This is a genomic window from Novipirellula herctigrandis (assembly GCA_007859835.1).
Lineage (GTDB): Bacteria > Planctomycetota > Planctomycetia > Pirellulales > Pirellulaceae > Novipirellula_A > Novipirellula_A herctigrandis.
Genome location: SJPJ01000001.1, coordinates 1,726,545 through 1,784,215, shown reverse-complemented (window position 1 = coordinate 1,784,215; position 57,671 = coordinate 1,726,545). Strand labels below are relative to the sequence as shown.

The 57,671-nt window shown below is 53.2% G+C and carries 38 protein-coding genes and 2 pseudogenes (1 of these 40 only partly in view); 20 read left to right on the top strand and 20 right to left on the bottom strand.

The window, feature by feature from the left end:
• On the bottom strand, window positions 1-82 hold the 5' end (the start) of the coding sequence (locus CA13_RS06410) for a S1C family serine protease (RefSeq protein WP_146395120.1). It extends 1,268 nt beyond the left edge of the window; 82 of the gene's 1,350 nt are visible here — the first part of the coding sequence; its start codon is at window positions 80-82; the stop codon falls past the left edge of the window.
• A 161-nt stretch (window positions 83-243) separates the two neighbouring features.
• On the opposite strand from CA13_RS06410, the gene CA13_RS06405 reads away from it, so the two are divergent.
• A complete protein-coding gene (locus CA13_RS06405; RefSeq protein WP_146395119.1) occupies window positions 244-1,548 on the top strand; it encodes a thymidine phosphorylase in 1,305 nt (434 codons plus the stop codon).
• Window positions 1,549-1,616: 68 nt separating this feature from the next.
• Window positions 1,617-2,036: a cytidine deaminase gene (locus CA13_RS06400; RefSeq protein ID WP_146395118.1), complete on the top strand. Its 420-nt coding sequence runs from the start codon at window positions 1,617-1,619 to the stop codon at window positions 2,034-2,036.
• A 178-nt stretch (window positions 2,037-2,214) separates the two neighbouring features.
• On the opposite strand, the gene CA13_RS06395 is transcribed toward CA13_RS06400, so the two are convergent.
• The 9 genes from CA13_RS06395 to CA13_RS06355 form a co-directional block, all read right to left on the bottom strand.
• Window positions 2,215-4,527: a site-2 protease family protein gene (locus CA13_RS06395; RefSeq protein WP_146395117.1), complete on the bottom strand. Its 2,313-nt coding sequence runs from the start codon at window positions 4,525-4,527 to the stop codon at window positions 2,215-2,217.
• A gap of 283 nt (window positions 4,528-4,810) precedes the next feature.
• A complete protein-coding gene (locus CA13_RS06390) occupies window positions 4,811-6,211 on the bottom strand; it encodes an efflux RND transporter periplasmic adaptor subunit (RefSeq protein WP_146395116.1) in 1,401 nt (466 codons plus the stop codon).
• Entirely contained in the window at window positions 6,208-7,149 is a 942-nt protein-coding gene (locus CA13_RS06385; RefSeq protein ID WP_419194005.1) for an efflux RND transporter periplasmic adaptor subunit, read from the bottom strand. The genes CA13_RS06390 and CA13_RS06385 overlap by 4 nt, the downstream gene beginning before the upstream one ends.
• Before the next feature lie 14 nt (window positions 7,150-7,163).
• Window positions 7,164-9,173: a TolC family protein gene (locus CA13_RS06380; RefSeq protein ID WP_146395114.1), complete on the bottom strand. Its 2,010-nt coding sequence runs from the start codon at window positions 9,171-9,173 to the stop codon at window positions 7,164-7,166.
• 369 nt (window positions 9,174-9,542) lie between these two features.
• Complete coding sequence (locus tag CA13_RS06375) at window positions 9,543-10,937, bottom strand: hypothetical protein (RefSeq protein WP_146395113.1); 1,395 nt, start codon at window positions 10,935-10,937, stop codon at window positions 9,543-9,545.
• Complete coding sequence (locus CA13_RS06370; protein WP_146395112.1) at window positions 10,934-13,480, bottom strand: ABC transporter permease; 2,547 nt, start codon at window positions 13,478-13,480, stop codon at window positions 10,934-10,936. The genes CA13_RS06375 and CA13_RS06370 overlap by 4 nt, the downstream gene beginning before the upstream one ends.
• Window positions 13,477-14,421 carry an ABC transporter ATP-binding protein gene (locus tag CA13_RS06365; RefSeq protein ID WP_419194004.1) on the bottom strand — a complete coding sequence of 315 codons (945 nt, stop codon included), beginning with the start codon at window positions 14,419-14,421 and terminating at the stop codon, window positions 13,477-13,479. The genes CA13_RS06370 and CA13_RS06365 overlap by 4 nt, the downstream gene beginning before the upstream one ends.
• Complete coding sequence (locus CA13_RS06360; protein WP_419194003.1) at window positions 14,418-14,867, bottom strand: GntR family transcriptional regulator; 450 nt, start codon at window positions 14,865-14,867, stop codon at window positions 14,418-14,420. Before CA13_RS06360 ends, CA13_RS06365 begins: the two co-directional genes overlap by 4 nt.
• A 284-nt stretch (window positions 14,868-15,151) precedes the next feature.
• Window positions 15,152-16,471: a replication-associated recombination protein A gene (locus tag CA13_RS06355; protein ID WP_146395111.1), complete on the bottom strand. Its 1,320-nt coding sequence runs from the start codon at window positions 16,469-16,471 to the stop codon at window positions 15,152-15,154.
• Window positions 16,472-16,513: 42 nt separating this feature from the next.
• Here CA13_RS06355 and CA13_RS06350 point away from each other — a divergent pair, with 42 nt between their 5' ends.
• Complete coding sequence (locus CA13_RS06350) at window positions 16,514-16,969, top strand: DUF1499 domain-containing protein (RefSeq protein WP_419194002.1); 456 nt, start codon at window positions 16,514-16,516, stop codon at window positions 16,967-16,969.
• A gap of 27 nt (window positions 16,970-16,996) precedes the next feature.
• Here CA13_RS06350 and CA13_RS06345 read toward each other — a convergent pair whose 3' ends face one another.
• Window positions 16,997-18,691: a sigma-70 family RNA polymerase sigma factor gene (locus CA13_RS06345; RefSeq protein ID WP_146395110.1), complete on the bottom strand. Its 1,695-nt coding sequence runs from the start codon at window positions 18,689-18,691 to the stop codon at window positions 16,997-16,999.
• Between the two features lie 368 nt (window positions 18,692-19,059).
• On the opposite strand from CA13_RS06345, the gene CA13_RS06340 reads away from it, so the two are divergent.
• On the top strand, window positions 19,060-22,176 hold the full coding sequence (locus CA13_RS06340; protein ID WP_419194001.1) for a [protein-PII] uridylyltransferase family protein: 3,117 nt from the start codon (window positions 19,060-19,062) through the stop codon (window positions 22,174-22,176).
• Window positions 22,177-22,181: 5 nt separating this feature from the next.
• Here the strand turns inward: CA13_RS06340 and CA13_RS06335 are convergent, their stop codons facing one another.
• Together CA13_RS06335 and CA13_RS06330 are read right to left on the bottom strand one after the other, a co-directional pair.
• Entirely contained in the window at window positions 22,182-23,105 is a 924-nt protein-coding gene (locus tag CA13_RS06335; protein ID WP_146395108.1) for an NAD(P)-dependent oxidoreductase, read from the bottom strand.
• A 28-nt stretch (window positions 23,106-23,133) separates the two neighbouring features.
• Complete coding sequence (locus CA13_RS06330; protein WP_146395107.1) at window positions 23,134-23,973, bottom strand: DNA-binding protein; 840 nt, start codon at window positions 23,971-23,973, stop codon at window positions 23,134-23,136.
• A 211-nt stretch (window positions 23,974-24,184) separates the two neighbouring features.
• Between CA13_RS06330 and CA13_RS06325 the strand changes: the two genes are divergently transcribed.
• Window positions 24,185-27,613: a WD40 repeat domain-containing serine/threonine protein kinase gene (locus tag CA13_RS06325; protein WP_146395106.1), complete on the top strand. Its 3,429-nt coding sequence runs from the start codon at window positions 24,185-24,187 to the stop codon at window positions 27,611-27,613.
• Between the two features lie 274 nt (window positions 27,614-27,887).
• On the opposite strand, the gene glmM is transcribed toward CA13_RS06325, so the two are convergent.
• On the bottom strand, window positions 27,888-29,228 hold the full coding sequence (gene glmM / locus CA13_RS06320; protein ID WP_146395105.1) for a phosphoglucosamine mutase: 1,341 nt from the start codon (window positions 29,226-29,228) through the stop codon (window positions 27,888-27,890).
• Between the two features lie 149 nt (window positions 29,229-29,377).
• Between glmM and CA13_RS06315 the strand changes: the two genes are divergently transcribed.
• From CA13_RS06315 to CA13_RS06305, 3 genes are all read left to right on the top strand, one after another.
• The gene (locus tag CA13_RS06315) at window positions 29,378-31,198 is read left to right on the top strand and encodes a phospho-sugar mutase (RefSeq protein WP_146395104.1); all 1,821 of its coding nucleotides are present in this window, start codon (window positions 29,378-29,380) and stop codon (window positions 31,196-31,198) included.
• A gap of 116 nt (window positions 31,199-31,314) precedes the next feature.
• Complete coding sequence (locus CA13_RS06310) at window positions 31,315-31,899, top strand: RDD family protein (protein WP_419194000.1); 585 nt, start codon at window positions 31,315-31,317, stop codon at window positions 31,897-31,899.
• Window positions 31,899-32,948, top strand: coding sequence for a molybdopterin-binding domain-containing protein (locus CA13_RS06305; protein WP_146395102.1), 1,050 nt, complete (start codon window positions 31,899-31,901; stop codon window positions 32,946-32,948). Before CA13_RS06310 ends, CA13_RS06305 begins: the two co-directional genes overlap by 1 nt.
• A gap of 143 nt (window positions 32,949-33,091) precedes the next feature.
• Here the strand turns inward: CA13_RS06305 and groL are convergent, their stop codons facing one another.
• Window positions 33,092-34,711: a chaperonin GroEL gene (gene groL, locus CA13_RS06300; RefSeq protein ID WP_146395101.1), complete on the bottom strand. Its 1,620-nt coding sequence runs from the start codon at window positions 34,709-34,711 to the stop codon at window positions 33,092-33,094.
• Window positions 34,712-34,784: 73 nt separating this feature from the next.
• Complete coding sequence (locus CA13_RS06295; protein WP_146403458.1) at window positions 34,785-35,102, bottom strand: co-chaperone GroES; 318 nt, start codon at window positions 35,100-35,102, stop codon at window positions 34,785-34,787.
• Window positions 35,103-35,595: 493 nt separating this feature from the next.
• On the opposite strand from CA13_RS06295, the gene tgt reads away from it, so the two are divergent.
• The gene (gene tgt / locus CA13_RS06290) at window positions 35,596-36,708 is read left to right on the top strand and encodes a tRNA guanosine(34) transglycosylase Tgt (RefSeq protein WP_146395100.1); all 1,113 of its coding nucleotides are present in this window, start codon (window positions 35,596-35,598) and stop codon (window positions 36,706-36,708) included.
• A gap of 176 nt (window positions 36,709-36,884) precedes the next feature.
• Here the strand turns inward: tgt and CA13_RS06285 are convergent.
• Together CA13_RS06285 and CA13_RS06275 are read right to left on the bottom strand one after the other, a co-directional pair.
• Window positions 36,885-38,317: pseudogene (locus CA13_RS06285) on the bottom strand (IS701 family transposase).
• A gap of 272 nt (window positions 38,318-38,589) precedes the next feature.
• The gene (locus CA13_RS06275; protein WP_146395097.1) at window positions 38,590-38,886 is read right to left on the bottom strand and encodes a hypothetical protein; all 297 of its coding nucleotides are present in this window, start codon (window positions 38,884-38,886) and stop codon (window positions 38,590-38,592) included.
• Between the two features lie 133 nt (window positions 38,887-39,019).
• On the opposite strand from CA13_RS06275, the gene CA13_RS06270 reads away from it, so the two are divergent.
• Both CA13_RS06270 and CA13_RS06265 read left to right on the top strand, forming a co-directional pair.
• Window positions 39,020-40,714 carry a Na/Pi cotransporter family protein gene (locus tag CA13_RS06270; protein WP_146395096.1) on the top strand — a complete coding sequence of 565 codons (1,695 nt, stop codon included), beginning with the start codon at window positions 39,020-39,022 and terminating at the stop codon, window positions 40,712-40,714.
• 18 nt (window positions 40,715-40,732) lie between these two features.
• On the top strand, window positions 40,733-41,113 hold the full coding sequence (locus tag CA13_RS06265) for a translation initiation factor (RefSeq protein WP_146395095.1): 381 nt from the start codon (window positions 40,733-40,735) through the stop codon (window positions 41,111-41,113).
• A 172-nt stretch (window positions 41,114-41,285) separates the two neighbouring features.
• Here CA13_RS06265 and CA13_RS06260 read toward each other — a convergent pair whose 3' ends face one another.
• A complete protein-coding gene (locus tag CA13_RS06260; protein ID WP_146395094.1) occupies window positions 41,286-42,128 on the bottom strand; it encodes a DUF4159 domain-containing protein in 843 nt (280 codons plus the stop codon).
• On the bottom strand, window positions 42,125-44,707 hold the full coding sequence (locus tag CA13_RS06255; protein ID WP_419193999.1) for a tetratricopeptide repeat protein: 2,583 nt from the start codon (window positions 44,705-44,707) through the stop codon (window positions 42,125-42,127). Before CA13_RS06255 ends, CA13_RS06260 begins: the two co-directional genes overlap by 4 nt.
• A gap of 187 nt (window positions 44,708-44,894) precedes the next feature.
• On the opposite strand from CA13_RS06255, the gene CA13_RS06250 reads away from it, so the two are divergent.
• The 9 genes and pseudogenes from CA13_RS06250 to CA13_RS34735 all read left to right on the top strand — a co-directional run.
• On the top strand, window positions 44,895-47,954 hold the full coding sequence (locus tag CA13_RS06250; RefSeq protein WP_146395093.1) for a PSD1 and planctomycete cytochrome C domain-containing protein: 3,060 nt from the start codon (window positions 44,895-44,897) through the stop codon (window positions 47,952-47,954).
• A gap of 19 nt (window positions 47,955-47,973) precedes the next feature.
• A complete protein-coding gene (locus CA13_RS06245) occupies window positions 47,974-49,443 on the top strand; it encodes a DUF1501 domain-containing protein (RefSeq protein WP_146395092.1) in 1,470 nt (489 codons plus the stop codon).
• A 486-nt stretch (window positions 49,444-49,929) separates the two neighbouring features.
• Entirely contained in the window at window positions 49,930-50,715 is a 786-nt protein-coding gene (locus tag CA13_RS06240; RefSeq protein WP_146395091.1) for a DUF6655 family protein, read from the top strand.
• Window positions 50,716-50,805: 90 nt separating this feature from the next.
• Window positions 50,806-51,540: an SDR family oxidoreductase gene (locus tag CA13_RS06235; RefSeq protein ID WP_146395090.1), complete on the top strand. Its 735-nt coding sequence runs from the start codon at window positions 50,806-50,808 to the stop codon at window positions 51,538-51,540.
• Between the two features lie 59 nt (window positions 51,541-51,599).
• On the top strand, window positions 51,600-52,790 hold the full coding sequence (locus CA13_RS06230) for an SMC-Scp complex subunit ScpB (RefSeq protein WP_419193998.1): 1,191 nt from the start codon (window positions 51,600-51,602) through the stop codon (window positions 52,788-52,790).
• A 19-nt stretch (window positions 52,791-52,809) separates the two neighbouring features.
• Window positions 52,810-53,496: an HAD family hydrolase gene (locus CA13_RS06225; protein WP_146395089.1), complete on the top strand. Its 687-nt coding sequence runs from the start codon at window positions 52,810-52,812 to the stop codon at window positions 53,494-53,496.
• A 6-nt stretch (window positions 53,497-53,502) separates the two neighbouring features.
• A complete protein-coding gene (locus CA13_RS34740; RefSeq protein WP_419193997.1) occupies window positions 53,503-54,783 on the top strand; it encodes a hypothetical protein in 1,281 nt (426 codons plus the stop codon).
• Between the two features lie 33 nt (window positions 54,784-54,816).
• The gene (locus tag CA13_RS06215; RefSeq protein WP_146395088.1) at window positions 54,817-55,890 is read left to right on the top strand and encodes an SAM-dependent methyltransferase; all 1,074 of its coding nucleotides are present in this window, start codon (window positions 54,817-54,819) and stop codon (window positions 55,888-55,890) included.
• Window positions 55,891-56,654: 764 nt separating this feature from the next.
• Window positions 56,655-57,671: pseudogene (locus tag CA13_RS34735) on the top strand (DUF4129 domain-containing protein); the annotation flags it as partial.

The following is a 57,671-nucleotide window of genomic DNA, read 5'->3' as shown; positions in this document are numbered from 1 at the left end:
CGAACGAGAGTGACAAGGTAACTGCAATGGCGATCGCTACGAATGTTCGAAAAAGACGCGCAAGCGGCAACAAATTATTCATTAGGAATTCTTAAAGAGGCGATATGATTTTATTCGTGAATTTTCGAGTCTTGTACGCGGCAAGCGGAGCTCGCTTTCCGCTAATATAACGTGTAGACATGTTTTTTGTTCAGTCCAGCAAAAACGGGCTGGCGGACTTTGACCCTTTTTGGCGTTAATTTGATGTTACCTGCGGCTCTGCTGGCGAAAAAACGTGACGGAGAAGCGCTGAGCGACCGCGAAATCCGGTTTCTGATCGAAGGTTTTTGCGAGGGAAAGGTTGCCGATTATCAAATGTCGGCCCTTGCCATGGCGATTTGTATTCGCGACATGAATTCGCGAGAAATTCGTACGCTTACTTCGGCGATGGTCGACTCGGGCGAACGGTTGCCGCGAGTCACCGATCGACCGCGAGTCGACAAGCATAGCACCGGCGGGCTTGGCGACAAAGTTTCGCTCATCTTGGCTCCGTTGCTTGCCTCATTGGATGTGGATGTGCCGATGGTCAGCGGTCGTGGGCTTGGGTTAACGGGCGGAACGCTTGACAAACTCGAAGCGATCGAAGGATTTCAAACGCAATTGTCGCTTGACGAGTCGAGTCGTGTTCTTCGCAAAGTGGGCGCGTTTATCATTGGCGCGAGTGAGCGGATTGCTCCGGCAGATCGCCGATTGTATGCTCTTCGGGATGTGACCGGAACGGTGGAATCGATTCCGCTGATCACGGCCAGTATCCTCAGTAAAAAGTTGGCAGCTCGTCTCGATGCTCTCGTGATGGATGTGAAAGTCGGTTCCGGTGCGTTCATGAAAACGCTTGCTCGGGCGAACTTGCTTGCCAGTTCGATTATTGACGTTGGCTGTCATTCGAATCTTCCCACCACTGCAATCCTTTCGGATATGGACCAACCACTCGGTCAAGCGATCGGGAATGCAATCGAAGTGAACGAATCGATCGAGGTGCTTCAAGGCAACGGCCCGCCAGAGGTCCGTGAGTTGACAATCCAGTTGTGCGCCGATTTATTGGTTGCCGTTGACAAAGCGAAAAATCACGACGAGGCAAGACGCAACTTGAATCGCCAACTCGATAGCGGGGCGGGATATGAGCGATTTATCCAGATGGTCCACATGCAAGGAGGGTCGATCGGCGAACCGCTTTCGCTCGCGCCATCGGAAACCCTCTGCGCCAAAACCGAGGGCTGGGTTGACCTGATCGATTGCCAATCAATCGGCGAAGCAATCGTCGAAATGGGAGGCGGGCGGAAACGCTCAGACGACCGAATTGACCCGAGCGTGGGGGCGAAAATCCATGTTCGAATCGGTGACCATGTAACGGTCGACCAGCCTCTTTTGACGCTCCATTGCCCATCGCCGATACGGTCGGAATTTGTTCAACGATTGCGTGGCGTGGTTCGTCTGACTGAATCGTTGACATCGGCAAGGCCGATCGTATTACAGCGGCTTGGGCAAGACGAAACGAAAAACGCGTGTTAAAATTTGCAGATTGCTTCAGGGCTCATTGTTACCGAAGCCCCTTGTCTAAGATCTAATCGAGGAATGCGATGGTGGAATTGACGGCGAAAGAAATTGAACGACTCAATCAAGCTGCAACGCTTGTGCGAGATCAGGCATACGCGCCCCACAGTCATTTCTATGTTGGCGCTGCGTTGTTAATGGATGACGGCGAAATTGTTGTTGGATGTAATGTCGAGAACGCCAGTTATTCGATGTGTTTGTGCGCCGAACGTGTCGCCGTTTCTACTGCAATCTCTTCTGGTTATCGGAGTTGGCGAGCGATTGCCATTGCTAGTCTTGGCGGTGTAACGCCTTGCGGAGCGTGTCGCCAATTTTTGTCGGAATTTGGCTTTGACTTGGCGGTCGTCACGACCGATGTGATCGATGGCGCTTACCGCATTCACCGGCTCGACCAACTTCTGCCCGAAGCCTTTGACGCTTCCCATTTGCCAGGCCATACGTCTTAGCAAGAGGCTGCTTGGGAACACGCTATCGACGGATTGATAACAACGGAGTTGGTTTTGAGGCAGCCGGTTTCATGTGACGAGACACCGCGTGGGCCGAGTGATCGTTTGTTTGTTGACATCTCGACGCCGAGCATTAAGCTAACGTTGTTGAATTTCTGGACAGTGGTTCTTTCTATCTCTATCCGCCATTTTTGATTGACTCGATCCAGCGCGATAGAAGAGGTCGGTTGTCGTGAATCGTCATTGTGCCGAGTTGGCCTGATCGCACTTCCGCACTGGTGATCGGATCGAGTGGTGTGATGCTCTCCAAGTGGGGCTGGACCAAGCGAACATGATTGGTATCGTTTGGCAATGGTTCCACCGCCAATGGCCCGCCCGAGGTCGCGGCGAATGCTGGATGAACTAGAGTTTGGAATGCACGCGGACGAAGCGCAGCTGGTTGCGTGCTGATCCTCTTTCCTCCACGCAATCGAACGCGAGCCACTGCCTTCGATGCGATGGCTTCCTGATAGGCATCAACGTCGTCCTCAGGAATCACCGTTAATAGTTCTTTCTCCCGTGGGTCGCAAACTCGCAAAAGTTCAAAGCCTTGCGAGACGAATCGGCCTGGCAATGTCGCTATTTGCCTGCCCTCGACATACCCTTTGCGTGATGCGACCACGGTTAGTTGAGAAATTTGTTCATCGAGTTCATCGAGTTGACGATGGAGTGACTCGGCGTTCTCAGCGTGCGAGGCTGCTTTGGATAATTCCCCTTGGCGACGCATTTGAACCGCCATCATGGTTGCCAACTCGAAGTCGTCCAACTTTTTGTCGCGGCGAACCACTGTTTCTGGTGCTGTTAATTGCATCAGTACCGTTCCCCTTTCGACATACTGGCCGCGTTCCACGAAAACGCTTTGAACGAACGCATCGCTTGGTGAGCGAGCGATTTGTTCGTCTTGGAATCGTACCACGACGGGCACGCGTCGATCGAGTGGCGAGCTGTAAGTTCCCAAGTGTTGAAGCAAGACAATCAAAAAGCTGGCATGCAAAAGCAGGCGACGTCGATAATGATTAAGCCCCAAGTATTCCGATGGTGCATACGTCCATACTCGGTACAGCCATCGGACCGTTGGCAACGCGAACCACATCACTGCCGCGGCGACCGCTAATAACATTCCTAGTCCTTGTGCCCAATACGCTACACCAATGATCAGTCCACCCATCCAAAAGAACTGGAATACGATACTGCACGCCGCGTGAATCATGGCGAACCGCGACCGCCATCCGCTCAGCAAGGACCTGGATTGCGGGATTCCAAAGAAGACTCGTTCGAGGTAACTACCAAGATCGCGACGCCCGTGCATTCGTAGGTTGGGGATGTCTGTTAAGTCCGATAAAACGTAGTAGCCGTCGAGTCGCAGTAACGGGTTGGCGTTCACAAGCAAGGTCGCTGGCCCAGAGATCAAAAAGATTTGTGCCGATAAATGCTTCATGTATCCATCGGGCATAAACCACCAAGCCCAGGCAGCGATTGATGCGATAGCCAATTCCCAATAGACGCCCCCCAGTGCGATTTGGACGCGTTTGAATCGGCTCTTCAAACGCCATGCATCTGTTACATCGACGTACGCAAGCGGAGCGAGAAAGAAGAACGTGATTCCAATTCCGCCAACCTTTACTCCATGATGCTTGGCACAGGTTGCGTGTCCTGATTCGTGAATGGCTTTCGAAAAAATCCAAATGACCGTCATGATTGGCCATAATTGTGGATCAAACAATTGACGGATCTCGGCCATGAACGCGTGCCAATGACCATAAACCAGCATCAAGCCACTGGCTACCAATACGCCCCAGAGCACCATTCCCATTGGCGAAAATGATCGCCCAAAGTGTTTTTCGAGTCGGGTTGCGAAGCGATCACCACGAAACAGAGGAATGCGCTGGCAAATCAGCAGTGGCAAAAAGGAAATGAGCCTCGTCAGCCCGCTTGCGTGTGGAGCCGGGGAAGTTGACGGTGAATGGGGGGACGAAGGCGTGGGCGGCGTTGATGTCTCTGGCGGAGGTGTCGGTGGAGATGCTTCTAGAATTTGCGGCGTTGGCTTTGGCTCAGCGGGGATGTCTTGTTTCGACGATGTGCCTTGTCGCGACGATGATGATGTTTGGATTGGCGGTGTTACACTTGGTGCTGTCGATTGCGAAGCGAGAGGAGCGGGGAGCTCTCCTTTGACCAATGCTAATTGCGATCGTACCAATTGGGCGATGAACTTTGCGACATCTTCGCCTGACCAGTCGATGCCATCGGTAGCCAGAGCTTGTTGGATATCGGTAATGGAGTGAATGCCATCGAGCAACGTTGCAATGCGATACTCTTGTGGCCCAAACTGAAAGAATTTTCCGGTAGCCTGGTGATGCGCAACGTAAGTGGTCCGTCCGCCGATATCGCGAGTAACGAATCGGACGTCCGAGTCAAGAATGATCAGCGGAGATGAAGGTGGTGAAGGAACCATTGCTACAAACTAGGACTCAATATTTTCGTGAGCTAACAAATTTTCGTGAGCTAACAATGCTCTAAGGATCCAGTGGGCAATCTATTTCGCGTGTCAAAGTAGGAATCGAGCCTACGTTTTGCCAACGCTTCGATTTATCGGGTAAAGGTTTTGCGGCCAATTCTAAAACCAAACGCTGCAATTCGCTAAATGTTCGAGTCGGCATCGGAGCGGAATATTGACCACGGGTTCGCGCGGGGGAAGGTCGGTTCCCTGATAATGGGCAAGCAATTTATTAACCACTTTAATAGCCAACCCACCACAGAACTCTTTCGACCTTTCCTCTCACCCACGACCAAATCCACGGTCTTACTGGGCCGTAGGTGGTTGCATCCCCTTGCATGCCGGGCCGTAATTTTCCATCTTCATTCTGTATTTCCACTCGCCCTATGAAAACGTTCTCGTCTTCTCTTATTTCAGCCGCCGGGTAAACATCATCCAACTCCACTTGCATCGATTTGCCACTGATCGCGACGAAGCGAACTCGGGCGGGCGCATGGGGCGTAACGTATCCAATTTCATGTGCCGGTATTTCGACCTCAATCGCCAATCGATCCATTGGCGAAATTTCAAATATCGTTTGCCCCAATTCCAGGGGCGCGCCGACGTATTGGTTTAGATCTCCACTAATGACGATTCCATCGATCGGGCTGACTACTTCGAGTCGACCCAGTCGGTCAGAAAGCAAATCGAAGGAGCGAGTCAATTGGCGTTGACGCAGTTTCGCTTGTTGAGCATCTGCAATTCGGCCGGTTGCAAGCGCCGTGTCGTGTTCTTTGGACGCTTGTTGAATTTCAGCGTCAATCGATTCGCGTTCCAGTCGCAAAGGGCGGCCATCGAGCGATGCCAACACGTCGCCCGCTTTGACTGACTCGCCAGGTCGCACATGCGATGACAATAGCACTGCCTCAAAGGGCGCCGCAACCAGACGCTGTTGGAGCGATTCGACACGCGCATTGCATGCGATTCGATAGTGAACCGGCCAAAGTGCTAGTAGTCCAAGGATGAGTGTAAAGCCGATGCCGATCATCATTGTGCGACGCGTTAGGTTCCGAATCGCCTTGGGCGCGGTTCGATTCGGGCGACTCCAAAAAACGGCGGCAAGTGTTGTATCGATCGTCCTGAGCCATTCAGCGAATACGGTTGATTGCGTTACAGGCGTGATCCATACGACGCAACGATGCGCCGAATTACAGCTAGGTAAACAAAGGACGATCGAATTTTCGCTTTGCAGTACCGCACATGTGTCAAGATCGAGTTGTTCCCATTGTTTCGTTGCTTGTTCGCGTGGGCCGCTTTCCGGGCCAAGCCATCCAAGTCGATGGTCAAACAAGCGTTTTAATTGATTGTCACCGATGCCGCAGCGGACTTTTGACTCAGGGAAGCGGCTCGCCAATTCCTGGGTTAGAACTCGTACCGAATCGTTGCGGGTTTCCGTCAAGGCGATTGCGCGAATGATTTCAAATAGCTTCGCCAACTGTTCGGGTGGACTTGGATCCGTTTTCGTCTTGTCGACTGCTCGTCGTTCTGGTTCACCGTTGGGCATGGTTGGCGCAGCGGGCAGCGGTAGATCGGTGTTGCCTGTCAACGAGACATGCAACATCGATTCAGTGCTAAACGATTCGAATCCTCCGTTCGCGTTCACCTTGTAGTCGTCTCCGGCGAGTTTGAGTCGAATGGGATCGCTGTTTGCGAAACCGAAGGTGTGGCCCTTTGCGGAGATACGCTGAGCGTGCAGCGATCTCCGGTGCGGAACGTTTGCTTGGCGTTGTCGATTTCAACGCGAACTTGAACGGTGCCACTTTCACCATCGATGTCGGGTGCAATGGAGTGGATCGTTGTTGGGATGGTCAATCCAGTGCTGCGCAGGTAAACACGCGCGGGGCATCCCATCTGTAAAAAGCCAATCTCTTCGGCTGGTACATTGAAAACGCCAATCAGTTTGTCAATTACCAACAAACGCACCACCACCGGTTCGCTCGGTGAGACGAACTCACCCTCCTCGCGGAATACATGAGAGATGACGCCTTTGGTGGGAGCGACGATTTGGCGTCGTTCGAGTTGCAGCTTGTAGCGTTCGAGTTCCACTTTCCGTTGTTCGATTTGTTCCTGTGCGGATAGGTAACGAGCTTCGGAAATTTCCAAGTCGGCCTCTGCGCGGCGCAATTCGTCCGGCCGGGCCATGTTCTTTTTTGCCAGTTCATGGAGCATTTCAACCCGATGTGCGTTTAGGCTCAGTTCCGCTTTGGCCGCCTTCAAGCTTCCTTTCATGTGAAATTGGACTTCCGCAACCTTGACCGCTGACAGCTGAACTTCGTCATCAAGCTTTGCCAAGAATTGGTCTTTTTCAACTGTATCGCCAACTTTCACTGACATTTGCCGTAGAATTCCGACATCCGACGCTGCGACCATGATGTCGGACTTTGGTTCGGTAAATCCATCGTAGATTAGCGTCTGTTGAGCTGACCGCAGGGCCGCTTGTGCAATTGCGATGTGCGAATCGCATGCGAGGCAGCAAAGCCAAACGACCGGAATCGCGAAACACAATCTGCGCCGAGATCCGAGGTGCGTGAATGGAGACATGATACCGTTCATTGTTACTTGGCCTCGTTGACAGTGTGGTCTGCGCGTATTGGATCGGAGAGGATTTGCGGAACGGGTGTCGGTTGCAACCGCTCCGCGCTCGGTCCTGCTTGCTCCCAATTGCTTTCAATCATTCCATCGCTACGTAGTGCATGTTGATCTAAGTTGCGGATCATGTGGTCCGACGACTCCCTATCCATTTGAGTGGTTGATAGGGGTAGCTTCGGTGCGACGATTTCGTATGTATCCGAAGGTGGTGTCAAACTGTTTACCGACTCAGGAAATGCGGACATACCGTTCGCCCCGGGAACACGGAACACATTGACCGTGTTGTCAAAATCGTTTCGGACGGTGTTAATGGACTCATGAACGAGTAGATTGCCCATGGCTCGTTGAAGTTCAATGAGGGCGGTCAAGTATTCCACTTGAGTCGAAACCCAAGCACGCTCGGCGTCGGCACGACGCTGCTGCGAGTCGAGCAAGTTTTCCAGAACAAGACCGACCCGCGATCCATCCGCGCCGACCAACATCCATCGCTGAGTCAAGATCGTTTCCTCTTCCACTGCGGCTTCGACCATTTGTCGCTTGCTTTGCTGTTGTGCGATCGCGGTTTCGACGCTAATCAGTGCTGATTCGATTTCGGTACGCGTTATTTGGATCGCTTCTCGCAGTTCTTCGCTGCGTTGACGATAAAGGAACATCGCTTCGCGGTTGCGTGACCGTACATAGCGTCTGCCGCTGGGAACTTCGTATTCAAGCCCAGCACTGATTCCAGGTTGAAAGTCAGTGAATTGGTCGCCGAAGGACTGCAAAAAGTCGTTGCCGCCGTTGAGGCCCGCCAAGTAGCCATCGACGACACCATTGAGTTGTGGCAACAATTGATTACGGCTGATTTTTATCGCTAAGGCAGCCGATTCAAGTTCCTTCGCCGCTGCTCGTACTTCCGGGCGATTTTCAAGTCCCTGTACAACCGCGTCGCGAAGGCTCCACTCGAATGGGGCTGCAAGTGGTGGGTCGGTCGGGATTAACTCGACTCGGGCTTCCGATTGAACCAATTCGGGACTGCCGACTAGCATCGCAAGTTTGGCCTGATGGCGACGGACGATTGCCTCTGCTGCAATCACTTGGTCGACTCGTCGCGCCAAACGACCGCGAGTTTTCGCGAGTTCGATGCGGCTGGAATCAAAGTCGCAGCGGCCTTCGAGGACGCGTTGCAGTTCTTGACCACGCTCGATTAATTGCTGTTGCTGCAAAAAATGACATCGAGCTTCGTATAATTGCCAATAAGCAATCATTGCCTCGGCGATCCGTTTTTCGACATCCTTTCGCATCTCTTGCCATGAAACTCCCGCGTCGATACGTGCCTGTGTCAGTAGACGTTCGGTATAGACTTGGCCGCCGCGTGCCATCAGCGGTCGAGATAGGCCAATGCTTAAACGGGAATTGCCTTGGTTGGTGGGACTAAAGAATAGACTGTTACTGTCCAACGTTCCAAGCTCTTGCGATAGCTCCATCATGGTACCGCGACGTGTGGTGCGCTGCACACCGGCACTTGCTGTTAACGATTCTTGCTGCAATCGACTCGGGCCACCCGTCGTTAGCGTGTTGCCTACGGGGTCGTTTGTGCGACCCGCTTTGGTTTCAAACAACAAATTGGGGTCGAATGCCGCGTCTTGCTGGGTCACTTTTTCTAACGACATGCTCGTTCGATTCGAAACGCTTTGAATGCGCGGACTATGCGTCAGCGTATCCAGCAGAATCGTATCCAAATCGAACGCGATGTATTGAGGCTGAGGCAGAATTGGCCCTGCGATCGATTGTTGCCACCATTGGAAATCAGGCAGAATCACGTCGTTTTCGACAAACGGGACGTCGAATGACGGGCTTTCTGATGACGGGCATTCTGATGACGGGGCGGCAACGGTTTCTTGCCCGTACAATCGGCGCGCACCGATAGCGATCGTTGTAAATACAACGGTCGCTAGCAATATTGCGGTCAATAGTGTGGGGCGTTCAAAACGCATTTCTGGTCAACCAGCGCGCGTTCACAAATACGGACCATGCGCACGGTCCGCGTACTAGTCGAATCGGTCATCGCTGGTGTAACTGTTTTGATGACTGTACGGAAAACGCTCATCAAACCAGTTCGGTGATGTAGCAACCGTTGTTCTCAGCAGTCACGACGCAGTCGTAATAAGCTGCCTAGCGAAGCTCGGTTCACTAAAGTGAAGGTTTTTCGGCGAATGCCGGTAAACGGTTCGGATTAGATAAAGTGTTCGGACTAGGGTTTACCGGAACGATCGAGTCAGTGTTGGATAAAGCGTTGGGGGAATCCGCCCAACGGATCGGCGCCAACATTCCCAGGTGATCGTGGAAAGCCTGTCGCACACCTTTTACGAAATTTCAATCACCGTCGCGCTGAGGTCGCCTGTGTTGGTTTCCGTGGCAACCTTTCGCTCATTCGGCAGCTTGCCGAGTTTCACGGTATTCGTATCTCTATTGACTCGATAGAAAAACGGCTTTCCTTCCGAGCCGATTGTTTGCGCAACTGGCAAACTCACTTGGGACAACTGATTCAGCGATTGTGGCCATTTGTCAAACTTGATTTGGTACTGTTTCACCGCGATCGCGGTTCGCGTGAACCGTCGGTCCACGGCGTACAGGACCAGACTTTGGGCATCGCCGGGCAGATGACTTCTGCTGTTTAAATCGCTTCGGCTACGCGGCATGAACGGCAACTTCAGCCACTGATCGAGCCGAAAAGCAAAGCTGCTTGGAAGGATCCAGGGTGGACTGTTCGAACGATCGCCCAATAGCTCACTGGCGGCGCCCTGAAACGCTGCCGTCCCTGGTTCACTATCGATTTGCCTCGCGGCGGCAAACTTTTGGACCACGTCAAACGAATCCGATGGCACCCAGGTCGAGTGATTTACGTCAAGGTGGTCGGTGTTTTTGCTGCCGACCCGAGTGTTTCGTGCGAAGCGTTTGTGACGCCATGAGTCTTGTAGCCAAGGAGAAACGATCAAGGCATCACGACTTAGTTGCCCTTCCCATAGCTGCCGCCAATCGTACTCGGGTGTCAAGAGTTGTTGTAACTCCGTTAGGTCGGCTGGCGACCAAACGTCATCCGACAACGAATCGCGAATGGCACGATGCAGTGAGAAGCTAGTAAAGCACGGCTGTTGAACCGATCGTTCCGATTTTGGGCCAAATAGATCGATGTACAAGCGAATTGCAGTGATCGCTCGCGGTGTGTCACCTTCATGGTACGCAGCCCGGATCTCTGGCCAGAGCACTGTCATTAATGGGGCGGGCATCTCGGCAATAGGATAATGATTCGCAAACGATTCATAATGTAGCGGGTGCCAGACCGGTTCGGCGGGCATCGGCATGGCTTTCAATCGATCGACAAGCGGCTTGGCCAAGGCCACCAACTTGTAATTGCGATCTTCCGACGGCCAATGTTCGTCGGGCGGAATCAAGGTGCCGGCACGATCTTCGCTGTCTCTCAAGAACGGGTTTGCCAGATAGCTAATCGCCAGCGAAGCGGTTTCCACTTCTCGCCAATCCAGAGTCCTTTCTTTCGACGAGTGTGATTCGTACCAAACTGCGAACGCATCCGGTGCCGTCGCATCGTCGAGCCCGGTCACCAAGTGAAGGTCGCGATCCAATTTCCTTTGGTTGATCCAAGCTGATCCGAGCGAGATCACAAACAGGGCTGCCAGAATACAGACAGGAGAGCCGACCAAAAGCAAGTAACGTTTATCGAATCGCGTGGGCGTTCTCATTCTTTACTCTCCTTCAAGGTTTCTACCGTTGCTTCCCAAGGCATCGCAATGTATTGGGCAGGATAGATTTTTTCGCCCGGATAGCCTTGAATCACCATCAACGTCATCATCGCGGGCAGGCTTCGTGTGCGAGCTGAATAGGGGCCAATCTCTGCCGGAACAACACTCGCGACTGTCGAGTCGTGAAGTTCCCGTTCCCACCAAGTCAAATCGCGGTTGGGATCGATGGGCCATTGACCTCGTTCGCTTTGCCTTGTCGCGGCTAGCGCTGCCGTCGCAATCTGTTCGATGTGGTACTCCTTCGCATAGCTCATCCCGACAAAGTTGGCTGTCGATTCGGCATCGATCAACTCGATTCCACCGAGCGACAACCCTTTGACGCTGAGCAATTTCTGGCCATCTCGATATATCCGCTTGAAGCTGTCCTCGGTCTCATCGGGCCATGATGCCCAGCTGGCCAAAATCGCTGTTCGACGAGCACGGTTCCGCTCGCTGCGAGAGGGCAAACGGTCGAGTGCTGTTTGGATCACATCACTCTTTAGATGTGGTTTCATCGCTTCGCTTGACAATATACCCGCCAGCCAAATTTCGATTCGATCGGCGACTTCTTGATCCAACCAGCGGTGACTTTTGCGTAGTGACTCTGTCAGCAGCGACGCGGTATCGATCCACGGTACGAACTGGTCAAACGCCTCGGTGTCCGCCGCGTTTTTAAACTTGACTTGCTCGAACGTCGCCCAAATCAAAAAGCCCTGCCAGGCATTGGGGCCAATTTTCGCAGCCAACGAACGATCGCCGCGAAGTTGGTCGAGACGTGTTAACAAGTCGTCGGGCTGAATCGAATCGGTTTGTATGATTCGCTTTGCTTCAGCCTTTTTCGATTCGCCGGAGTATTCAAGCGGCACGTCGTCAAATAGTTCTGATTCTACAAGCACATACTTCGGCGGCGATTCAACGAGCCGTTTCCCCTCGACCTCAAGAGCCTCGCGTTGCGAGACCACAAACGCAACGGTGCCCTCATTCATCTTGGAAATCGAGTCCCATTGGTCGGCAAATATCGCTGCGATCGAGATCGCGCCAAAGAACAGCAACATCAATGGCACGATCAAATATTTCCGAGGCGAATCGCGGCGGTCCATGTAACGCTGCATCATCGCCCATGTCACTAACATCGGAACCAGGGCAGTCAGCACGTTGAAAAAGACTTGCCACCTGACATCGGGATTAAAATGAAAGTAGCGACTGAAGGTGGCTGAAATGGCAATCAGCGGGGCCAGGCAAAATGCGACGGTTGTGGTGCGAATCAGTTGCGATACCCATTGCGATACGGCATAGATGCCTGCACAGGAAAGCGTGACCTGCAACAGACTAGGCCAATGATGCGACCTTGGCTGGTAAGAGCTACTGCTGAGGAAATAGGTGGCGATCATGGTGTAGACAACAATGCCACTTGCCACCATTGCGATCGGGACGGCGTGACGAGCGATATAAACCTTGGTCGGCGAAATGCCTCGGTCAGCCAGAAACCGCAATTGCTCGGGAGTGCCAGCGAATTTGAAAACGGAAACGGCCAACCAACAAACCGCTAGCGGTATGCCGATGTATCCGGCAAAAGCAATCCCGATGATCCGAGTCCATGGGTTGAAGCCAGCGAAAAAGAAGCCAATCACCAAGGCCAAGAGTATTGGCAAAAGAAACCACGACGAATGAATCGATTGCCAAACCATCGCCGCGATACTGCTGTGAAACGTCGGTGGCTCGGCTGCAAGCCATTGGGTTTGCAGCCTTTTAAGCGGGCTGAGTGTTGTCGATTCCGCGGGCGATAAGACCTTGGTCGCGCGACGATAGCCCGCGATGAAGATCACCGGAATCAGTATCAATGAGACTCCCAACCAAACAAAAAACTCGGTCCCCGGATAGACACGGCCTCGCATCGAACCGAATTCGGATATGAATGCCGATGCCAGAAAGGGGACGGTCGCCAAAGCTAACAGTGCAACGAGCGATAGGAATTGATTCTTGACTCGCCAGGCCGCATAGAAACCAGCCAACAGGACAAACAACGAATGAACCATCCACAACGGAAAACTGATCGGCGTCAACTTTTGCGAGATCTGGGTCGTGTTGGTCAATCGCCATCGTGAGACGTGCGGGTCTTCACCGATGAGTACTGTGATGGCCACGATCGCGATCAACCACATGATCGCCAATCCCGCCAATGCCACCATGACTTTGGTGACAAACAATTGGCGAGGCGTGATCGGTAGCGACGACAACCAATCGATCGTGCGATTTTCGCGTTCTTGACCTACCATCACGGCGCCAACGCCGGTGGCAAAGATGCCGGGAAGAACCAGCAGGATCAACTCCATCGAGGCATCGAACTCGGCCGTCCGTAATTCGTTCATCCAATACTGGAATGCAACCAACATTCCAACGCCCAGCACTAACGCCATGACGAGCGGAACCAGATGGCAAGACTCCTTCCAAATCAACCACGTGTTGAATCGATTTGGTTTCGAAGTGGCGGTGACGGCGCTCATGCTGTCGCCTCCGCTGTGTCAGTGGACAAACTTCCGGAAGTGCAAGCGATAAACACTTCTTCGAGTGTTGCCACGCGGTGACGAATGTCGATCACGCCCGGCGTTTCGCGAATCGCGGCGATCATCTCCGGTTTCAAATGCCTGACGATCAATTCGCGTTGGCGGCCTTCGGTTTCTTCGCTCAACACGACCGCCGGCGATGGCAGTGGCGGCATGGTCCGCAGTGGGTCTTCGACATCAATCACCACTTCACTAAACGATTCGCGAAGCTCACTCAGAGGTGCGACGAAGCAAATCCGGCCTTGGTGCATGATCCCCACCGTATCCGCCACTCGTTCCACTTCGCTAATTTGATGCGACGCCAAAAAGACCGTTCGCCCGGTGGCCGCGCGGTCGATCATGCTCTCTAGGAAACTGCGGCGTACCTTCGGGTCTAACCCCGATGTCGGTTCGTCCATGATCAAGAGTGCCGGATCGTGGGCAACCGCCAATGACAACGCGACCTTGGCCCTTTGTCCTTTGCTGAGGCTGCGGATTTTTTGGTCCGGGCGAATTTCGTATTTTACAATCGAGTCATTGAAGTGATTGCGAAATGCATCGTCATAGAACGACGCGGTAAAACCACCGATTTGGGAAACCGTCATCCAGTCATACAAAGCGGGCGAATCGGAAACGTAGCCAATTTGCCGTCGCACGCCGAGTGGATCGCGAGTCGGGTCCAGGTCGCAAACACGACACGAACCGCTCGATGGTTTTTGGTAACCGGTCAAAATGCGGATCAGAGTCGTTTTGCCAGCACCGTTTTCACCTAGCAGTGCGAACACCGTTCCTGGTTCGATCGACAAGTCGACGCCGCGCAGGGCATCACAGCGGCGAAAGTGCATCGTCAACGATTCAGCAGTGATTACTGGGTTTATCACTGAATTTTTCACGGTGTTCATGCTTTCTCCTTCGTCAAGGTTTTGTCGTCGGCGTCATCATCGATGGGGACCATCACCGTGGGATTCGTTTTGGTCAATTGTTTCAAATGCTTGTTTACGATCGATTGGATTTTTTTCGCATCCAAACCGGCGTGCCAAGATTCCGCCAGCGCGACTCCAAGACGTTCACCGAGAACCTGTTCGCGTTCACGGCGGCAAATCGCGACCGCGTCATCGCGGATCACCATGCCACGGCCGCGCAGCGTTTCGACAACACCGTCGTTTTGAAGGTCGGTAAAAGCGCGAGCGACCGTATTGGGGTTGATCGCCAATTTGCCCGCTAACGTCCGAGCACTGGGCAAGAGTTGCCCGGGGCGGAGCGTCCCCGCAGCGACAGCGAATTTCACTTGGCGGACGATCTGGGAATAGATCGCCACGTCCGAGTGAACGTCAATCGATAGAAACATTCGGACCGCCTCCCGAAACAATGGTCGGCACAGAAGATTAGTTACCTAGTAACATAGTACACCGGGCGGCAGCGGCGTCAAGAGGGATTTCTGATTTGTCGGCCGGACCGAGTTTGCGAGTTCCGGCATTTTGGGAGTTCCGGAATGATATGGAATGGACCGTTTTTCTTCACATCACTGACAGAACGACGCGAACGCTTCGATTGAAAACGTGGCCTGGTTTGCTGCGCCAGTAAACATCGCAACCCATTTCGAATTGCAACCGGTTCGGCGCTGGCGGCGGCCTACTGTTTTTTGACGCGCATCTGTTCGATGCGCTCTTGCAGAGTCTTTTCGAATCCGCGGTCGACCGGTTCGTAGTACGTTCGGTCGACCCCCAAATATTCTTGGTCGCCGATACCATCGTCGGCATCGTGGCTGTACTGGTAGCCTTCGCCATGACCGAGTGATTTTGCGCCAGCGTAGTGGGTGCACCGCAAATGCTTTGGCACGGGGATGACTTGCTGCTCACGCACATCGCGTCGTGCCGCACCAATTGCCATCGTAGCTGCGTTACTTTTAGGAGCCAGAGCCAAATAGGCAACCGTTTGACTGAGCGTCAATTGACATTCGGGCAAACCGACAAACTCGCAAGCCTGCATCGCTGCCACCGCAATCGTCAATGCTTGAGGATCCGCGTTACCGATGTCTTCGCTCGCCAAGATAACCAACCGTCGGCAGAGAAAGCGAATATCCTCGCCCCCTTCGAGCATCCTTGCTAACCAATACAGGCCGGCATCGACATCACTGCCGCGGATACTTTTGATCAAAGCACTAGCCAAGTCATAATGATCGTCGCCGGTGGCGTCATATCCACCGATGCGATTCCCCAATGATTCGACGATCGTTTGTTTGTTGATTGGGTGCGGGGTATCGCTGCTACTGAGTACTGCGATCTCCAAGGCCGAAAGTGCTCGGCGCGCGTCCCCTTCGCACGCTTGGCACAAATACTCGATGGCGTCTTTGTCCATCTTAGGGGAATGCGCCCCCATCCCGCGAGTCGAGTCTGCAAGAGCCGAATTGATGATCGCACGAACGTCATCGACGGAGAGTGACTCGAGTCCAAACAGTTGGCTGCGCGACAATAACGCTCCGTTGACGGCAAAGTACGGGTTACTTGTTGTTGCACCGACCAAAGCGACGATTCCTTCTTCGACGTCGGGTAGTAATGCGTCTTGTTGGGACTTGCTAAACCGGTGGATCTCGTCGACGAACAAAATCGGCTGCCGGTCGCCTGCGGAAACCACGTCACGTGCCCAGGCGAGGACAACGCGAAGTTCCTTGACGCCGCTTGTCACCGCGCTGACGCATCGAACTTCGCTTTTCGTTTCGTGCGCCAGTAGATGTGCAAGTGTGGTTTTTCCGGTACCAGGTGGTCCGAATAGAATGATCGATCCGAGTCGTCCCGAATCGATCATTCGCCTTAGCAGTTTGCCATCGCCTAAGATATGTTGCTGGCCAATAAACTCCGCTAACGTCCGAGGTCGCATGCGAGCGGCTAGCGGTTGAGCCGATTTCAGGTTATCTTCCTCGGATTGGTCAAAGAGGGACCGGCTTGGGGACATTGGAGATGTGCCAGAATATCGAATGGAAAGAATGGTTGTCAGATGAACAAAAAGAACCAGAAACGCAAGATGTTTGGAATCGTTGCTTTGGTAATTGTAGCGGTCTCTATCGTGGCACTTTTTATTCGAATTGACAATTGGAGTCGCGATTTTTCGACGAACTATGCAAAGTTAGATCCTGCCGCCCGTGATATGAATTTGCGGCCGATGACCTTCACCGATCCACTCGATGTTGTTATCGAGAAGATCGAAAAGTGGGTGCAATCGCAACCGCATTGGGAGGTGGTAGAGAAAACGGCAAGCGAATCTTCGGCCCAATTGCATTTGACGCGAACCACGTCTCTGATGCGATATACCGACGATATTCACGTCGATTTAACGGCCCAAGGAGGCGGTACGTGGATGGAAGCCGAGAGTAAGTCGCGAGTGGGCAAAGGAGATTTGGGCCAAAACCCGCGTAATTTGAAAGAACTGCTTGCCGCATTACGTCTGATGTAACAGACGATCTTAGAAGCCGTTTAGCGACTACAGTGCGTCACTGTTTTCGAGAATCGTGATTTCGGCTCCGTCAAGGAAACTGACCAACGACTTTGCACGGTAGGGTTGCTGCAACTTGCGAACTGCCTTGCTCTCGATTTGCCGAACGCGTTCTCGGGTGACGTGGAAAATTCGGCCTACCTCTTCAAGCGTATAGGTGTAACCGTCGGCCAAACCGTAGCGCAGCCGTAGGATCTCTCGTTCGCGGTAGTTCAAGGTTTCCATCGCCATGTCGATTTGAGCCTTTAACGCTTCTCGGTTTGATTCGAGCAACGGATCGTCGTCGCGATAGTCTTCGAGGAATTCTCCGAATACGCTCTCTTCGTGGTCGCCGATTGGTTGGTCGAGCGACAAGGGTTGCCGACTCATCTTAAGGATTACTCGCGTGTCTTCGATCGCGAGCCCACTACGGGCGGCGACTTCTTCGGCCGTTGGTTCGCGACCGTTTTCTTGAACCAAGTCACGAGTGATTTGGCGAATCTTGTTCATGGTGTCAATCATATGAACCGGCACCCGAATGGTTCGGCTTTGATCGGCGATCGCTCGTGTGATGGCTTGGCGAATCCACCAAGTGGCATAGGTGCTGAACTTGTAGCCTCGTGCGTGCTCGAACTTGTCAACCGCTCGCATCAAACCGGTGTTGCCTTCTTGGATCAAATCCAAGAACGATAGTCCACGGTTTCGGTACTTCTTTGCAATCGAAACGACCAAACGCAAATTGCCTGCGGACAAGACCCGTTTTGCGGCATCATAGTCTTCGCTGTAGTGATCGCATCGTACAATGCGGCGGCTGAGTGTCTTTGGCGTTTCGAACGTCAATCGCATCAAGCAGTGTAGTTCATTTGTTAATTCATCGACCGAAGGCATTCCGGGCAATTGCAATCGTTCCACGTCAGACAGTAGTAAACGAATCTCTTCCATTCGCTTGGCGGTTTGTCGCATTTTCTCGTAGAGCGGTTCAAGCTTGCTGGTCCGCAAATTCATTTCTTCGACCAAGCGGACTGCTTTGTTTCGCCGGATGACTAGATTTTTCCAAGCAGCGCGGCGCTGACGCATCGTTAATCGTTTGTTGACCGCATCGAGGAAATCGGCTCGGTTTTGATGGAGTAAGTGTTGCAGGGTGCGAACATTCGGGACGATCCGTTTCATGATCGCCTTCTTTTCCACTGCATTGGTAACACTGACTTCGATGGTTCGGTCTAGACGCAGTTTCTTGTCACGGACTTGCTCAAGCAATTTCAGGGCGCCTTGAAGCATGAAGTCGGTCGCCAACATCCAGTGGCGATAGCGATCACGCGTCCTCTCGATCTGCTTTGCAGCGGAAACTTCTTGATCCCGAGTCAATAGAGGGATTTGTCCCATTTGCATCAGGTACATTCGAACCGGATCTTCGGTCGGGTCGGTGTCGGTTTCCGTCCGGCGACGATTTCGCTCAATGTCATCGTCGCTCAGTTCAGTGATGTCGGTATCTTCGTCTTCGGCATTGACATATTGCTCGCCCATCACGCGGGTTCGACGCGAGACCGATTCCTCTGCATCGTAAGCATCATCCTGCAGACTGCGGCGGCTAAATTTTTTTCCCATCAAGATCTCCTCGGAGCCTGTGTCGAAAACGTCGGTTAGGTCCGAGAGGTACATTGCAGTAACGGTACCGATGCCAGGAGACGGTAGAGCAGAAATCATGGCAAAGTGTTCCCAGGGAATAGTTTAGGTGAATAGCGGAGGGCCGATTCCGAAGTAGGATGTTTCGCAAAAGCAACACTGGACGGTTGCAAAAAAACAACATCGCGTCGCAAATATGGCCTCCCCATCGTGTGTGGTGCCAAAATGCGTCGTTGGTTCTGTGCGAATGACTCTTAGGACAATCGGGCACTCAGCCGTTAGTTTGTCCCCCCGTGATAAAAGGTTAGGTTACGTTTGGCGCGCACTACACGAATCTTTTGAAACCTTTTAAACTATCAGTCGGCAGTCGATTGAGCAGCCTTCATTTATCCAATTCGCAATGACCAGAGAACACGCGTCAAAACATGCGTGACCCCTTGAGAAACAACATGGAAAAAGCATCCGGATGGATTGAGTCAATGGGGTTTGATGACCAGGATGCTGCGCGAAGCGATGCACAGTCGATCCTGCAATGCGGAGCACCCGATGACTTGCTTGACGCACTTCAAACGCGGCTCATCGAACAATTGCCTTGGCACGATTGTCCTGGTGAAGTGTTCTCGCGTTTGCGTCAATTCTTGCTCGCTAGTGAGAATCCGACGACGCTGTTATCTCTTTTCGAAAGTGACGCGTCCGCCTTAGAAGCGATGCTGCAAATTCTTGGAGTGAATGAGTCGCTTTCGGCACAGTTGATTGCGGAACCAGAGTTTTTCGATTGGCTTCGGCAAAGTGGTGGCAAGGCGGTCGATCGCGGTTTCCTACTAAGCCAACTTGAAGCAGAACTTCAGAACGTTGTCGATCCGGTCGTCGCAGCTTCGATGATTGACCGCTTTGTCAATCGAGAAACGGGGCGAATCGTCTATGGCGAATTTGTCCGCAGCATGATTCCCGAGAAAGTCGGTCGTCAATTGGCATTTGTTGCCGACGCGGCCGTTCGATGCGGACTTGGGTTTTGTTTGCGTTACCTCAGCAGCAAGCGGGGAATGCCGCAATTGCCCAGTGGCGAAATCCCCGAAGTCACCGTGATTGCATTGGGAAACCTAGGGGCGGAGGAATTGAGCTACGGCGACACCCTGGAACTCGTTTTCTTGTACGATCGGATCGATTCATTGAATCAATATCACCGGCAATTCTATGATGATCTCGTCGGCGAGATGATTTCATTGTTGCGAGCTGACACATTACATCATGTGGTCTCGCCCAGTGGCATTGAGGTTGATTTGCGGTCGAGTCCGAAATATGAGATTGGCGTTCGTATCTGCAGTTCGTTTGAAGCGATTCGAATCTACGAAACATCCGGGCGCACTTGGCAGCGGCTCAATTACATCAAGGCCAGAGTGATCGCCGGCAACAAGGATTTGGGTGATGCGTTCCTTAAGCGTTTGCAGCCGTGGGTTTATCGTCGATATATCACTCGGACGGATCTGGCAGAAATACAGACGTTTCGCCAAAAGCTTGAAAGAAGAACGCAATCGGCAAACAATGACCAGCAAGCCAAAACGAGAGATGTGGCGAACGTGGCAACGAGCGTCTTGCAGGCACCGGGTGGGCGACAGGATATCGGACGCACCATTCAGTTTTTGCAATTGCTGCATGGTGGTGATTTGGAAAGCGTTCGTACAGGAAATGTTTACGACGCAATTGTCGCTCTTGAACAAGCCGGTTGCGTCACCCAACAAGAAGCATCGCTGTTATCGGAGAACCACGCACGGTTGTGCCGTTTGCAACACTTGCTGACGATGATGTTCGCAACGAACGGCTCGCGGCTGCCGAATGAACCTGAAAACATCGAGCGATTGGCTTGGCGACTTGGTCTTCGCGATGTTGAAAACCACAACGGGGATGCTGAACGATTTTATAAACAACTGGATGAGATTTTTAGTGTCAATCGTCGAATGATCAATCACTTGATGGTCGAAGCGCCCGATGATGGATCGGTCGTTGCCATCGAAACGGAATTGATGCTCGACCCGGATCCGACTCCCGAAATGGTCACGCAAACTCTTTCGAAGCATCGCCTCAAACACCCACGTCGGGCGATGGAGGACTTGATCGCGCTGAGTACTGAATCGGTTCCGTTTTTGTCACCGCACCGGTGTCGCCATTTCTTTTCACTGATTGCTCCGGCGTTGTTGACAGAGATTTCCAAAACACCAATGCCCGGCCGTACGTTGGCTTCATTGGTGAAAGTGACTGATTCGCTCGGTGCCAAGGCGACGCTATGGGAACTGATGGCGGCGAATCGCCCGACCATGCAATTGATGGTGCGTTTGTGCGCGGCGGCACCGTATCTGGTCGAGGTTTTGACGGAAAATCCTGGGATGATCGATGAGTTGATCGATTCGTTGTCGATGGATCGCTTGCCGTCTGCTGAACGGTTGGACGCACAATCGATTGAATTGACTCGTGGTGCCGAGGACTTAGATCCGATTCTGCATAGTTTCAAGCACAGCGCCCACTTAACGATCGGCGTTCGGAATATTCTCGGCAAAGAAACATTGGCGGCGACTCAGCAAGCGATTGGTGATACCGCCGAGGCCTGTCTGCACCGTATCACTCAATACGAGCATAACCGCTTGGCCGCTCAGTTTGGTGATCCCGTTGATGCGGATGGGCAACCGGTGGAATTGATTGTTGTTGGACTTGGGAAACTTGGGGGACGCGAACCAAATTACCATAGTGACCTTGATGTGATTTTTTTGTATTCGGCCGAGGGTGAGACGCGGCGCCGCGTCGGTGGTCCACGATCGACGACGAGTAACCGCAATTTCTTTAACCAAGTTGCACGTCGAGTGATTGAGCGAATTGATACGGCGGGGCCGATGGGACGGTTGTACGAACTCGAAGGACGGTTGAAACCGACCGGTGAAGAAGGCGTCTTGGCCGAATCGACGGATGATTTTTTGAGTCGTTTTCGCCAAGCAACAGCTCCACTTTGGCAATGGTTGGCGATCTGCAAAGCCCGGACGATTTCGGGGACTCGTAAAGATCGTAAAAAGTTTGATTCAGCGATCATGGAGGTGATCCAACGAGCTCCGTGGAGTCGAACGATGGCCTCGGAGATTCGAGAATTACGATTGCGAATGCAGGAGACCGCGGCTCCAGGGAATTTGAAGCGTGGCGAGGGAGGAACGGCCGATGTGGAATTCGTTTCGCAAATGCTGACGCTACGATGTGCTAGCGAATCGCCCGAACTGGTTTCCAGTGTGGTGCGACCCAATACGGTCCAATCACTTCAAGCACTTGCGAAGGCAGGACGACTGAGCGAACAGGATGCGCTGCAATTGATCGCCGGTTATCAAACGCTTCGTGGTGTGGAGTTGAATCTTCGATTGATGAACTCAACGAACCGACATGAACTGCCACAAGAGGAATATCTGCTACAGAATTTGGCGTTTTTAATGAATGAGTCGGATTCTAAGATGATTGTCGCAGCATGTAGCCAAGCAAGACAACGAATCCGAAAGTTGTTTGATGCGATATTCAAACGGGCCATGAAATCCTAACTTCGCTATCGATTTTGCCAATCGACAGCGGATAAATCAGCGAGCGCCAACGCCAAGGCTTGCGTTCCCCTGCGGCCCCATCCTTTGGCTTGAACCGCTTGGTAAAGGGCATCGGCTAGTGACAGCCCCGGCATCGACAAACCCATTCGCCTGCTTTCGGCAATTGCGATTCCCATGTCCTTGATGAAATGTTCGACATAGAAACCAGGTTCAAAATCGTTTGAAATGATCTTGGGGCCCAAATTCGCTAAGGACCAACTTCCCGCAGCCCCGTTGGCGACCGACTGAAGGACTGTATCGAGATCTAAGCCGGCCCGGTGTGCATAAAGCAGCGCTTCGCAAACGCCGACCATGCCCGACGCGATCAGCGTTTGGTTGACCATTTTAGTGTGTTGCCCGGCACCGGCTCGGCCTTGATGGACAATCGTTTTTCCCATCACTGCGAAACAAGGCTTCACTCGTTCAAACACGACGGCATCACCACCGACCATGATCGACAACGAAGCCTCTTTCGCTCCCCGGTCCCCTCCGGATACGGGCGCGTCGAGGGCATGGACACCGTGTTGTTCCGCGACGCTGTAAATTTCCGATGCAAGCGATGGTTCACTGGTGGTCATGTCGACCAAAATTCCCCCTTCCTTTAACCCCGCTAAGACGCCGCTGTTTTTACACAACAACACTTGGCGAACGTCCTTTGGATAGCCGACGATGGAAAAGACAATGTCGGATTGTTCGGCAAGCATCCGCGGGGAATCGGCCCAAACGCTACCACGTGCAAGCAACGGTTCGGCTTTGGCACGCGTTCGCGTGAACACGGTAGTCGCGTAACCACGGTCCATCAAATGGCTGCACATCGAGGTCCCCATGACTCCGGTCCCAATCCATCCAATGCGTGTGGTTTCCGGTGTCGCTGGTTTGAGGATGCTCATCGATTTACGTCGTGATTTACGTCGTGATTTACGTCGTGGGGATTTTTAGGCTGCGTCGTTTCGCGGCGACACTATTGGGTTTGATACCGATCATTTTAGCGATCTCGGCATCGCTTTTGACCCCCAGCATCTTGATTTCGGCCGGAGTCCAGGTGTGCCGTTTCGGGCTAATCCGAATGCCGTGCCTACTCCGGTAACCGGAAACCGCACTGATCGGTATCCCGGTTTTTCGGCTGACTTCGGCATCAGGCATTTTGCCGAGCATCTTGATGACCTGCGGAGTCCAACGTTCTTTTGCCGCTGCGACGGTCGGGTTTTCAATCCCCAATGCTTGCCGCTTGGCGATCACCTTGCGGCGACCGGTCCCCATGCGACGAGCGATTTCTGCATCGGATAATTTGCCGAGCCAACCGAGTTCTCTCTTCGTCCATTTCCTCGCTGGGCGACCTTTGCGAACCGACGGAATACCCATCGATTCCCGTTTGGAGGCGACCGTGGTGGTATCGAGTTCGACTCGGCGAGCAATTTCAGCATCCGGCAATTTGCCGAGCCACGCGACTTGTTTTTTCGTCCACCTATGGCGAGCCTCCTTCCGCGAATAGCCGTAGGATTCGATTCCCAATTCTTGCCGTTTTCTCGCCACAGCAGTTTTGGTGACACCCACGATTTTGCCCACGTCGACGTCCGACATCGTTCCGAGCAATTTTATTTCCTTCTTGGTCCATGTCGTCCATCCTGCGGGCCGAATGCCTCGCAGTTGTCGCGCTGCTTGTACGTCTTTGACCGAGATACCGGTCCGTTCTGCTAAATCGGTGTCTGGAATTTTACCCAATTGACGCAGAATCGCCGCAGATAATTTGGGAGCCATAACAATTGTCGAGCTTGATTAGATTAGAAAAGGCGAGTCGGAAAACCCACCGTAATTTCGATAGGTTGGCCTCGGTAGGTGGTAATGTGGGGACTCGCCACCCGTTGTGTCAACTGGACAATCATTGACTTTTTCACCAAGTGTGTGTCGCAGCGAACCACTCCGAGAGAAAATGTTTTTTGTTAGCAACAAATATACTTTACCAGCTTAGATGATTCTCACTATACTAAGTCGACAAGGCGCCACACCCGGGTGGTGGTTGGCAATTACCTCGGAAGCGGGCGTTTGGCCAGTGCACAGCGACTACCACTCTCGAACTGGAAAAGACGCGTCGTACGTCGACAAAGCGTCCGCGAGGGATGGTCGTGGCGTGAAGGGCTCGTTTGCGATGACAGTCGCGAGGGTTCATTCCTCGGCAAGCACGATCTGCGATGCGCGCTCGTTTCAAACATCTGCGTTTGAGCCGGTTTCGGGGGAGCGGATTGATCGGTTTCGGTTGATTCGTGAACTGGGAAGCGGTGGATTCGGGCGAGTTTGGTTGGCGAGAGACGAACGGCTTCAGCGTGACGTGGCTATCAAATTTCCTCATGGGCGATTGGGTTTAGATGCCTTCGGCATGCGGCGTTTTCAACGCGAAGCCAAGTTGGCGGCGAAATTGAATCATCCCAATTTGCTTCCCATTCTTGAGGCAGTACTTAATCCGGAAAAAGCGTATATCGTTTCCGAGTATTGTCCGGGGCCGACATTGTCCGAGTGGATTCGCAGCCAGGGGCACTTTATCTCCGTTGCAAAAGCGATCTCGATCGTTTCGCAGATCGCCAGCGGGCTTCAAGTGGCTCATGAAATTGGCTTGATCCACCGCGACATTAAGCCCTCCAACATTATCATCAGCAACCCGGATTCAGATTGGCCTACCGCTCGCCTGATCGACTTTGGGATGGCGCGATGTATGACCGAAGTTAACGATTTGACTGAAACACGCATCGGCACGTTGGTTGGCAGTGTACCCTACATGTCGCCCGAACAAGCGTCGGGCAATATTGACGACCATGGAACCCATTCGGATGTTTATTCGCTTTGCGTGGTGCTCTATGAGATGCTAACAGGCGTGTCACCGTTCTCGTCATTGACACAGATGCAAACCTTGCACCGAGTGATGAGCTATGACCCGCCTTCATTGAGTCAGTTGCGTCCTGCAGTGCCGAGAGATTTGAGCGCGGTGTGCCAACGGGGGATCGAAAAGTCGCCTCAGCGTCGCTACCAAAATGCAGGTGAATTGGGTGCCGAATTGGAACGCGTTCGCGTCAACCAACCGACAATGGCTCGCCCGATCGGTCGCGTCGGCCGCACGTTGCGCTGGGCTCAACGTAACCCGATCATCGCGTCGTTTGCCTGCTTCGCAATTCTTGGCGGGCTGTTCGGTATCTTTGGGCTGTCACTTTACTCATGGTCACAGCATTCCTACGCCATCCAGAGTCGCACGCAATCGGCCCGTTTGCAATCGGCTCTTCATCGGGCCGATATCGAACACGCACGGTGGCGAAAAGCGAGTTACCAAAGTGATGTCTCACTCGCCTATGCCATGTTTGACATTGGCAAGTACGACGACGCGCGACGGTTGCTCGATCGACAGATCCCGCTTCGTCGGAAAGACGCGATAGCTGAAAAAGACTTAAGGCACATCGAGTGGACGTTACTCGATGCGGAAGTACGTGCTCGCTATTGGCATTGGGGAAAACACGATGGGCCGGCTAGAGAAATTGCCTCGATGCAGGAAGCGAATCAAGTGGCAAGTATCGGGGATGATGGAACCATTCGCTTTTGGGACCCTCAAAATGGAACGGAAGTGCATAAACTTGTGGGATTCCATGGTCGGTCGTCCGCGATCGCTTCTTTGCCGGACGGACGATTGGCGATTTCAGGGTCACAGTGGCCGCTTGGGTTTCGTGGCCCGATCCTGATCGATTCCGCAAGCGGTCGAACCACCAAAGCGTTGTCTTTGCATCCAACGACGATCGAGTCGATTCGGGTAAGTGCGGATGGACAAACCATTGCATCGGGATGTCGGTACGAAGGGATCCGTGTTTGGTCAGATCGTGATCGCCGTGAAACGTTCATTAACACGGGGCATCGATGTGAGTCGTTCGGGCTCACTGCGGATGGAAAGTATGTTGTCACGGGCGACGTCAGGAAAAACTATTTGGCGGTTTATGATGCAAAAATCGGAGAAATCGCTGGCAAAGCAGAAACCCCATCGGAAGTTCTCCTTGTCGAATGTGCAAGGGAACATGATTTTGCGGCATATTCCATGAGATCGGAGCAGGGATTTGGAATTGCTTCGATCTCTTGCATCGCCACAAATGGACTCCATGAATTGCAGCTGCTGACACATTGGATTGAAACGGATTGCACTCCCGTCGCGTTTGCGTTTTCCGAAAAGGATGATCTCCTAGCAGTGGCCGACGACCGGTTCGGGATCAAGTGGTATCAGCGGCGACATGCCGACGAAAAGGCAGACAACATTGTAGCGAGATGGCGTGAAGTCCACGCTGCGTCGGCTTCTCAGGCAAGAGTGACCGATCTCGAGTTTATCGGTGCGGTTGATGTTGTTGCGACATGCCTAGACGGCTCGATTCAAGTATTTTCACCCGACGCACACCACTTTGAACGCTTCACCCGGCCCACCAAAGAATCAGCCATGGTTGCGTTTTCATCAGACCATCGCCACGTACTCGACGCAGGAATCGACGGAGTATTGCGGAGGGGTGAGTTGTTGCCGCCCAACGAGAATCAAACCCACAAACGACGCAATGGCCAAAAACGCACTTCGATTGACTACAAGGCGGTGTTCGAAGCCGACGCGAAGCTTCAGACAGTTGCCGTTTCGCCAGACGATTCGGTCATCGCGGCAATCGACCAGAAAAATCGGTTGCATTGGATTCGCGATTGGACAACCGATAAGCCTCAAGTTCGCACGATTGCGATCGGCAGAAAGGATTCGGATGAGCATTTTCATTATGGACAATTTTCTTCGACTGGCCGTTATTTCGCCGCCGGTGGTTCGGCCGATTCCGTTGTGGTTTTCGATACGCAGCTGTCTACGGATCGGCCCATCATCGTCTTTCAGCCAAGTTCGGAAGTGCTCTGTATCACGTTTTCACCAGACGAACGCTATTTTGTCGCTGGCGGTGGTTTTGGATTCGAATGGATTGAATTGGAAACCGGCAAACGTCACCTTTGGAATAAGAATCTAGACGATCCGGAATGCATCACGTTCTCTCCTGATAGTGAAAAATTGGCTGTCGGGTGGGAAGTCGGTTCCGTATCGCTCTTTAATCTTGTTCACGAAACGCAAGAAATGATTGGTGGTGATTTGGTCGTATCGGGGGATTTTGCTCACCGTCCTGCAGCCATCCGGTTTGTCGGCGATGACCGAATGATGGTGGTAACTCATAGCGGAACGATGCTGTTTTGGGATTGGCGCAGTCGCGTGGCATTGGGCACTTTGCCAGTATGGTCGCGCGGTCGTCGTCAAGCCAAATGTGATGGGATACACATTGCCCATGACGCAAGCGATATTTTGTTTGCTCGTAACGAAGGCAAGAACGCGTTTGTGTATCGTTGGCACTTTTCAGAATAGGTACCGCACGGAAAAGGCACACGGCGACGAAATGGAGTGGTGTTATCAGACCACGGATCCATTAACCGCATTCACGATTGTCGTGATTGCGATCAAAGGAGTTCTCGTTGATGTGTTCTTGCCGGCGATCCAAGTGGTTTGTGTTTCCACGCGATGGATAGAGCGTTGTGAATCGAATTTGGTGACGCGTGCGCCTCCCCTGAGAAAAAAAATGGGTTGTGAATGGCGCAACTGTCTTCGATGCAGGTGTGATTGAGTTGAAGGAAGAAGACGCTCAAAGCAACTTCGCTGCTTCGTCACATAGCGACTTTGCTTCTGATTCGCTTTCGGCTTCGGCAATGAACCGCACGATCGGTTCGGTGTTACTGCCGCGGACCAGTAACCACTTGTCTTTCCATGCCAACCGCAACCCGTCACCGGACGCCGCTTCGGCATCAGAGTGTTTTGCAATCAGTTTGTCGAACAATGTCGGCAACTTTTCCGCAGAGACTTCCGCTTTCGACTTATGGATCGATAGCTTGGGTAGCGCATCTGCCAATTCGGACAAGGACTTGCCTGTGGTCGTCATTAGATCCAAGACTTGTGCAATGCCGACAAAACTGTCCCGAACGTAGCCAACTCGTGGATCGATTGGACCGCCATTTCCTTCACCGCCGTACATGGCTTTTTGGGCGATCATCATGTCGGCGACGTTTGCTTCACCCACGGCACTTCGGTAGGACGCGACCCCTGCCTCATCGGCTAGACGCTCACTCATGCCGCTGGTCGCACCATTGATCACAATCGGACCTCGCGTGCTTGGTTGACACATCGCGCGCTGAACACACAGCGCCAATGTGTACTCTTCGCCGATATAACGTCCGTTTTCGTCTACTAAGGCAAGACGATCCGCGTCGGGGTCTTGGCAAAATCCAACGCTGCATTTTTCTTCGCGAACTTGTGCCGCGATACTCTGCAAATTCTCGGCCGTGGGTTCGGGAACGTGAGCGAATTGGCCATCCGGGGTTTTGCCCACCAAAACTGCTTCGCAGCCAAGTGCGTCGAGCAAACGTTTGCCCAAGATGCCGCCGGCGCCGTGGTTGCTATCGAGCAGGACTCGGTGTTTTGCCGAAGCAATTTTGCGGAAATCGACCGTCGCGAGGACTTTTTCGAGATGAGCGGCATGCGGATCCTTGTCAACACAAACTGCACCAATTTTGTCAAAGTCACACCATGCGGCTTCGCCATCAAAATAGCCATCGCGAATGGTTGCTCCGCGTTGTGCGTCGAGAACGCGACCTTCGGGGCCAAACAACTTGATGCCGTTGTAGGGTGGCGGGTTATGGCTAGCAGAAACCTGGACGGCACCGGCCGCTTTTCGGTCGCGTACCAAAACCCCAATGGTTGGTGTCGCAATCACATCGGCATCAATGCAATCACGACCGCAGGCACGAAGCGATGCGATGATCGCTTGGCATAAAACCGGGCCGCTGCTACGGCCGTCGCGACCGACAATGATTGGGCCATCGGGCAGTTTGGATGCGTAGGCGGCGACAAAGTTGACTGCGACCGTTGGGGTCAAGGATTGGCCGACAATGCCGCGTAGGCCGCTAACGCTGATGATCAAATCGCTCATGAGGGGGATCGTCAATTGTGTGAATATGGGGAAGAAAGGGACTGTTTTGTCCCCACGTTGCCATCTGGCTAGGGAAACAAATAGAATCTAGCGAAATCGTCATTCAACGCTACCCGACCCTGACCCCGTTGCTTTTCCTGGAGCTCTCTGTGTTCGATCCTCTTTCCGCTATTGATGCTGCTGTCCAAGAGTCCAAAATCAGCCAAACGGCGGTCGCAAATATCCGCTCCTGGTTGACCGAAGATCGCTATTCGGGGTATCGCGACGCGGTCGTCGAGCACATCGAGAGCGGGAAGTGGCAAAAGCTTGACGACGTGTTTTGGACGATCATTCCGTTCGGAACCGGCGGTCGCCGCGGACGCATGTATCCGATTGGATCCAACGCGATCAACGACCGAACGATTGGTGAAAGCGCACAAGGCTTAGCAAACTACGTGGTTGACTACACCAAGAAGAACGGTGGTGACGTGTCGACACTATCGTGCGCGATCGCCTATGACACTCGTCACCAATCGCGTCATTTCACCGAACTTTGTGCCGGCATCATGGTTGCCGCTGGTTTCAAGGTCTACCTTCTCGATGATTACCGAGCGACGCCTCAATTGTCGTTCGCGGTGCGGTATAAAAAGTGTGATTGCGGGATCATGGTCACCGCCAGTCACAATCCACCAAGTGACAATGCCGTGAAAGTCTATTGGTCCAGCGGTGCCCAAATCTTGCCGCCTCATGACAAGGCGATCATTGAAGAAGTCATGTCGTGTCAAGAAATTCGCGTCACGCCGTTCGACGAAGCCGTTGCGTCGGGGCGTGTCGAGATCGTGACCGATGAAGTCGACCAAGCGTATTTTGACGCGGCTTCGGCACAGCGATTCGAGGGGCCTCGGGATGCGAAGATTCTTTACACACCGCTACATGGTGTCGGAGCCGCTGCGGTTTTGCCGCTCCTGGATCGAGACGGTTTCAAGGACATCGAAGTGTATGGCCCTCATGCAGAAAAAAGTGGGGATTTTCCAAATGTGCCCGGCCATGTCTCGAACCCCGAGAATGTCGCGGTCTTCGAAAAACCGATTGAGTATGCCAAGGCATCGGGTTTTGATTTGATCTTGGCAACCGATCCGGACTGTGATCGGCTCGGCGTTGCCGCACCAATGACGCTTGACCCATCGGGCGATTGGCGGACCTTTAATGGCAACCAGATAGCATCCTTGTTGGCCGAATATGTGCTTAGCAAACGCACCGACGCAGGAACTTTGTCACCCGATCACTACATCATCAAAACGCTCGTGACGACGGAATTGATGCGGCGGATCGCCGAAAACTACTCGGTGCGATGTGTCGGTGATTTGTTGGTTGGATTCAAGTACATTGCCGAAGTGATCGATCGCGAAGGGCCGGACCTTTTTGCCTATGGTGCCGAAGAATCACACGGTTACTTGGTGGGCCAATATTGCCGCGACAAAGACGGCGCGGTTGCATGCATGTTGATGAGCGAGTTGGCTGCGGAGTTGAAGGCCAAGAAGGTTTCGATGCACGAATATTTGTGGGGGCTCTATCGCGAGCATGGCTTCCACAAAGAAACCGTGATCAACCTGATGATGGAAGGAAGCGAGGGCATGGAAGCGATGAAACGGCTTATGACCGCGTTCCGCCAAAACCCTCCGAAAGAGTTGGCTGGAATCTCGGTTGCCACGATTCGTGACTACGGCGATGAAACGACGACCGATGTTAGCACCGGAGAAAAACAGCCCTTGATCGGCCCCAAGAGCGACTTGATCATCATGGAATTGGACGACGCGGGTAACTATGTCGCAGCAAGACCGAGCGGAACCGAACCAAAGATCAAGTTATACGTGTTCACACGTCTAGCACCGGCGGATTCGGAAGATCTCGAAAAGGCCGAAGCGAAGCTTTCGGAACGTTTGCAAGGAATCGAGACTGACATGCGAGCGTTCGCGAAGAAAAACTCCTAACGGAAAATTCGCTTCGACCACATCCCGGGGATCACGCAAGTAGCTAGATTGTTGCATGTGAATCGGTCATGCTTACAAGGGGCGGATTTCTCGTTGTTCCTTTGAAGTTGCCAGCCATGTCCGATGCTTCTAGCCATCCGAACCGTTTCTCCATAGAGACGCCTCCGTTAGCAAATACGCCTGATTCGACTTTGTCGGGTGAAAATGGGGTACTAGCGAAACGCTTTACGCGTTTTGCCGCCGCGATCGTAGACGGCATTCTCGCAATGCTGTTTTTAGTGCCACTTCAATTCATGACCGGTTACGCAAGTCGCATTTCAACAGGAGCCGTGGGGCTGGTCGAACAGCTAATGATGATCGCGGTTGGCTACGGGATATTTGTCTTATTTCACGGCTACTTGCTTGCCACTCGTGGTCAAACGATTGGGAAATTTTTGACAAACATTCAAATTGTCGATGTTGAATCGGAGCGACTGGCATCCGTGAAGCACGTTTTTGTCTACCGATACCTCTGGCTGTTACCACTGACGATTATCGTTGCGATCGTTCCAGGTTTTGCCGATGACATTTTGGTCAATTTGGTCGCGCTCGTGGATGTGCTGTTCATCTTTAGGCAAGACCGACGTTGTTTGCATGATTTGATCGCCAGTACAAAAGTGGTCGAGTATCTACCCAATCGCCCTAGCGTGAACGCGATCTAATGGAATCGAAATTGGCCGTTTGTCCGTTTTGCTCGCTCCACTGCGACGATGTTGTTTTCGGTCCAATGGAATTCGGTGCAATGGAATCAGTGAAGTGTTTGAGAGCCAATGATGCTTTCAAGGAAGTTCAGAAGACGTCGCCGTTGGGACGCATCGGCACCGAAGTCGCGGAGCCTAAGGATGTTGTGAAGTATGCAGTGCAGCGTTTCGAGGAGAAGGGACCGTTGAACGTTGCCACCGTTGGCACGGATTTGGAAACGGCTCGTGCTTTACAGTCGCTAGCAGCGAACGGAGAGATTCGGTTGTGGCTCGACGATTTTCCGTCCGCAGTCGCGTGGCGATTGGCGACTAGTCGCGATGGGATTGTTTCTGCGACGATCGGCGATATTCGTCGCCATGCCGATGTGGTTTGGATGATCGGTGATGTTTCGTCCGGTCATCCTCGGATCGCTGAACGGATTCGTCTTGATGCGAAGATCGGCTTAGAGACTTCGACGCTCGATGCCGAAACGCTCGCGGATTTGTATTACGACCTTCGTCACGGTGGGGAAGGTCATGTTGTCAAACCAATTCGTGAAGCGAAATATTTGGCGATCGTTTTGGGATGCGATGCTTTTAGTGAGTCCCAAGCCATCCCGATCGCGGAGCTATTGGTGAAGATGGTCTGGTTCTTGAACCAGACAAAGCGTGCTGTCGCGCTGCAACTAGATGGCTCCGCAACCAACCGCGCCGTAGCGGCTTGGCAAACCAATTGCGGGCTTTCGAGTCTAAGTGCTCAAACGCGGCGTGATTGGAATGTCGATGTGCGAATTGGCGATGCTTTCCAAAAAAAAGTTCCGGTGGAATTGCAAATCGGCGGGTGCGATCCAGGTCGGCAATCGGCTCAAGCGTTTCTGCCCGCAGCCACCGTCGGTGTCGATCGTGCGGGAGTGATTATGCGAGGTGATTCGGCAGTGACGATGCCGTTGGCGAGAATCGTTGAGCGGCGAGGCGTCGAAACGGCCCCTGACATCTTGAATCGCATTCTAGGCAGCAGACCCTCCACTTAGTTTGGCTATCGTTGGAGTTCGCTGGATCGAGCCCGACGGATCAGACAGTGAAGGGCTGGGTTTCAAAATCAATAAAAAAAGCGGTCGGCGGATTTCTCCGTCGACCGCCCTATTGAAAAAGCGTTAGTATTTTGCAGCCGGCATTAGTACATGTCGTGGTCGCCGCCGGTTCCGCCACCCTTTGTCGGTGCCGGTTTTTCTGCTACTAACGCGTCGCTGGTTAGCAGCAACGTTGCAACGCTTGCAGCGTTGCCAAGCGCGGTACGAGTAACCTTGGTTGGGTCAATCACACCCGCTTTGACTAAGTCTTCGTATGTATCGGTCAAGGCATTGTAGCCTTCGTTGTTCTTCATGCCGATCACCTTTTCGCAAACGACTCCGCCGTCTTGTCCGGCGTTTTCAGCGATCATGGTGACAGGGGCTCGGCAAGCACGCAAAACGATCTTGTAGCCGACGAGTTGATCTTCGGTCAGCGAATCATCAGGCTTCACCTTGCTCGAGGCACGAAGCAGAGCCACGCCACCACCGGGAAGAATGCCTTCTTCAACCGCAGCGCGTGTCGCATGAAGGGCGTCTTCGACGCGAGCTTTCTTTTCCTTCATTTCGCTTTCGGTCGCTGCTCCGACGTTCACCTTCGCAACGCCACCGGCCAACTTCGCCAATCGCTCTTCGAGTTTTTCGCGATCGTAATCGCTAGTGCAGTTTTCGATTTCGCGGCGGATTTGATCGATACGAGCCTTGATGTCGGCGCTCTTGCCAGCACCTTCAATGATCGTCGTGTTGTCCTTGTCGATGATGATCTTCTTGGCACGACCGAGTTGTGGCAAATCGACGCTTTCGAGCTTGGTTCCCAAGGCTTCGAAAATTGCCAAACCACCGGTCAAAATCGCGATGTCTTCCATCATTGCCTTGCGGCGGTCGCCGTAGCCGGGTGCCTTGACAGCACACACGGTGAAGGTGCCACGCAAACGGTTGATGACCAAGGTAGCCAATGCTTCGCCGTCGACATCTTCAGCGATGATCAACAGCGGCTTGCCTTGTTGGACGACCTTTTCCAACATCGGAACCATGTCCTTGATGTTGCTGATCTTCTTTTCGAAAACAAGGATGTAAGCGTCTTCGAGAACACATTCCATCGCAGTTGGATCGGTGACGAAGTAAGGCGACAAGTAGCCGCGATCGAACTGCATCCCTTCGACCCATTCTTGCTCGGTGTGCAGGCTCTTGCCTTCGTCGACAGTGATGACGCCATCTTTGCCAACTTTGCTCATCGCATCGGCAAGCAAGTCGCCGATTTCGCGGTCGTTGTTGCTGGCGATGGTTGCGACGTTAGCCATCGCTTCTTTGTCCTTCACCTTGGTTGCCATTGAATGCAACTGTGCCGTCAAGTCGTCAACAGCCGTTTCGATACCGAACTTCATTTGAACGGGGTTCACACCTGCGATCACCGATTTGAGACCTTCGTTGAAGATCGCTTCGGCCATCACGGTTGCGGTGGTCGTGCCGTCACCAGCGACGTCACTCGTCTTGCTGGCTACTTCGCGGACCATTCGAGCGCCCATGTTCTCATAGACGTCTTCGAGTTCGATTTCTTTTGCAACGGTGACGCCGTCCTTGGTGACGGTCGGGCTACCGAAGCTTTTCTGCAGAATCACGTTGCGGCCTTTTGGGCCGAGGGTAACTTTGACGGTTCGTGCCAGCTTGGACACGCCGCGACGAATCGCTTCACGTGCTTCCTGGTCAAAAGCAATCATCTTTGCCATGAGTAATTAAATCCAGTTCGTTGTGTTGTTGGGTCAGTGAATCGGGGGTGAAAACAAGGAAGACCGTTTATGCTTATTCGATGACGGCCAAAACGTCGTCTTCACGCATCAGCAGATACTCGACATCGTCGATTTCAACGGTTTCGCCAGCGTAAGAGCTGAACAGGACCATTTCACCCGCCTTCAATTGACTCGCAGCCCGGGTGCCGTCATCAAGCAATTTGCCATTGCCGACGGCAACGATGGTCCCGCGAGCAGGTTTTTCTTGAGCCGAGTCGGGCAGCACGATACCGCCAGCGGTGGTTTGTTCGCTTTCTTCACGTTGAACCACGATGCGTTCGCCGAGGGGTTGCAAACGGATCTTTGAGCTTTTCTTGGTGGCAGTCGCCATCTCCGTGACACCTTTCATCAATACAGGAAAGAAATTGGGAAGTATCGGGTGGCACAGAAACACAGCCACCTTCGACACCGTTAGTTGTTTTTTCACAATCGACTACCCGCCTAGCACTACATCAGCACCGTAAGTCTGCACAAATGGCAGGAAGCAGGATAGCGAGAGGCATTGACAGCAACCGGCGTGCCGATAAAGTTTTTTAGGTCGTAAGTGCTTTTTGGCAATGTAGTTAAGTTGTTTTGGGGGTAGTCGATCCAGGCCCTGCGTTCCAAAATGGCAGAAACATCTTGGACCGGATGGCGCCCCATGTGATCTTGTGAGTCACTGGCAGGAGCCACCCTCCATGGTGATTCCTAACGCCTACCTCCGGCTCGTCTGCGGGTTCGATCTGGTCTCGAGAAGGTGCCGGACCGATAGCGAATATTTCCGGTTTGCCATATCCAAACTTGCCATCCCCAAACCTATCCATTTCGAGCAGCCATACGTACTAATGTCAGTTTTCCACTACCAACTTCTTAACCGGGATCGCCGCACGTCGGCGCGTCGAGGCTTTTTTTCGACGCCGCACGGACCTGTGCAAACGCCTGGCTTTATGCCGGTCGGAACACAAGGGACCGTCAAGGGATTGACGATCGACCAAGTTGCCGCGACAGGCGCCGAAATGATTTTGGGCAACACCTACCATTTGGCACTTAGGCCTGGTCACGAGACGGTTCGCCGCCTCGGAGGGCTGCATGGGATGACTCTATGGGATGGCCCGATTTTGACCGACAGCGGTGGATTTCAGGTCTTCAGCCTTGAAGCGATTCGCGAAATCAACGAAGAAGCGGCGACATTCCGAAGTCATATCGACGGAGCGATCATCAAGCTAACGCCCGAACACAGCATCGAAATTCAAGAGTCTCTTGGTAGCGATGTGGCGATGGTCTTGGATCATGTCGTCGCGTTACCGGCTGAACGGTCGAAAGTCGTTGAGGCAATGGAACGTTCCATTCGCTGGGCACAACGTTGTCTTAACGCTGCCAGTCGCGACGATCAGGCCCGGTTTGCAATCGTGCAAGGTGGGCTCGATGTGGAATTGCGTCAACAGTGTGCAACGGAGTTGTCAGCGATGGAATTTGAAGGATTTGCCATTGGCGGATTGAGTGTCGGTGAGCCGCCGCCGGAAATGTACCGAATTACCGAAGCAACTTGCCCCTATTTGCCCGAAGAAAAACCTCGCTACTTGATGGGCGTGGGGACTCCGGTGGATCTGCTCGAAAGTGTCGCTCGCGGGGTCGACTTGTTCGATTGCGTGATGCCAACCCGTAATGGTCGCAACGCGATGGCATTTACGGATCAAGGAAAAATCAAAATTCGCAACGCCGTTCATCGTGAGGATACCGAACCGCTTGAGAAAGGCTGTCCGTGTTTGGCGTGCCGCCATAGTCGTGGCTATCTACGGCACTTATTCGTGGCTGGTGAAATGCTTGGGCCGATTCTGCTGAGCATTCACAATTTGACGTATTATCAACGGGTGATGGCTGGAGCACGCACGGCGATTGAAAATGGGACGTTCGCCGAGTACATGGAAATGAAAAAGGCGGGTTGGGGGGTAAGTTAAACTTGCCAGTCGTATTGGAGATCAGCCTTTCGGTTGCAATCGGTTCAATCAGAGCGTCGAACGACGGACGACAAAAAATCGTGAATTCGCTTCAGGTATCGCGCTAGGCATCGTAACCGTCTGGCTCTTGCGCAGCCTAATTGGACAGCGCCAGTTTGATGTTATTGGTTATAGTTTCACGCGGATTTTGGCTCGACGCTTTTGATTTGACCGGGGTCGATTCCAAGGTCATGACAGTCAGCGATACGTTTCTTACGATGGCAACGACTTGCTTCCGCGTTACGACGTTGATGGTAGCTGATTCGGAGACGCTCTGCTTCGTACTGCTCATCTCGAAGTCGCTTGGGAAGACCGATGCAGCGGATCACCACATCGGCCGCCCGTCGAACCTGTTCAAGCGTCAGACGCTCAGCGTCGGTGACGACCTCCGTGCGGCACAGACGATGACGAACCCGGGCACAGAACAATTGGCTGACGATCGCCACGATCATGTGACGATGAACGCAGTCCCATCCACGGCATTCAAAGTGATCCCAGCCTAATTCCTCTTTGGCTTCGCGAAAGCACGCTTCCACCTTCCAGCGTCCGAACGCAATTCGCAGCAACTCGCGAACCGTCCATCCATCACGGCCTGGAATTCGATTGCTGATGAAGTACTTTACTTCTCCGGTGCGAACGTTCTTGGCAACGATCAATGTGCATTGCGAGCTGACCAAGCGACCGTCGTGAGTCTTGCGATGGACGATATGCCAGCGAACTTCCCAAATCTCGGGCCCCTTATGCGAGTCCCGTGTGCGGTAACGCTGCGGTGTTTGCGAGGCCAGGCCGGGCGAGTACTTGGCCAAGTTCTGCACTTGGCAAGCCTTCGAGTCGCTGGTGGCCAAGCGAGGGTATTTCTTTTGCCGCCTCTTGGTCTTTTGCCTCGATTTTCGCAGCACTTTTGGCTTCCGCGCCCATGCCCGAAAGTTCGGCGGTACTTCGCCAACGAATGCCTGTTTGCGCTCGTCGAGCCCATCGAGAAACTTCCCGTCACGACCGTAAAGTTCATCAAACGTCCAGGCTTTGACGGTGATGCCATCGGCCATTGCCTGGTCGATCAGCACCAAGGCGATCTGCGGCTTGGTCAGAAACTGGGCCTCGTCAGGGACATGAGTTTTTTTCGGCGCGCGGTGTCGTTGGCCCAGTCTTCGGGCAAGTACGTTCGGGCGGCGATCAGGCACTGGAAAGTCGCTGTGGCAAACGATAGAGCGACGTTGACAACCGCGTTTTCAACTTTGCCGCGATTGCCGTTGTATTGTCGTTTGACTCCGACGGTTTCCTTGCCGGCTTTGGCCGTACCGGTTTCGTCGATCACTCCGATGGCCTGCGGGTCGGCCTGTTCGCGGACGATCACGTTGCGGCATCGCTGGAGTACTTCGTCGTGGTCCCACTTGATGGACTCGAGGAATCGTTGGAGCGTTCGCGGTGCAATGCCTTGTTTCAAAGCAATCGCTTCGACGTTCTTTCGCTGCAGTTCCGAGAGCAGTCCGCGAACATACGCGGCAAACAGCCTTCGGCCTTTGACGCCGTGGAAACAATCGGCAAAGATGGCGAGAAATTGGGCGAGCATCTTTCCGAGCGATGCGATATCCTGTAGTGACATAGAGGCGACCTTCCGTGGTTTCGTCGTGAAACAATTAGCACACGGAGGGTCGTTTCTTTTTGACTCCCAAGTCAAGCGAGATAACTCGCGGCACAGTCACAACTTACGAAATCAGGAAGCCACGAAGTGGCGCTGTCCAGCTAAGGTGGCTGAGGCCTGCACGCCAACCCGCACGCCTCGGTCATTCTTCCTGCGACGAAGCCGTTCTTCCTGCGACGAAGTTAGGCGAGCGATTCCCACTACTGCGACATGATCGCTTGGTAACGTCCTCGATGAATCAAACGCTGCCACCAATTGGCTTTTCGGAGCATTGGGTCCGATGCATCAACGGTATTTTTTTTCCCACGGCGAGTGCATAGCTCGATTTGGCCGTCGTCGAGCACACTATCGACAATCCAAAACTTGTCCACGGTGTAGTGGTAGAGGTCTCCCTTGGTGGCTGGGTGTACATTTGACGCTCTTTGTCCCGGCGACGTGCTGGTTTTCTGTTTGCGATAGATTACCCAATCGCCACGATTCCATTTTGTCTCGATCACGTTCCCTTAATCCTCCCCTAAACCTCATTCAAAATGTTGACGGTGGTTGTCTCCACCGCCACCCCAAGTAGAATTCCAGCCTCTTGGAGAGATATTCTCGGCAACGTCCCGCATTCTTCACTAGGCCAGTTCATTGGAATTCTCAGTACTCGTCGAATTAGTTTTTGGTCTGGTTGGTGGTCTAGGCATCTTTTTGCTCGGCATGAAAAACATGTCCGAGGGTATGCAAGCGGTCGCGGGTAATAGTTTACGCCGGTTGATCGCCGCCGTCACGACCAATCGCATTTTTGCGATGTCCGTCGGAGTCTTGGTTACCTGTGTTGTCCAATCGAGTTCGATTACGACGGTCATGGTCGTTGGGTTTGTTAACAGCGGTGTGATGGATTTGTCTCAAGCCATTGGCGTGATCATGGGGGCAAACATTGGCACAACGATTACAGGTTGGATCCTTGTACTGAAAGTTGGCAAATACGGCTTGCCGCTGCTCGGTGCGGCCGCGTTCATTTATTTGTTCTCGCGAGGCGACCGATGGCGCTATTGGGCGATGGCGATTATGGGCGTCGGCATGGTTTTCTTTGGTCTCGAATTGATGAAGGATTCCTGCGCGTTCATCAAGCAGCTTCCCGACTTCGAATCTTGGTTCCATACGTTTAAGGCCGACAACTACCTTGGAGTTTTAAAGTGTGCAATGGTCGGCTGTATCATGACGACGATGGTTCAGTCCTCTTCGGCGACGTTGGGGATCACGATCTCGCTGGCGACATCCGGCATCATCACTTACGAAACCGCCGCAGCGCTTGTGCTTGGCGAAAATATCGGAACGACCATTACTGCGTTTTTGGCATCGCTTGGGGCGACCACGAACGCACGTCGAGCCGCCTATTTTCACGTTATCTTTAACATGGTAGGTGTGCTGTGGATTACCGCAATTTTCCCCTGGTACATCGAAATGGTTCAGTGGATGATTCAATGGTCGTTTGGGGAACCAGCCTCGATGGTGGAGATGGTTGATGGCGTGAATACCTATCCACGGATCACGGCCGCAATCGCCACGACCCATACTATTTTTAACGTCATTAACACGTTTCTATTCATTTCGTTTGTGCCCTTGTTCGTTCGACTATTGAATTGGTTGGTCCCCTCAAAGGATTTCAAAGAGAAACCACGGTTGACCGATTTGGACATTCGAATTCTTGAATCTCCTTTGTTGGCGATCGCACAATCGGGTCGTGAAGTCGAGCGGATGGCTGACGGTTGCGACAAAATGCTTGGTTGGTTGGCCGAAGTCATCCAGCAAGATGAACCTGACCAAATCCTCGTCGATCGGCTCAAGAAACGTGAGCAGGTGCTTGATTCGATTCAAGACGAATTGGCGGTTTACATCACCAATTTGCTCTCCGGCAACCTGCCGCATGCAACTGCGGATGAAGCACGACGCCAATTGCGGATGGCGGACGAATACGAATCGATCAGCGATTATTTGGCCGATTTAGACAAATTCGACCGCAAATTGCGTCGCGACGGATTCCGATTTACCGAAGAACAGCGAAACGATTTGGTGGCACTGAACAAGGATGCCGTTGCGTATTTGCGTGAAGTCAACGATTCGCTTCAAAAGGGTGACCCAAACGTGGTCACCAAAACGTCCCCTTTGTCGAAACGCGTGCGCACTCAAATCAAGCTACTTCGACGAAAACACCTCGAAGACCTGTCCGGTGGCCAAACGCCGCCAATGGTTAGCGTCGCCTTTTTAGCTTCCCTCAATGCTTTCACGCGGGTCCACGATCATACACATAATATCGCCGAAGCAATCGCTGGTGAGAGATAGGCTAAGGTACGAATCGTCATGACCCGACTTTTTGCAGGAACTCCTTTCGATATTCCGCCGACCTGTGACCTATGCGGCAAGTTGGAGTCCGAGTGTGTTTGCACGGATGAAGAAAAGGCAGACGCCGAGTCGGCGCGTCAGCGTGCAGCCGATGCAATTGAACCGGCAAAGCAAACTGCCCATATCCGAGTCGAAAAGCGAAAAGGTGGACGCAAGGCGACTGTGATCGATGGTTTGACCGCCAAAGCAAATGATTTGCCAGGGCTGCTCACAACGCTGCAAGCTGCATGTGGTGCCGGCGGAACGGTGAAACCGAAAGAAGACCAAATCGAGTTGCAAGGCGATCATACGGAGTCCGTCCGCAATGTGCTTTCGAAAATTGGCTATCGCATGAAGTAGGCCATGCGGACTTGTTGGCGTACAGGATTTTTTAGTAGCGGCTTACCTTTTTCGAAGTGCAATGGAACGGCCCGCCTCTTCGCTGATTCAGCCTAACAAGCCCGCTAGCCTAACAAGCCCGCTAGCCTAACAAGCCCGCTAGTCTAACAAGCCGGTCCCTATCGTTTCGTTGCTAATGCGTCATCGCGTAGGTGACGATGTTGATCCCCATTGGGTACGCTTTCTTGACCGAAAACTCTTCGAAGTACCATTGGTTTTGGCCTTCACGTTCCCAACCATCACCGAGATCCGTGTTGTGACAAATGAAAACCATGATGCGTGATTGATCATCCACAATCGCACGGTAATGTGGTGTGCTCGTGTCGCTGCCGTCTGCGGACCATTCACGCGAACCGATTTGGCCATCGGGGCCTCGCCACGCAGCATTGATTGCTGGAACCTGCGGCTTTTCTTTCATGTCGTAGACGTTGTGAAAAATTTCGTGAGAGAGCGGCACTTCATACGGATCCCGATCTGGGAAGACCCGTTTTAACTCGCGACGCAGGTTTTCGTACTGCATGTCGCCCCAAAAGTCATCCACCATCAAGAAACCACCGTTGAGACAATATTGGCGCAGCGCCCGCACCTCGGGTTCGCTAAATACCAAGCTTCCCGGTTCGATGATGTAGATAAACGGATAGTCAAATAACGAATCGTCTGTTAATTCGAGGACGATCGGTTCTGGGTTGACCTTAAGGGAGGTCAATTGTTGAAGCCGAAGCGAGAAGTTTAGATCACTGTCGCGATAGTCGGTCGCCCATCCGCCACCGCCACCACGGCCTCCGTAGGAATCGTATCGAATGCGAACAAACGTAAACAAATCGCCAGGGAAATTTTCGTTCACTTCCCAATCGGGAACTCCACCACGTCCCGTTTCGATTCCCCGGTATCGCCGCGATCGGCCGCGCTGAGCGAGCGCAGCCCCGGCCGCCACAGCAGTCAGCAAAATCGTGAATAAAACGAGTCGCCGATTCATGGTTGGCTCCCCTTTTCGCTCGCCGTTGTTTGATTTGGTTGGGGGACCGCCGGTTTCGATTGGGGGGCCGCTGGCTGGACCAACGTTAGTAGCAATCGGTGTGCTTGGCGATATCGCGGCGCCTCTTCGAGTGCCAACAAGGCATGTCGTTTGGCTTCGTCATTCTGGTTCGTCTTGGACAGTGTTTGGGCGAGCTGAAAATGCAACCCAGCCGGATCAACCGGGTCCATTTCTAGCAAAGCCATTAGCGGATGGATCGCCATCGTGGGGTGGCCACGCATTTCCGCCGCTTCCGCTAGAAGGTCGTGGGCGAACGGCAATAGAGGTTGGATCGCCAAATAATCTTTCGCGTATAACGCTACCTTGTCCCAATCATCGCGTTCCTTTTCTAGCTCCATCAATCGCTTCAGCGAAGGCAACGCGTCGGCGGATCGGGAAACGATTTGCTCGCGAATTTCGCGTTCCAGTTCGGTCTCGCCCAATTCCTTGTAGACATCCGCCAACAATTCCATCGGTCCTCCGCGTTCCGCCGTCATCGCTTCTAATTCGCTAAGCTGCTCGAGTGGCACGCGTGCATCTTGGTATTGCTCCGCAGCGACTAATGATGCCGCCTTCGTCCGAAGTCCCTTGTAACTATGGGGATGATCTACAAGCCATTGAGCCAGGGATTCCGATGTGGGACGCTGCGGGAAACCTTCGTCGGACCAATCGGCATCCGGGGCAAACGCATTGCCAACCTTACAGGCATACGCTGCAAACTCCGCATCCAATTTTTCCGGCGGTCCGACGTTCCGACTGATCGCATCGTGAATCAACAAGCCATCACCGAGATCATCAAGCAAACCTTTAAGCGAATCAACTCCATGACGCTCGACCAAAAATTCGACCACCAACGATGACTGATAATAGGCGAATTGAAGATGAATCGGCGATGGCGGACTCAGGAACGCGGCACTCAATCCGCTCACTGGCGTCAAGTTGTCATCGAGCAACATTGTGCGGTACGTTGCCGTCATCGATTCGCCCCAGGCTTTGTTTTGGCATCGTTCTTCGTAGACCGAGATCCCCTCGCTCAGCCACCGCGGCATTCGGTTATTCGTTTTTTCAAGTGTTACGACATGACAGAATTCGTGCCACAAAACACTTTTCCAATTCGCTGGTCGTTCGCCCTGGCTAGCGGGGCTATTTGCCGTGATCACTCTGCCGAAGCAGACGCCTAAGAAGCCTGCCCCGCCTGGCAAGCCGAACGTCCGAATCGCAAAGTCTTTTTGCTCTGGGAAAATCTCCACCACGATCGGCGCGTTTGGCTCGACATCATACTTCGCGCATAGCACTTCACGAGCCTCGCTGAGCAGTTCTAAAACAGCACCGCCATAAATTTTTGCTTCCAGCGGATCCATCTTGACGACGATTCCGTTGGCTTCCAAAAGGGTGGATTTTTGAACCCGGTCTCGCAAGGTTGCCAAATTATGAGCTACGACGTTGTACGGGTCTTCCTCTGCCACACGGCTAGCCAAGTTCCATCCTTGTTCGTCATTGCCAAGCCGAAGCAAATCTTGCGCGAGCTGGAATTGAGCTCCCGTGTGGTTAGCGTCTATCGCCAACGCTCGTTGTTGATATTCTGCACCTTCGGCGAATCGATATTTTTGCGACAGCTTCAGTCCAATCAACGAATCGACAGCCGGATTGGCAGCCCATGAGCCAAGAGCTTTTTCGCGGTGTTGTTTTTCTTTCTCAAATTCCCCGTTCAAATGAGCCAACACCGCGCGAAAAGCCCAGGCTTGAGGGTGGTTCGGATTAATTTCGAGAACGCTAGCGATCTTTTTTTCCGCTTCGTCGTAGAATTCGCGGTCGATCGCAGCATCGGCCAGGAACAAAAGACTCGGCACATGGTTTGGGTTGATTTCGAGTGCTCGTTGGATCGAAGAGTTGGCAATTCCTGCATCAGACGACTCGAATGCTTTCGCCATTAAATAAGCGGTTCGCGGGTCACTTTGGTCGATCCGCTCGGCAGCCTGCAGGGTATCACCGGCGACGTTGAAATCGCCTTTCTCGATGGCCAATTCGGCCGTTGCGATGTAGGCCTCTAAGAAATTGGGGGACGATTGGCGGACACGGTCGTAGAACATTTCGAGGATGTCCCGCGCGTCTTCGCCCATCTCCGTAAAGTACCGGCCCGCAGCAATCAAGTTGTCGCGACTGGCGTTGCGCAAATCGGTGCTTTGCAGGACTTGGAAGACGAGAGCCCGTTCGGTTTCAATCTGTCTGCGGCCGGCGCCACTAAACCTCAACGCCTCGATCCCCAACATTCGTAGTGTCACGCTCGATGGATAACGGTTCACCACACTCTGGTAAACGTTGGCCGCCTCTTTGTACTTTCCTTGTACCAATTGAGAGCGAATTAGGGCGCGGGACCATCGTTCATTCCAAATCCCGTTTTCAACTTGCTCGGCCGCGGAGGCTTCGGCTTCGGCATAATTGCCTTCACGAAACATTTGTTCGGTCGTTGCCAAATCGGCCGCCGGTGCGATATTCCCCGCAATAAAAACGACAGCGAGCAAGAAACAGAGTCGAATCAAGAGACGTTTCCGAGTTTTGAAGTACAACGATCCAATATCCGCCACTGCATTCTAACAAGTTGAACAGGCATGGGACGCAGGATCGTCTAATCGCGAATATTCGCATTCGCACTTGTGAATTGAGCTATACTCGGGATCAACAAAAAAAGCATTCCCGAACCCCATTGTCTCGATTGCCTTCCCGCCCATGAGCTCATCTCGAAATTGCCTTTCGGTTCAATTCCCGGCGATCCTGCTATTGATCGTCATCGCGTTTGCCTTGCCAGGTTCCCGTTGTTTTGCCCAATCGTCGAGTTTTGGCCAACAGGTTCGCCCGATTTTGTCGGACCATTGTTTCGCTTGCCATGGCCCCGATGAGGAAGCTCGCAGTGCCGACCTGAGACTCGATACCGCCGATGGAATCTCGTATGTCGTCATTCCCGGCGACGAGGAAAACAGCGAATTGGTCGCTCGTGTTTCCAGCGACGATCCCGACATGGTGATGCCTCCACCCGACTTTAGCAAACCCCTTTCGGATGCACAAATTGCCACGTTTCGCCGTTGGGTGGCTGACGGTGCGGAATATCAAGAACACTGGTCGTTTATCGCTCCGAAGAAAGAGTCCCCGGATGGCGTGACACTTCGAAACGCAACGCAGGCGATCGACTATTGCATCAACCAGGAACTCGATCGCGTCAATTTGAGCCCGAATGGCCCGGCGGACGACCGGACGTTACTAAGGCGAGTTTGCTTGGACCTGACCGGATTGCCGCCGACACGCGAACAAATCGACGCGTTTGTGGAGGATCGTTCGGCGAATGCGTATAAGACGTTGGTCGAATCGTTGTTGGAATCGCCTCGCTACGGTGAACATCTGGGGCGTTATTGGCTTGATCTGGTTCGTTATGGGGACACACATGGATTGCATCTAGACAACTATCGCGAAATGTGGCCCTACCGCGATTGGGTGATCGGTGCGGTCAACCAAAACATGCCGTTTGACCAATTCATTACCGAACAACTTGCGGGCGACTTGTTGCCCGATGCGACCCAAGACCAACAAATTGCCAGCGGCTTTAACCGGTTGAATGTGACGACCAACGAAGGCGGTTCGATTTACGAAGAGGTTTTCTCGCGAAACGTGATCGATCGGACCGATGCCTTTGGGACCGTGTTTCTCGGATTGACGACCGGGTGCAGTGTCTGTCATGACCACAAATTCGATCCAATCACGACGCACGACTACTATTCGCTGTCTGCCTATTTCAACAGCATCGATGGTCGAGCGATGGACAAAAACATCAAAGATCATGCGCCCTCGATCAAAGTGCCCACCAAAGAGCAGAGTGCCGCAGTCGCCGACTGCGAAACGCAACTTGCCGAACTGCGAACGGAAATGGCTGGGCCAATCGACACCGTCGACGCGGCTCAATCCGAGTGGGAACAATCGGTGCAAAAATCGACTGGCGATCATCACGAACTCGTTCTCTCGCCAACCACGGTAACCTCCAAAAAGGGCGTCGAAATGGTGATTAACGACGACCAATCCGTGTCCGTGATCGGCGAAGTTGCCGGGACCGACACGGTGACGATTGTAGCGTCTCTGCAGCCCAACACTGCATGGCAAACGTTGCATCTCGAAGCACTCACCGAGACACCGGATAGCCGGGTTGGATTGTCCGACAATGGAAATGTCGTGCTAACGGAAATCGAAGTCGAAAAGAAGGCCGGCGCTGGCAAGAGTAATTGGACGACCGTCCCCATTCGTACGGCGACCGCCGACATCGAACAACCGGGCGACGAGTTTGGTATCCGTTTTGCGATTGATGGAAGTGACGATCGCGACAAAGGTTGGGCGGTTGATGGACACAATGCCGTTGGGCCGCGAAATGCGTGGCTCGTCTTGACTTCGCTCGCCACCGAATCCGAAGAGGCATTGATTCGCGTTCGGTTGAAGTACAAGAGCAGGTATGCGAAGCACCAATTTCGTCAAGTTCGGTTGTCGTTGTCCACCGCGATGCCGGATGTGCCAAACAAGGTCGTTGAATTGGTGAGCGTTCCAGTGGACGAGCGGTCCAACGAGCAAAACGCAGAGATTCGCAAGATCTATCGTAGTGATTATTGCACGCACGCTGATTGGACGGTCTTGGTACACATGGAAAAGGGGCTTGTCAAAACGATGGCATCCATTCGTGATTCCATTACTTCGACACTGGTTTGGAAGGAACTCGGCGAACCGCGGCAAGCGTATGTCCTCAACCGTGGTCAATACGATGCACCGGGGGATCCGGTCCAACGGCGGACGCCCTCGTTTTTGCCGCCGATGGATGACGGCCTTCCCAATGATCGATTGGGGTTGGCACGATGGCTAACCTCTGAATCGCATCCGCTGACTAGCCGTGTAGTGGTAAACCGTTTTTGGCAACAATTCTTCGGCACGGGACTGGTCAAAACCAGCGAAGATTTTGGAAGCCAGGGGGAACCGCCAAGCCACCCAGTGTTACTCGATTGGTTGGCGGTCGATTTTCGCCAGAACGGTTGGGATACGAAACTGTTGATGAAAGCGATCGTGATGAGTGATGCCTATCGTCGCAGCGCTCACGTCGACGCCAAGCAATTACGAATTGATCCTGCTAACCGACTTCTCGCGCGCGGACCTCGGTTCCGGCTTGATGCCGAAGTGCTTCGCGATCAAGCTTTGGCGTTATCCGGTTTGTTGGTTGACGAAATGGGGGGCCCGAGTGTGAAGCCTCCACAACCAGCCGGGCTTTGGGAGGCGGTCGGTTACACCCGCAGTGATACGGCGGTGTTTGTAGCAGACGAAGGCGAAAAGACTCATCGGAGAAGTGTTTACACGTTTTGGAAACGGACCAGCCCACCGCCACAAATGACCACATTCGACGCGCCGAGTCGTGAATCGTGTACGGCGCGCCGCGAGCGTACCAACACGCCACTTCAGGCGTTGCTTCTGATGAATGAAAAACAGTACGTGGAAGCGGCGAAGCAAATCGCCAAACGCGTGACCGAGTTGACGGATGTCCCAACAACCCAATCGCGGATTCAATGGGCATTTGAAAATGTCACTGGCCGTCCACCAAGCGAACAAGAGATCAACGAACTCGAATCACTGCTTCATGACTTAGTGGTTCACTACGTACAGAAACCGGAATTGGCAATGCAATTGACTGGTGATTCGTCTCCCGAATTAGCCGCTTGGTCGATTGTCGCCAGTACGCTTTTGAACCTAGACGAAGTAGTCAACAAATAGAGAATCGAAACGAATCGCTATGCTGAATCGAAATGACCCTTTTGAACTACGACGATTGCAAATGACTCGTCGCGCGTTCTTTTCTCGCACATCCGCAGGTGTCGGTGCAGCGGCATTGGCGGCGCTCGACCAATCGCGCGGATTCGCGTCGACAGGGCAATCCGTTGGTGGTTTGCCGAACTTGCCACATCACGCACCAAAGGCAAAGCGAGCAATCTATTTGTTCATGTCGGGTGCGCCGAGCCAAATGGATATGTGGGATCATAAGCCCGAGATGGCCGATTGGTTCGACAAAGACCTGCCCGAATCGATTCGGAAGGGCCAACGGCTGACGACGATGACAAGTGGTCAAGACCGATTTCCGATCGCCCCGAGTATCTACAAATTTGCCCCCCACGGATCCGCCGGGACGATGGCGAGCGAATTGGTTCCACATATGGCCAATAAGGTGGACGAGATTGCTTTGGTCAAATCGATGTACACCGAAGCGATCAATCACGATCCGGCAATCACGTACATCTGTACTGGGAATCAACTGCCTGGAAAAGCGAGCTTGGGCGCATGGCTCAATTATGGTTTGGGAAGCGAAAATGAGAACTTGCCTGCTTTCGTCGTGATGACAGCCACGTGGACCGGACGCAAGGAGGCTCAGGCGCTCTACAATCGATTGTGGGGAAGTGGCTTTTTGCCGAGTAAGTATCAAGGAGTGGCACTGCGCAGTAGCGGAGACCCGGTCTTATACTTGTCGAATCCCGATGGGATTGATGCGAGTGTGCGTCGGCGAATGTTGGATTCTCTGTCAAGAATCAATGCATCGACAGCCGAGCGGATCGGGGACCCCGAAACGAATGCTCGGATCGCTCAGTACGAGATGGCATTTCGGATGCAAACAAGTGTCCCGGAGCTAACGGATTTGAGTGATGAGCCGAAGGACGTGCTCGATTTATATGGGCCGGACGTGCTGACGCCCGGCACGTTTGCCAATTGCTGCTTGATGGCGCGACGAATGGCAGAACGGGGCGTGCGGTTCACTCAGATTTTCCATCGCGGCTGGGATCAACACTTGACGTTGCCGAAAGACCTGCCCAACCAATGCCGCGATGTTGATCAACCATCGGCTGGCCTGTTGACCGATTTGCGCCGACGCGGGTTGCTCGACGATACGTTGGTCGTTTGGGGTGGCGAGTTCGGGCGGACCATTTATTGCCAAGGTAAATTGACGAACACGAACTATGGCCGCGACCACCATCCAAAGTGTTTCACCGTCTGGCTCGCTGGCGCGGGAGTGCAAGGTGGTGTGGTCCATGGGGAGACAGACGAGTTTGGCTACAACATCGTCAACGATCCCGTTCACATTCGTGACCTAAACGCCACCATTTTGCACTTGATGGGAATCGACCACGAGCGGTTCACGTATCCCTTCCAAGGCCTCGACCAGAAACTGACGGGCGTCGAAGAAAGCCGCGTCGTCAACGAAATATTGGCTTAGCGATTTCCGGGCTTGGGCTGGTTTCGGCCTGGGGCTGGTTTCGGCCTGGGGCTGGTTTCGGCCTGGGGCTCGCTGCACCCCACAGCGGTGCAAAGCGGGGCATTGCTTGGCGCCTTGCGAAGTGCAGCGAGCCTCAATCCGAAAACCTCGGTTTGATGTCAAAAAGACAACTTTGTTCGGTGTGTGTGGTCAGTATGGAGACGTTTAGGAAGTCCCCAAGAGCCCTTGTATATGTCATTCTGACGCGACGTGTCTACATGGGATTTCATTCAACTCCAAGCTTTAAGGAGGGGTGGGTGCGTTAATTAGGGTTGCCCTGGAAGTTTGGGGGGAAGGGGAAGACCCTGAGTGTAACCATCTGTGCAGTTACACTCTCGTGTTCAGTGGTCCGAAGAACTTATAGCGATCTTAACGATCAGGTCTGGCTTGGCGAGTAGAAACCTACCGCCGGCACTCTTCGCCTCTTTTCACGATTGGGTTTTTACATTGATCACCAACAAACGACGAACGAATTGGACAAACGCATTCCTCGTGGCGGCAATCGGAGCGAGTACGGTTTTTAGTACTGGTTGCGCGACGACGACGACGTCAAATACCGCGCGAACGGGTACCGAGCAACTGTTGATATCCGCTGCGATCGACCGGGCGTTTTCGAATGTCCAATTCAACGATTTGGCTGGCTACAGCGTGTTTATTGACCAGCAATACCTCGATTCGGTCGACAAGGGCTATTTAGTCAGCACGCTTCGTCAGAAAGTCCTTAGCTCGGGCGCGAAAATCGTTTCGGCAGCAGACCAGGCCGACGTGATTTTGGAACCCTGTAGTGGCGGCGTGGGGACCGATTCACAAGAAAGCTTTGTTGGAATTCCCGCGATCGGCATCCCTGGATTGCCAATTGAATTGCCCGAGGTGAAGTTGGCTTCACGATCGACTCAGATGGGAACGGCCAAAATCGGATTGGTTTGCTACGACGCAAAAACAGGTTTGACGTTAGGCGGTGGTGGCGAAGCAACGGCATTGACTCATAACAACGACACCTACGTGATGGGGGTCGGTCCGTTCCGCAGCGGGTCGGTGTTGGACCAACGCGAACAGGCGGTTGGATTCAACGGCGTCGGTGGCAGCTTCATGTCGGGGCTGACACGTGTGGCATCGGCACCCGTCAAGATGATTGATCCCCAGCATTCGATCCAGCCATTTACTCCGGCGGCTCGAAGCACACCTGCGTCTCAGATCGCCGACTTGCCGACCTTGGACTATCTAAGGAAGTAGTCCCGCCCTACACGAATCGTCACGCTGTCTGTTACGCTTAAGGTTAATCCAACCCAAACGTAACCGTCAAAATGATCGAGGGCATTCAGCGTGACCAATTTATCAGGGAAAACCGTGGCTATCACAGGCGGGGGCACAGGAATCGGTGCCGGGATCGCTAAAGGTTTGGCCCTAGTGGGTTGTAAGGTTACGATCGGCGGCCGTCGAACCGAACCACTCGAAGCACTCGCTAATTCGATTTCGTGTGAACATCCTGTTCGCACCTGCAGGCTCGATGTTGCCGATGCTGGTTCGGTAGCATCTTTCTTTTCCTCGGTCCGCCAAACCGATGGGGAAGTCGACATCTTGGTTAACAGTGCCGGGGTGAACATTGTGAATCGCACGATGGCAGCGATGAAACCCGAAGACTGGGAACGTGTACTACAAATCAATGCGACCGGTGCGTACCGCTGCATGCACGAGGTGTTGCCGTCGATGCGGCAGCGAAAAGACGGCATCGTGATCAATATCTCGTCGGTCGCTGGCAAACGAGCGATCTCGCTTGGGGGAGTGATCTATTGTGCCAGCAAGTTCGCGATGACGGCCCTCGGCACCGCAGTAGCGAATGAAGTGCGTGACGAAGGTGTCCGAATCACGAACGTCTACCCTGGCGAAGTGAACACGCCGATTCTCGACAATCGTCCCGTAAAAGTAACCGAAGAGCACAAAGCATCGATATTGCAGCCTGACGACATCGCAGCGTTGATCGTCACAATTTGCGGTCTGCCCCCGCGAGCCCACGTCCCTGAAATTGTCATCAAACCCACCAAACAAGAGTGGGTATAGTCATCGTCGCTGATCGCTCCCACGATCAAAACGCCATCTAACAATCGTGCGGTGAATATATGACCGAAGAACACTCCCAAGACGAAACAGAAGACGAACTCGAAGACGAGCTCGAAGACGAAGACGAAGCAGAGAACGAAGCAGAGAACGAAGCAGACGAACTCGAAGACGAAGAAGACGAAGAAGACGAAGAAGACGAGCCTGTAGACGAGCCTGTAGACGAGCCTGTAGACGAGCCAGAAGACGAGCCAGAAGACGAGCCTGTAGACGAGCCTGTAGACGAGCCTGTAGACGAGCCTGTAGACGAGCCGGAAGACGAGCCGGAAGACGAGCCGGAAGACGAGCCGGAAGACGAGCCGGAAGACGAGCCGGAAGACGAGCCTGTAGACGAGCCGGAAGACGAAGAAGACGAACCTGTAGACGAGCCTGTAGACGAGCCTGTAGACGAGCCTGTAGACGAACTCGAAGCTGAACTCGAAGACGAAGCTGAACTCGAAGACGAAGAAGACGAGCCGGAAGACGAAGAAGACGAACTCGAAGACGAAGCAGAAGACGAACTGTCTCTCGACGATCTCGGTGCTGCGTATGCCCGTGCTGCTGCGAAGCATGATCCCGAAGCGTTTTCAGAGCCCGCAGACAGCGGAGTGGACGGAGAGGTTAGCGAGTCGGATGAGGATGGGCTTTCTTTTGAACCCGTTCCCGAAGATGAACTCGTCACCCCCGAAGCGATTATCGAAGGAGCACTCTTCGTCGGACACCCTGAAAACAAATTGTTTACCGAACAGCGGTTGGCGTCGTTGATGCGCGAGGTCACGCCAGAGGAAGTTATCGAACTGATCGATAGGCTGAACCAATCCTACCGCGACGCTGAGCAATCGCTACGAATTGTGAAGTCCGACGAAGGCTACCGGCTGACCATTTCACCCGAAGTTGAACAGGTCCGCCGGTCGTTCTTGGGAAAGGTCCGCGATGCGAAGTTGACGCAAGGGGCCATTGAAGCATTGGCGTTGGTCGCCTACCAACCAGGAATTACTGCGCAAAAAGTCCAAGACCAACGAGGACGAGATTGTGGGCCCCTGTTGAACCAATTGGTCCGCCGTCAATTATTGAGTATCGAACGAAAGCCTGCCGAAGAAGGTGGCCGCCCCGTGCCTCACTACTATCCAACGGAGCGATTCTTGGTACTGTTTGGTCTCGAATCGCTCGATGATCTACCCCAAGTCGATGAATCCCTTCGCGGCGTGACCTAGTCGAAGACAGATACACTTCATGACAAGAAAATCCTTACGACCACCGATTTTGGGTGTTGCACTCGATATGGACGGGCTGCTGTTCGATACCGAGCGACTTTATTGGCAAGTCGGTGACGAATTGCTCAAACGTCGTGGCTATCGATATAGCGATGAATTGCAGGCTCGGATGATGGGCCGCGTTGGCCCGGCTGCCATGCAGCAGATGATCGATATGCATCACTTGGATGTCACTCCGCTCGATCTGCTTTGCGAATCCGACGAGCTGTACGGGGCCCTTCTGGTCGATGGACTGGAACCAATGCCGGGATTGCAGCATTGGATTGATTTGTTGACCAAATCAAAATTGCCGTTCGGTTTGGCAACCAGTAGCCGAAGGCTTTTTGTTGACATTATCTTAGAGCGAGTCGACTGGGATAGCGCGTTAGCGTTTATCCTCAGTGGGGATGATGTTCAACATGGAAAACCGCACCCGGAAATGTACTTGGCTGCTGCTGAGAAAATGCAAATTTCCCCGGAGTCAATGCTCGTGCTTGAGGATAGTGGAAACGGTTGTGCAGCGGCGATCGCTGCGGGTGCACAAACCGTCGCTGTCCCAAATGAAAACACGGTTGGCCAATCGTTTGATGGCGCAATCCTGGTTGCCGAATCGCTGATGGATCCACGGCTGCACACCATGATTTGCGACAGCGACACAGGAACATGAAACAAGATGACATCTCCTACGCCTGATTTCTCCCCTGATTCCCCCAGCGTTCGTGAAGCTGCAGTTTTTGACAAACTGCGTGGCACCAGCGAGTCACCATCGAAAATGCTTGCCTTGATGGTCGAGCATTTTCGTCAATCTCGACAGCCAGTGGAGTTGTTCGAGGGACTAAAGATGCAAATCCGCGATCACCTTGGGTTGCCCCTTTTGGTCACCGAGCATGACAAGCCGAAACCCGAAGAGGTCGAACGCCAACTCGAAGCGGGTTTGTTGGAGGCATGTACCGAGGTGGGGCAAATGCTTATCGATGATGGCAAAGTCGCCGAAGGTTGGATGTACCTCCGGCCCACGGGGGATGTCGAATTGGCTCGTAAGTCGATCGCAAAAATCCCGATCACCGAAGAAAATTATGACGCGATGATTCAAGTCTTGTTACACGAGGGATTGGATGTAGGTCGTGGTTTCGCGGCAGTGCTTGAGCACCAAGGGACTTGCAACAGTATTACATTGTATGAGCAAGCGGTTGCGTCGCGAGGTAAGGCTGATCGCCAAGCGGCGGCGGCGCGACTGCTAGACCATTTGTATAACGAGTTGGTGGTTTTGGTTCGTGGTGATATTGCTCGGCGTGAATCACCCGCTGGGGAGGACGAGACACTTTCGCAGATGCTTCAAACGAGGCCATGGATCATGGACGAAGGTGCGTACCATCTCGATACAACGCATTTGGCATCGACCGTGCGGATCGCGTCGGTACTTGATGACCCTTCGCAACACCAAAAAGCCCGTGATCTTTGTCAATACGGTCGACGATTGTCGGCACAGTACCAATACCCGGGCGAAGAACCATTCGTCGATTTTTATCCAGCCTATAACACCTTTTATTCCACCCTATTGGGCGAGGACACAGAGGCGGGATTGAAATGGTTCGAACGAAAAGCTCGTGCGGTTGACACGAAACAGTTTGGGGCCTCAGCGATCGAGACCTATGTCGACTTACTCGATCGGGTTGGACAACATGGCAAGGCAGTGAAAGTGGCCGTGGAATTGGTCCCCGACGATATGCCTTCGCAGCGAATCGTACCTCTGCTACTGGATATCGCGTCGCGGGATGCAGCGTCGCGGGATGCAGCGTCGCGGGATGCAGCGTCGCGGGATGCAGCGTCGCGGGATGCAGCGTCGGATGCCGATTCAACAAAGAAGTTGGACGTTTACCAAACGATTCTTGATTATTGTCGTCGTCACAATGACGTTCTCGGTTACACTGCGGCACTTCATGATATCCGATGAATGGGCGAATCGCCCAATAGCTATGCAATCTCAATGACCCACAACACTGACCCTAGCGCTTCACCGGCGCCGACGTTCGCGTTCGTTTGCTGTGCCTATGGTGCGGAGCAACCCGTCAAAGACGCGATCACAACCCAGGGATGGCGGCTCGCTTTTTCCCGTCCCGGATTTGTGACCGCCAAACATGACGACCAAATCGCTGCACCGGAAGGTGTCTTTGTTCGTACTTCCTCGCTGTCGATCGGCCAAGCTCGTGGTGGCGACGGCAATGAGATGATCGATTCTTTGTTGCAGCAGATCGATGAGCGGTACCCGAGCGAATTTCGGTTCGATCAATTGCACGTTTGGCCAAAAGATCGAGCGGCTATCGGTCGTTTTGGGTTTGAACCAGGCGTGGATGAAGTTTCCAAAGCGGTGGGTGAAGAAATCTATCGACGGTTAGCGGCGGATCGATTGCGTTGCGATGCAGTCAACCGTGTCGCTCAACCGGGCGAGAGTATTTTGGACGTGGTGCTGGTGGAGCCATCACATTGGTTCTTTGGGACCCATAAAGCACAGACTTGGCCAACTCGATGGCCGGGCGGTGTGCAACCAATTGATTTGGCCGAGCCACCCGTTTCGAGAGCCTACTACAAAGCGGCCGAATCGATCCAATGGAGCGGATTTGATATCCATCGTGGTGACATCGCAGCCGAGATCGGCGCGGCACCGGGCGGGGCATGCCAACGACTACTTGAGTTGGGTTTGAAAGTCATGGGGATCGACCCCGCCGAAATGGATCCGCAAATTGCCGAGCACCCTAATTTTCGCTATGTCCAAGCCAGGGCTGATGATTTGCCAAGGCGGGAATACAGTGGCGTGAAATGGATTTTGGTCGATTCAACCGTGAAGCCGGAACAGACGCTGACAACGGTCGGCAAAATCGTCACGCACCGAAATAGTGATGTCCGTGGTTTGCTGATCACAATGAAATTGGGTGATTATCAGGCTGCGAAAAAGATTGACACATGGATAGATAAGGTCCAATCTTGGAATCCCGTCGAAATTCGTGTCCGGCAATTGGCACGCAACCGATGTGAAGTGTGTTTCGCGGTACGAATGGTGTGAATTCGGTAAATCGTAAACGCCAAACCGGAGTCACGGCAGGCGGTTGATCACGCGGTGTTTGGTACTTCTTTTCGGTCCGTTGCATGCCACGCCGACGTTACGATGTGGTCGTGTGTTTTGTCGGACGCAAGGCTGGGAGGGGCTCATGATGCTAAGCGGCTGCGATCCACAATCTGCGTGTTTTAGTGCGAGGGGCCCCTCTATGGGGGTGGTTTCGGGTGGCTGATCTTGCCTTTGAGCTTCCTTTTTTCCTAAGAGCAGTTTGTATGGGCGCGTTGCCGACGTTACGATGAAGTGTTGTGGCGATTTCATTGACACTTGCGATCGAGGGTCAAATCGGTATTTCGCTCTTTCGAAATTTGAAAAGAAAAGCAACCGAGACATCGCTGGCTACTGGCTCTGAGGAGCTGGATTCGTCTGCGGTAAAAGCACACTTGCGAGATGATTCGCAAGGTAAGATAGAGGTGAGCCATGGGAGCTGGATGGTATTACATGTCAAGCGGATGGATGCGGAAGACGCGTCGGGTAGGCCCAATTTCCGAACAGGATCTGCTTGTACGAATCGATCAGGGAAAAATTTCTCCTGAGACGCTTTTACAAAGCACAAAGACTAAAGGAAAATGGGTTCCAATGAATGCGATCGGTCCAGCGCTGAAGCATTGGAAGAAATCTCACCCCGACACACCTACTAAGTAGTTCAAACCATCGCCGGATCCACTGCTCGTAAGACCGCAGCCGATTACGCGGCGATCGCGGTCGCGCCAATGTTGATCTTCTTGATGATCAGCAGTTTGGCAAACTTCTTGATGTTAGTCTTGTACCGCGGTGGTTATCCGGAGCGTGTCTCGTGGACATTGTTGATGTTCACTCTCGGTGCAGTCGGAATTGCTCGTGTTGCAATCGAAAATGACCGGAAATACTCGCTTGGTTATCTTGTCGTTCTAGGCGCGGTCAGTTTTGTCGCCATGATGCGATTTGTCGGTTCGCCAATCTTTAGCATCTTCATTCTCGTGCTGGTTGGATACCTTGCCGACCGTATCGTTCACGATTGTACGTTGATCGATGATTCGGTCGACTCTAGTGGTCAAGGGTTAATCGATAGCGGTCGTCACTTTGTTCGATCGCAAATTGCATCGAAGGACGCTGAGTCCGATTCCACACCGGCCACACAGACGCCACGAAATCGTCCGACTCACCAACCTGGCCGTACGGTGATGTATTTGGCACTTGCCGCATTGCCACTGTTTGGCATTGGTCAGTTTTTTATTCGTTCCGATCCAGCGACATGGAATCGAGCGATCTGGTTATTAGCCATCTATCTGTTCGCAAGTCTGTCGTTACTTGTAACCACCAGTTTTCTAGGGCTACGTCGATATCTTCGCCAGCGCGGCGTCGATATGCCAGCGAATGTCTCCGTCGGATGGTTAGCTGGCGGACTTGGAATGATAGCTCTGATTTTGGCGATTTCCTATTTTGCCCCTTTGCCAGGTCAAGCTTTGGCGTCGTTTGAATTGCCTGAGTTCTTGACCTCCAGCGACGATCTTGCCGCCAGCAAATACGGCTGGGGGAACGAAGCAGCAGGAAAGAAGAGTCCCGGGGCCGCGACAACCAATCAAGATAAGAACGCAGCAGACAAAGAGGTTCAGGAGATTGCAGCCCAGCAGGGAGCGCCTCCGGGGGATGCCGGAGACGGCCAAGCCGAAAAGGGGCCGACTGGAAAACAGGAAGGTGGCAAGCAATCCCCAAGCCAATCAGGCAAACAGGACTCGGGCAAACAGGAG

Bases quoted from the DNA above. Each gene is read 5' to 3' on its own strand.
- CA13_RS06305 (WP_146395102.1), top strand. From the start codon at position 31,899: ATGGAATCGAAATTGGCCGTTTGTCCGTTTTGCTCGCTCCACTGCGAC.
- CA13_RS06245 (WP_146395092.1), top strand. From the start codon at position 47,974: ATGCTGAATCGAAATGACCCTTTTGAACTACGACGATTGCAAATGACT.
- CA13_RS06375 (WP_146395113.1), bottom strand. From the start codon at position 10,937: ATGAGAACGCCCACGCGATTCGATAAACGTTACTTGCTTTTGGTCGGC.
- CA13_RS06250 (WP_146395093.1), top strand. From the start codon at position 44,895: ATGAGCTCATCTCGAAATTGCCTTTCGGTTCAATTCCCGGCGATCCTG.
- CA13_RS06405 (WP_146395119.1), top strand. From the start codon at position 244: ATGTTACCTGCGGCTCTGCTGGCGAAAAAACGTGACGGAGAAGCGCTG.
- CA13_RS06230 (WP_419193998.1), top strand. From the start codon at position 51,600: ATGACCGAAGAACACTCCCAAGACGAAACAGAAGACGAACTCGAAGAC.
- CA13_RS06355 (WP_146395111.1), bottom strand. From the start codon at position 16,471: ATGTCCCCAAGCCGGTCCCTCTTTGACCAATCCGAGGAAGATAACCTG.
- CA13_RS06395 (WP_146395117.1), bottom strand. From the start codon at position 4,527: ATGGTTCCTTCACCACCTTCATCTCCGCTGATCATTCTTGACTCGGAC.
- tgt (WP_146395100.1), top strand. From the start codon at position 35,596: ATGTCAGTTTTCCACTACCAACTTCTTAACCGGGATCGCCGCACGTCG.
- CA13_RS06350 (WP_419194002.1), top strand. From the start codon at position 16,514: ATGAACAAAAAGAACCAGAAACGCAAGATGTTTGGAATCGTTGCTTTG.
- CA13_RS06370 (WP_146395112.1), bottom strand. From the start codon at position 13,480: ATGAGCGCCGTCACCGCCACTTCGAAACCAAATCGATTCAACACGTGG.
- CA13_RS06225 (WP_146395089.1), top strand. From the start codon at position 52,810: ATGACAAGAAAATCCTTACGACCACCGATTTTGGGTGTTGCACTCGAT.
- CA13_RS06265 (WP_146395095.1), top strand. From the start codon at position 40,733: ATGACCCGACTTTTTGCAGGAACTCCTTTCGATATTCCGCCGACCTGT.
- glmM (WP_146395105.1), bottom strand. From the start codon at position 29,228: ATGAGCGATTTGATCATCAGCGTTAGCGGCCTACGCGGCATTGTCGGC.
- CA13_RS06325 (WP_146395106.1), top strand. From the start codon at position 24,185: ATGATTCTCACTATACTAAGTCGACAAGGCGCCACACCCGGGTGGTGG.
- CA13_RS06345 (WP_146395110.1), bottom strand. From the start codon at position 18,691: ATGATTTCTGCTCTACCGTCTCCTGGCATCGGTACCGTTACTGCAATG.
- CA13_RS34740 (WP_419193997.1), top strand. From the start codon at position 53,503: ATGACATCTCCTACGCCTGATTTCTCCCCTGATTCCCCCAGCGTTCGT.
- CA13_RS06365 (WP_419194004.1), bottom strand. From the start codon at position 14,421: ATGAACACCGTGAAAAATTCAGTGATAAACCCAGTAATCACTGCTGAA.
- CA13_RS06380 (WP_146395114.1), bottom strand. From the start codon at position 9,173: ATGCGTTTTGAACGCCCCACACTATTGACCGCAATATTGCTAGCGACC.
- CA13_RS06360 (WP_419194003.1), bottom strand. From the start codon at position 14,867: ATGTTTCTATCGATTGACGTTCACTCGGACGTGGCGATCTATTCCCAG.
- CA13_RS06385 (WP_419194005.1), bottom strand. From the start codon at position 7,149: ATGTCTCCATTCACGCACCTCGGATCTCGGCGCAGATTGTGTTTCGCG.
- CA13_RS06335 (WP_146395108.1), bottom strand. From the start codon at position 23,105: ATGAGCATCCTCAAACCAGCGACACCGGAAACCACACGCATTGGATGG.
- groL (WP_146395101.1), bottom strand. From the start codon at position 34,711: ATGGCAAAGATGATTGCTTTTGACCAGGAAGCACGTGAAGCGATTCGT.
- CA13_RS06260 (WP_146395094.1), bottom strand. From the start codon at position 42,128: ATGAATCGGCGACTCGTTTTATTCACGATTTTGCTGACTGCTGTGGCG.
- CA13_RS06295 (WP_146403458.1), bottom strand. From the start codon at position 35,102: ATGGCGACTGCCACCAAGAAAAGCTCAAAGATCCGTTTGCAACCCCTC.
- CA13_RS06330 (WP_146395107.1), bottom strand. From the start codon at position 23,973: ATGGCTCCCAAATTATCTGCGGCGATTCTGCGTCAATTGGGTAAAATT.
- CA13_RS06215 (WP_146395088.1), top strand. From the start codon at position 54,817: ATGACCCACAACACTGACCCTAGCGCTTCACCGGCGCCGACGTTCGCG.
- CA13_RS06340 (WP_419194001.1), top strand. From the start codon at position 19,060: ATGGAAAAAGCATCCGGATGGATTGAGTCAATGGGGTTTGATGACCAG.
- CA13_RS06400 (WP_146395118.1), top strand. From the start codon at position 1,617: ATGGTGGAATTGACGGCGAAAGAAATTGAACGACTCAATCAAGCTGCA.
- CA13_RS06310 (WP_419194000.1), top strand. From the start codon at position 31,315: ATGTCCGATGCTTCTAGCCATCCGAACCGTTTCTCCATAGAGACGCCT.